Below are 57671 nucleotides of genomic sequence, written 5' to 3' on the forward strand. Positions count from 1 at the left end.
CGCGGGCGCGCGGCGATGCCGCGGCCGCGCTTCGCCTGCTGCAGGCGGAAGCCGACGGCCAGGCCGCGCGCCGCGCGGAACGCGAAGCGCAGCGGGAGAAGCGGGCGGAAGCGGCCGTGCGTCTGGAAGGGCTGGCCCGGCGGATGGAAGAGCTGCTGGCGCGGCAGGAGCGGTGGTTCGCGGCGGGCGGCGTCGCGAACGAATTGGCATGGCTGGCCGCGCTGGAGCGGTCGGAACGGCTGGCGGAGGTCGAGCAGGAGCTGTTCCGGTTGAACGCGACGGTGACCGCGGGGTTGTCGGAAGCGGAGCAGGCGCGGCTGGACGTCTGGCTGTCGGAGCTGGACGAGGCCGCGCTTCGCGCGGAGTCGGCCGGCGCGGAGCGCGCGTGGCGGGAAGCCGAGGCGGAGCGCGGCCGGCAGCTGGAGCTGCTCGGGCGCGCCAGGCAGCGGCTGGAGCAGCTGCTGCGCGACGGCGACCGGCAGCGGTTGATCGGCGAACGCGAGGCCGCCGCCGCCGCGCTGGAGGCGCTGATCGACCGGTACGCGGTGCTGGCCGTGAGCATGACGATGATCCGGCGGACGAAGCGCATCATGGAGGAGCAGCGGCAGCCGGCCGTGCTGCGCGAAGCGTCCCGGCTGATGAACCGGCTTACGGAGGGGCGCTACAAGCGGATCCTGCTGCGCGAGGATGTCGGCGCGATCGCGCTCGAAGCCGCGGACGGACGCACGGTGGAGAGCGGCTTCCTCAGCCGCGGCGCGGCGGAGCAGCTGTACCTCGCGATGCGCTTCGCGCTGGCCGACGAAGCGGCTGCCGCGCACGCGCTGCCGCTGCTGCTCGACGACCCGTTCGTCAATTTCGACCGCGACCGCCAGCGGGCGGCGGCGGACGTGCTGGGCGAGCTGGCCGAACGCCGCCAAATCGTCTTCTTCACCTGCCATGACCCGATGCGCGAGCTGCTGCTGGAACGGATTCCGGCCGCCAAGCTGGTGGAACTGGCAAGGTAGGCACCTTCGTCCCTACGCTGAAAAGCCCCCTGCAAAGGGGGCTTTTTTGTTATGCGGACGAGCATGCTTCGGACCGGTCGCGCGGCAACCGACAAAGGCGCACCGGAACGATGATGACCATCCGCGGAGCCCTGCCCTGATTCTCTTTTAGCCCACCGCTTGGCGGCTCCCCGGCCGATCGCCGCTGAACGCCTTCCATGCCGGACCGCCGTCAATTGCGCATCGGGAGCTTGTGGCGGATCAGCAGGATAAGCCAGCCTAGACTGATAAGGCCGAAAATCGGGTAGAGGGTGGAGAGCAGCGTACCGAAGCCGATCTGGCTGGCCACGTAGCAGGCGGCGAGCGTCAGCGTCGTGAGCAGCGTGCGGGACAGCTTCACGCGTTCCTGCAGCTGCAGCGTCAGCCCGTAAATGTCCGCGATGAGCGTCGTGAAGATTTCGGCGAAGATCAGGAAGATGTAGATCCATTGGATGCCGTGCCCCAGCTCGCGGGCGATGCCGCCCATCGGGATGGCGAACTGCTGGATGCCGGGCATGTACACCGAGAGGGCGATATGGCCCGCGATGAGCATGAAGCCGATGCCGATGCCGCCGACCCAGGAGCCGTACACGATTGCCTTGCGGTCCTGGATTTCGCCGCCGAGCGGCACGAGCACGGCCTGCGCCATGGACAGGTTGAACGCGGCGTACAAGAACGGGGACGCCCACACCGCGATCGGCGAGAAATCGCTCGTGAGCATCATCCACCGGCCCGCTCCCGGCGTCCGCACGGTATCGATGATGATCAGCACCGTGAACAGCAGCATGACCGGCACGACGATCGAATTCACCGTCAAGATCGCGTTCATCCCTTTGCGGAGCAACAGGAAGCAGCCGAAGATCGTGATCAGGAGGCCGGATTGGTAGGAGAAGTTCCAATTTTCGGAGAAAATCGCGCCCGCGCCCGCGAGCATGACGGCGCAGACGCCGAACAGCACCAGCTGCATGAAATGGCTGATCCACCGGCCGAACCGGTCGCCGAACAGCACCTTGTTGACGTCTTCGTACGATTTGGCCCGCACGTCGTTCGAGATGAGCATCATTTTGGCGCCGAGCCAGACGAACATCGCGGTGGCGAGCAGAATCGTCAGGACGCCGACGACGCCGAAGCGGGTGAAGAACTGCAGGATTTCCTGGCCCGTCGCGAATCCGGCGCCGACTACGGTCCCCATATAGGTAAACGCGATTTGGATGACTGTGGTGAATCGTCTCATGGATCGATCAATCCCTGCCTTTCGTGGACGGCCTCTTCTTAAAGGTATGTCCGAACGGGGACAGGCATGACTACAATCCATGCGGCAGCGCCGGATTCACGGGGGCGGCGGGGTTACGATCCAACCGAAATAGGACGGAAAGCCGGTCGCGCCCGCGCGCGTGCCGGTTTCCGTCCTATCGTGCCCTCTGGCGTTTGCCGAATGATCTCGATGCATTCGCGCCTTCGGAAATCCTTCGTCTTCGTGCCGGACTTTCCGCCTGCCTCGGCATCGCTTACGTCCGGTTCTCCGCGGAAGCGAACAGCTTGATCGATAGAATGCGTTCGTTGTCCGGATCCAGATCCAGCTTCAAGAGGGCGCCTTCCGCGTCGTAAGCGAGCACGCTGCCCGTATGCGTGCCCGGCTGTCCCAGCTTCTTGACCGCGGCGCTCGCCGTGTCGCCGACGCGCAGACCGCCGAGTCCCGTGGCGGCCGACCGGCCGAAGACTTCCACGAACTTGACCTTCTTGTCGGGCGAGAAGCCGACGGAGCAGGCCGCGTATTCCTTCACGGACAGCGTGCCGCCGTCGTCGTCGAGCGGGTAGACGTCGCTCGGCTTGCCCAGCTTCGCGGAGGCGGACGCTTCGGCTTCGCCGATCGCGATGCCGAACAGCTTGGGCGCCTTGGCGTTCCAGGCTTCCTCGGTTTTGGCCGAAGGCGCGGATTTGCCGCCGGCCGACGATTCCGTCACGGCGTTCGGATCCGCATTCTCGCCGCCGTTCAAACTGCCCGTCACGGGCGCGCCGCCGGGTTTGCTTTTGTTGTCGTAGGCTTTCTGCGGGCTGTCCGACAAGCCTTGGCCCGCGTTCCGCGCCGAGGCTTGTCCGCCCGCGTCATCGCCGGCCGACAGGCCGGCCACGCGCATTTGGCAGCCCGCGAGCGTGACGGCGAGCAGCACGACCGCCGCCGCGCTTGCGATTCGTTTGGGGTAGCCGGTGTTCATGTCGCGGCACCTCCGTTGGAATGGTTTTGTAAGGTCTTTGTTATTACTAGACACGCCGCGAGGGCGAAAAGTTGCGGTCTTCGGTCGGCATCCTGGAATATATTCCCGCCGGTTGCGCGAATCCCCTTCCATATGGTACCTTTAACGGAAAAAGGTTTTTTGGTGGAGGGAACGCGAATGGAACTGCTTAAAGAACGCATCCTGCGCGAAGCTACAATTATGAATCAAGACGTCCTGAAGCTCGACGCGTTGCTGAACCATCAGGTCGATCCGCAGCTGACGCTGGAGATGGGCAAGGAATTCGCGCGCTTGTACGCGGAGACGACCGTCACGAAAGTCATTACCGTGGAATCCTCCGGCATTCCCGTCGCCTTCGCGACCGCCATGGCGCTGAACGTTCCGCTGGTGTTCGCGAGACGCAAAAAGACGCTGATCGCGGATTCCGACGCGTATACCGAACGGGTGCCTTCGTTTACCAAGGGCATTGTAACGGACATCATGGTTTCCCGTCAATTCCTGACGGCGGACGATACGGTGCTGTTCATCGACGATATCATCGCGAACGGGGACGCGGCGCGGGGCTTGATCAAGATCATCGAACGCTCCGGCGCGAAGCTGGCCGGGCTCGGCATCGTCGTGGAGAAATCGTTCCAGGCCGGCGCGCGGACGATCCGCGAACAGGGAATCCGGGTGGAATCGCTCGTCAAGATCGCGTCGCTCGAGGGCGGCAAGATCGTCTTCGAATCCTAGTCCCAGAATAAGCATCTTTTCGGGACCCGCTTTTTGACTTATAATGTTCATAAGTACGAGAGGGGGAGGCACTAAATATGGCGAATCTATCTGCCGAGTATTTATTAACCAAGTTGACGGACGCGAAAAACCATTTTGAACGTGCGCTCGACTGCAAGCATACGGAGTTTGACGACTTGTATCCTTATATGATCGAACATCCCCAATTCTTTTGGTATAAACGGTACGTGGCGTGGTCGGAGCTGCTGACGCTCATCAAGCTGTCGGAGGAGCTCGAGATCGACTGGAAGAGCCAGTTTACCGAGAAGCAGGCGGAGTACGTGACGAGCCGCGTGATGTCCTCGCGCGTTCTCGACGAGTGGTACGAGACGAACGATTCCAAGGAGCACGTCGGTTAAATACGCGAATTACGGAACGGGAACCTCAATGCCGCGCTGGCCGCGGCGTTGGGGTTCTTTGAGCGTTGCATCCCGCATGGGAATGCGCCGCCCGCAAGCGGACGGCGCGCGGGAAGGGGGGAAAGCATGATCACGGAAGAAGAGTTGGACCGTTACCGGGTCGAAGGCACGCCGCTGCGGGTCGTCCGCGACAACATGGAAGCGAACGACGTGCTCGGGATCGTCGTCGCCTGGGACGCGGATAGCGTCGTCATCCGGAAACGGAACCGCAGGGTCGTGAAGCTGAGCCGCGGCTACATATATGAGCCGGTCGGCGCGCCGCGGAGCGAAGTTTAGCCGCAGGGGGGTGGCCGGGTACGTTCGCATGCCCGGGGCGGCGCAATGCCAGGCGCGATCAAAAGCTAGATGCGAGCGGATATTGTTTGAAAATTTGAACTTTTCCGCATTTCTTGACTTCAATTGGCACGGATGCTAGTATAAAGAACGTGATTGCGGCGCTTGCCGCGGTCGATTTGCCAGATGCGGTCGTGGCGGAATTGGCAGACGCGCTAGATTCAGGTTCTAGTGGTGTAACAGCCGTGGAGGTTCAAGTCCTCTCGACCGCACCAACCTTACAAGACGAACCCCTTCCTTTCGGAAGGGGTTTTTTGATTTGTCTTGAAGTTGCTGATGATCCTGAAGTTTCCGAGAGTTTCCGAGAGTTCCCGAGAGTTCCTGAAGTTCCTGAAGTTCCTGAAGTTCCTGAAGTTCCTGAAGTTCCTGAAGTTCCTGAAGCTCCTGAAGTTGCCGAAGTTGCCGAAGTTCCCGAAGATCCTGAAGTTCCCGAAGTTCGCAACGCGCGCGCGCGGGCGGTCAGTCGGCCTGAAACAGCGAGCGGTATTTTTGCGGATGCATGCCGGCGTACTTTTTGAACACGGTGCTGAAGTAGGCGGCATTCTCGTACCCGACCATTTCGGCGACCTCGAGGATCTTCAGGTCAGGCGATTTCAGCAGTTCCTTGGCGGCTTCCATCCGTACCTTCGTGACGTATTCCGTCAAGCTCTCCCCGGTTTCCTGCTTGAAGACGAGACTGATGTAGTTCGGCGACAGGTACACCTGCTCCGACAGCTTCTGGACCGTGACGTTCTCCATGTACGATTGCGCGACGATCGCCTTGATCTTCTGAATCGTCCGTCCGTTCTTGTGCGTATGCTTGCGGGCGAAATGCGCCGTGAGCTCGCCGAACAGCCCGAGCATCGTCTCGCGCAGCCCGGACGCCTCGCGGATGCCGTAGACATCGGCCATGACGGAGGCGTAGCCCGGCGCGATGTCCCAGATGCGCTCGCCAGCCTCGGCAACGGCCTTGTCGGCCATATTGACGAGCTCGACGCAGACGCTCCGGGCGTAACCGTCCGGGAGGAGGCGGCTGCCGCACAGCGCGTCGAACACGTACCGCACCGTCTCCTCGGCGGCCTCCTTCATCCCCTGCAGCATGAAGCCGACGAGCTTGGCCTCGGCGTCGTACAGCTTCGGGAACCGCGGGCCGTCCGCGTCCGCCCGGTAATCGCTGATGTCGAGCACCGAGCTCTTCCCCGTATAGAACGTGTAGTTGATGGCCGCGAGCGCTTCGCGGTAGGAGCCATGGAGCTCGGACGCCTTCCGCGCGGGGCTGCCGATGCCGAAGGACGCGGAGAGGTTCAAGTAGTGCCGGATGCAATCCAGCATGTCCCGGCAAATGTCCGCGACGCGGCTTCCGTCCCTCGGCTGGAAGAGGACGACGTGCTCGTTCTCGCTCATGACGAAGGCGGCTCCCCCGTTGGATGCGGCGATCTCGTCCAGCACGTTCTGGACCGAGAAGGCAAGCAGCTGCTTGCGCGCCTCGCTGTACCGTTCGACGGCTTCCTCGTAGTCGTCGATCCGCAGCACCGCCGCCGTCCAGGCTTCGTCGGCCGAGCAGGGAAGCCCATGGAAGGCGAGCCCGCTCCGAATCTCTGCCTCGCCCGCGAACATGCCCGTCGTCAGCCCCGCCAGAAACTTCTCGCGCAGCACCGGCATCGTTTCGCGCACCTGACGCTGCAGCCGTTCGGTCCGCGCGTCGCGGCTGCGCTCCGCCGCGATGGCGTCCGCGACCTTGCGGACGGTCTGCTGCAGCTCGGCCAGCTTGATCGGCTTCAGGATGTAGCCGTCCGCGTTCAGGCTGAGCGCGGTCTTGGCGTACTGGAAATCCTCCGCGCCGCTGACGATGATGATCCGCACCGGATCGCCGTCGTCCTTCAGCTTCCGCGCGGCTTCCAGCCCGTCCATCATCGGCATGCGGATGTCCGTCAGCAGGATGTCGGGGCGCAGCGACCGGCAGAGATCGTACGTCTCGAGCCCGTCCGCCGCGTCCCCGACCACCTCGACGCCGAGCTCCTCCCAGCGCACGACCTCCCGCAATCCGGCGCGCACGTTGTATTCGTCATCGGCGATGATCATCTTGAGCATCTTCATTCTCCTCCCATGTCGTTACGGCCGGCATCGTCGCGACGACGACGATGCCGGGGCCTTCCCGCCGCCGGTAGCGGATGCCGGCTTGCTCGCCGAACGTCTGCTTGAGCCGCCGGTTCACGTTGATCGTCCCGAACGCGCCGTCCTCGCCGGTGCCGGATTCCAGCCTCGCGTTCAGCACGTCCGGATCGGCGCCGACGCCGTCGTCGGCGATTTCGATCTCGATCCGGTCGCCGCGCTTGCGGGCGACGACGTCGATGCGGCCTTTGCCGTGCCGTTTCTCGATGCCGTGAAGGATCGCGTTCTCCACGAGCGGCTGCAGCACCAGCTTGACCGTATAGTGGCCGTGAACCTCGGGATCGACCCGAATGGCGTAATCGAGCTTATCCTTGAACCGGAACTTGTGAATCGCCAGGTAGCTGCCGACCTGCCGCAGCTCGTCCTCGAGCGGGATGACGCTCCGGCCCTTGCTCAGGCTGTACCGGAAGAAGTCGGACAGGCTCGTCACCATCTCGCTGATGTCGGGCACGTCATGGCGCAGCGCGATCCAATTGATCGAATCGAGCGTGTTGTACAGGAAGTGCGGATTGATCTGCGCCTGCAGCGCCTTCAGCTCCGCTTCCTTCTTCTTCACCTCGCTGACGTACAGTTTGTTGATCAACTCTTTGATCTGCATTATCATTTTATTGTATTGGCTGAACAGGTACGTGAATTCGTCTTTCCGTTTGTACTGAATCTGAATGTCGAAATTGCCTTCCTGCGCGTAGGACATGGTCTTGACGAATTTGCGGATCGGCTTGGCGATGTTGTTCGAGAGCAGCAGGGCGATGAAGAAGGCGAGCGCCATGCAGGCCGCCAGCACGACGTACATGGCCTGGCGGAAGGCGACCAGCTTGCCGTTCAGGTCGCTGATCGGGGACACGGAGACGATGGTCCAGCCGGGATCCGCCAGCTTGCGGTAGGAGACGAGCTCGGCTTGGCCGCCGATCTCCTCGTCGAACGAACCGGCGCCGCCGCCGCGCTTCAGCAGCTCCGGCACGTAAGGCTGATCCGCCAGGCTCCGGCCGAGGAGCCCCGGATCGGGGCTGACGATGACGTTCGCGCGTTCGTCGAGAATGAAGACGGCGCTGTTCGCGGAAGGCTTAAGCTGCGCGAGCAGGGCGTTGAAGTCGGCGACGTCGGCGTCGATCGTGAGAAGGCCGACGTACGGAATCGTCATGTTCTTCAGGCCGAACAGCCGCTTCGCAAGCTTGATCGTGTACGCGGCGCCGCCGGGACCGGACTTCGCCTGCAGGCCCGCGACGGTATAGCGGGCTTTCGGGGGAAGCGCCGCGTACCACGGCTCTTTCTCGATTTCGCTGATCGTCGAGACGTTGCGCGAGAAGTTGTACTGCACGTATTCGGGCCGGTCCAGCATGTACAGCTTCGGCACGAACCGTTTGCCGGGCCCTTCGGGCTGCGCGTAGCCGTCGAGGATTTTGTTGAAGCTCGCCAGCTCGTTGACGAAGCCGACCTGGTCGGCGGGACGGTCGGCGGAGAGCATGTCGATCATGTCGGGATTGAGATAGATGGCATCGGCGACCCCGTCCATGTCGTCGAATTTTTTGAGCAGCACCGTCTCCATCATGTTCAGGTTCTTCTGCACCGAGGCGGTCATGTTGTCCGTGATCGTCCGGTACGACTGGTTGTAGATCGTCACGGAAATGATCGAGGTCGGCAGAATGACGAGCAGCAGAAAATAGAGCAGCAGGCGGTATTTCAGGCTTACCCGGTTGAACGAAAGCCAGCCGGAAGCTTTGCGCAGCGTAAGCATGCGGGGGCCGCTCCTTTCCGAACGTTGTTGACAGCGGTTACAGACCATTATAAGGGGATTGCAAAATGATGAAAAGCGTCGATTCTCGTCCGGCGAAGCTGCTGCTTGCCGGCCTGGCTTTCCTGGCGGCCGCGGGCTGCGCCGGCTCCGCCGCGGATCCGGGCGCCGAGCCGGACCCGGCGGCCGCGGCGCCGGAGACGATCAAGCTCGCCGTGGAGGACTCCCCCGCGGCGAAGGACGTCGAGCGGCTGATCGCGGCTTATAACGCGGAGCATCCGAAGACGCCGGCGGAGCTGATCGAGCTGCCGCGCGACCGGTACGACGAGTCGCTGAACCTGCTGATGACGTCGGGCGAGGGCCCGGACGTCTTCCAGATCGGCACCGGCTGGCTGACGAGCTATATCTACAAGAACTGGCTGCTCGACCTGTCCGAGGCGGCGCCGGACGAGGTGCGCCAGGCCTATCCCGCTTGGGCGGCGGACTACACGAAGCAGAACGACCACTACTACGCGATCCCGTCCGCCATGTCGACGGTCCGGCTCGTCTACAACAAGGAGCTGCTCGCGAGCGCCGGCTGCGACCCGGACGATCCGCCTTCCACGCTGGACGAAGTGACCGCGTGCGCGGTCCGCGTGTCCAAGGCGGGGACAGGCTACCGCAAGTACGGCTTCGCGCTGCCGGCGAGCGAGGACGAGACCGGCTTCCAGCAGCCGCTCGAGACCGCGGGGACGTACAGCGGGGCGTATTATTACGATTTCGCGAAAGGGAACTACGATTTCTCGGTCTATCTGCCCTGGTTCGAAGCGATGCTCGCGATGAAGCGGGACGGCGGCTTGTTCCCGGGCGAAATGTCGCTAAAGGCGGATACGGCGCTGACGCAGTTCGCGGAAGGGAACATCGGGATGATGATCGTGTCGAGCCGGGACATCGCCGCGCTCGATCGCCTGACGCCGGCCTCGTTCGCCTGGGGCATCGCGATGCCGCCGTTGTTCGACGCTTCCGACCGGGGCAAGGGGGCGCTCATGATCGAGCCCGAGCCGCCGTTCGCCGTCAACGCCGTGACCGCGCATCGCGACGGGGCGATCGCGCTGTGGCGGTACCTGCTGTCGGACGGCTATCTCGGCGAGCTGTACAAGGCCGGCGACGTCATTCCCGCGCGCGGGGACGTGACGGCGGACGCGCGGTACCGGCCGGAGCTGCCGGCGATGGGGCGGTTTTTGCCGGGGAGCGGGGAATCGATTTACCCGAAGGACCCGAAGTTCATTTTGAAGTACGAGCCGACGCAGTTCAGCCAGCGCAATCTCGGGGATGCCGCGCGGATGAAGGCGTACCGGGACATTTTGCAGGGGCTGCGCGAGCCGAAGGAAGCGCTGGACGAGCTGAGCGCGCAGTACAACAAGTCGCTGAACGACGCCGTGTACCAGAAGCTTATCAATCGGAACGACTACGTGATGCCGGATTTCGATCCGCTGCACCCGCTCGCGGGGACGAAATTGCCGGCGGTTCCGGCCGACAAGAGCCGGTAGCGCGCGGAATTCGAGCCGGTTCGCGATGTCGATAGAAAATTGATAGCCGCCGTAGATAATTGGATGTCGGTTCCGGATGTAAGCGGATACACTTGGAGGTGATCACACAGAAGAGGAGATGGACTAATGACTCTTTCGTCATGGCGAAGAGCGCTCGGACTTTCGCTGGCGGCGCTGCTCGCGCTCCCGGCGCTGCCCGTCAAGCCGGCGGGGGCCGCGGCTTCGGCGGAGGCCGCAACGGCGGCGACCGCGGCGGCGGCCGCGTCGTACGACGTCGATATTTCGGGGGACGATCAGCAGACGGTGAAGGGCTGGGGCGTGTTCCCTTCGTGGAACCGCGCGGACTGGAACCGGGATTTCACCGACAAGACGGGCGCGCAGGAGGCGTTGTTCGAGGATCTCGGCGCGACGCTGTTCCGTGTTATGATTCCGGCCGTGGCCGGGGACGGGGACGGCAATCTGATCGACGCCAAAATGCAGGAGATTTACGATCTGATCCAGACCGGGGAGACGCGGGGCATGCACGATTACATCGTCTCGGTCTGGTCGCCGCCGGTCGGCATGAAGACCTTGCCCACCGTCAACGGCTGGACGGGCTCGGAGCATGTCCGGCTGAAGCCGGAGAAGGAAGAAGCGTACGCGGACTACCTCGTGAACGCGATCCGCTGGCTGGCGGACAAAGGCGCGAGCGTGCCGAAGGCGCTCAGCTTCCAGAACGAGCCGCTGTCGCAAATCGTGAGCGAGTGGTGCTATTGGGGCGGCGATAACGGGACGCAATACAAGCGCGTCGCCAAGCTGCTCCGCGCGAAGCTCGACGAAGCCGGGCTGACGGACGTGCGGATTCTCGGGCCGGAAGGCGCCGCGTACCACGAGAATGAGCTGCTGCTCGGGGAGAACTTCTCTTCGCTCGCCGCCGATCCGGAGCTGAACCGGGCGATCGGCGGACTGGCGTCGCACAGCTATTTCGCGAAGGGCTTCGACAACGATGCCGTTTACCGCGGTTTCCGCGACGCGCTGGACCGGGCGCCGGACAAGGATCTCTGGCAGACCGAGTACAGCACGCTCGTCTCCGGCGCGTCGGAGATGGACATGGCCATCAACGCCGCCGAGCGGCTGGCGGGCGACATGGCGCTGATCGAGGACAATTATTGGTTCTGGTGGCTGGGCTGGGCGAACGGCCGGCATCCGACCGACGTCGGCGAAGTGCTGCTGGACGGGGACGGGTACACGGTGACGAAATCGAAGGCGTTCTACGTGCTCAGCAACCTGTTCAACCGCGTGCCCGTCGGCTCCAAGGTGCGCCGGGTCAGCGCCGATCCGGCCTCCGGCCTGACGACGACGGACGCGGTCTGGATGGACGCCGTCGCGTTCGTGAACGGCGGGCAGACCGTCGCGCTGCTCGTCAATCCGACGAACGAGGCGAAGACCGTCAACGTGAACGGGCTGACCGGGGCGACGGCGAACGCGTACCAGCTGACCGGCTCCGTGCCCAAGGGACAGGACATGACGCTGGCCGCGTCGCGGAACGTGGTCGGCGGCACGGCCGCCGGCATCGCGCTCCCGGCGCGGAGCGTGACCGTCGTCGCGACGTCCGCCGGGGATCAGGCGCCGCCGCATATCGTGTTCGATCAGACCGGCAGCTCCGCGGTCCGCGACGCCGATTACGCGATGCGTACGCCGGCGTATCCGGTGTCGGGCCGTCTGGACGAGCCGGGCACGCTGCGGATCAACGGACAGGACGTGCCCGTCGGGGCGGACGGCGCCTTCAGCGCGAACGTGACGCTGCAGCCCGGCGACAATACGATTACGGCGGAGGCGGCGGACGAGGCCGGCAACGCGGGCGAGCCCGAAACGCTGTTCGTCCGGTACGACCCGGCTTACTTGGGGCTGACGCTGGAGCAGAGCGGAACGCTGTACGTCAACCGCGGCGAGTTCGCCGTGACGGGACGGACCAACGGCGGCGCGGATGTGACCGTCAAGCAGACGGCCGGAGGCGACACGGTGAAGGAGACGACCTATCCCGTCGGCTCGCCGGAGGAGGGCGGCTCGGAGGACGCCGTGCTCCGTCAGATCCTGAACGACAATTACGTATCGGCTAGCGCCGGCTTGACCGCCGCCCAGGGCGGATTCACGACGAACGCGCAGGTCGTATGGGATGCCGGCTCCGTCTTCGCGCCGGCCGAAGGGAACCGATCGCTGCGGCTCAAATTGTCGCCGGGCTTCGCGCGCGCCGGGTTTAATTTCCTGAACGCGGCGAATCAGGCGGCGTCGGAGGATTACGCCGCCGTGGCGGGCACGGCCGAGCTGCGCTTCGACGTCTATACGAAGTCGAAGGTCGACAGCCTGTCCGCCGTCTTGGAATCGGCGAGCGGGGGAACGGTCGTCGAAGCCCGCGTGCCGCTCTCGGCTTATATCGCCGCGGCGGATTACGGGGCGAAGTGGACGCAGGTCGCGATTCCGCTGCGCGATTTCGACGCGGCGCCGCATTACGACGCCGCGACCGGCGAAGCGACGGCGCTTCCCGTCTCGTGGAGCGCGGTGCGCGCGGTCGGCTTCGCGAGCGAGCATACGGTCTATTACGACCCGTACGTCGACGACCTGAAGATCGTCCAGACCGGTATTCCGGCCGGCGACGGCTCCGGCGGCGAAGCGGGCGGCGGCGAGCCGGCGTCCCTCGCGTTCGAAGCGCCGCTCGCGCTGCGCAAGGGCGAGAACGAGATCGCCGTCACGGCGGTCAACCGGCTGAACCAAGCCGCCGCGCCGGCATCCCTCTCGGTCGTGTACGATTCCGATCCGCCGGTGCTGACGCTGCCTGAGACAGACGCGACGTCCGGCACGAGCTACGTGCTGAACGGCCGCGTGAACGAAGACGCCGCCGTGACGGTCAACGGGACGCCGGCGGCTTTGAAGCCGGACCGGACGTTCACGGCGATCGTGCCCGTGGTCAAGGGCGAGAACGCGATTCAGGTCGCCGCGAAGGATCCCGCGGGCAACGTCGCGCAGGCCGTCGTCTCCGTGACGGCCAATCCCGTCGAGGACGGCTCGCTGGCGCCCGGCGTCGCGCCGGCGGCTAAGGCGGACACTCCGCCGACGATCGACGGCGACTTGTCGGAGGCGGGCTGGACCGTCAATAACCGCGTCGAGAAGCGAATCACCGGGGCTTCCGACAACACCGTCGCGTTCGGTACGATGTGGGACGCCGACAACCTGTACGTCGCGGTGAAGGTGTTGGACGCCGATCTGTTCAACGACACGGCCGGCGCCCAAACGTATCAGGACGACTCGGTCGAGATTTACGTGGACGGCGATAACGCGCGCAGCTCCGCGTACGGTTCGGACGACCATCAGATCACGCTTGGCTGGCACGACGACCAATTGTCGGTCGGCGGCGATATCGCGGGCATCGCCTTCGCCCAGCGGGACATCGCGGGCGGCTTCGCGGCCGAGCTGGCCATACCGTGGGGCGGCATCGGCATCGCGCCGCCGTCCGCCGGCGCGGTCATCGGCTTCGACGCCGCGTACAACGACGACGACGGCGGCAACGGCGGGCTGCGCGAGAGCCAATTGATGTGGCGCGGCAACGCGGACGACTGGCGGAGCACGGCGGCGTTCGGCAGCCTGTATTTGACCGGCGGCAAGCCGGCGGCGGTCGCGGTCGAGCCGTCCGGCGCGCTGATCGTGGACGGGGCGCTCGACGAGCCGTCGTGGCAGCTTCGCGCGAGCGCCGCCAAGCCGATTACCGGCGCGTCCTATAACGCCGTGACGTTCGGCGCGCTCGCCGACGCGGAGAATCTGTACGTCGGCGTCAAAGTGCTCGACGCGGACCTGCGCAACGATTCGGCGCAAGCGTATCAGGACGATTCGGTCGAGGTCTACCTGGATGCCGACCATAACGAAGGTACCGCGTACGACGCGCACGACCGCCAGCTGACGCTCGGCTGGCACGACGGAGCGCTGTCCGTGATCGGCGGCGCCTTGGCGGACGTCCAATACGCCCAGCGGGATATCAGCGGCGGCTATACGGCCGAAATCGCCATCCCGTGGACGTCGCTGAACGTCAGCCCCGCCCGCGACGTTACGCTCGGGTTCGACGTCGGCAACAACGACGACGACGGGGGCAGCGGCGGCGACCGCGACAGCCAGCTCATGTGGAGCGGCACGGGGGACAATTGGCGGGACGCGTCCCGGTTCGGCGAGCTGCTGATCCATAACCTGAGCCTGCCGCTGCCGGCGCACGAGACGCCGGAGCCGGACGGACTCGAGGCGTTCGCGGACGACGACGGCGATCTGAGCAAGCTGTTCGCGAAATCGGCGCACATCGTCAACGCCGCCGGGCATCCGGAGAATTTCGCGGACGACGCGACCCGGATCGCGCACAACATCGACAATCCGGCGGAGCCCGAATACGTCGTGTACCGGTCGCCGGCCGGGGATATCTATTCCTTCGACGTCACGACGGGGCTCTTCTCGAATACGCCGCAATTTTCATTCTACGGCTCGGCGGACGGCGTGCAGTATACCAAGCTCACGGCGGCTTCGACGCTGATCGGCGGCGCGAACGGCTACGGCGTGTTCCGCAATGCCGCAAGCGGGCTGCCGGCCGGCATCAAGTATTTGAAGATCGAATTCCCGGGCCTCGAGAATTGGAAGGAACAGCTGATGAACGTCGCGTTCAAGCATTTCGGGGAGACGGCGCCGCCGAACGAAGGCGAAACCGCGACTTTCGTTGACGAGGCGGGCGATCTAAGCAAGCTGTCGGGCAAGTCGGGGCATATCGTCAACGCGCTCGGCGGGCAGGTGGAGAAATACGGCGGCGACGGCACCCGGATCATCCACGCGAACGACGACAGCCTGGAGCCGGAGTACGTCATCTACGCGTCGCCGGCCGGGGACATCCGGTCGTTCGAGGCGAACGTCACGAACTGGACGGGGCTGCCCGACGCCTTGCCGTTCACGGCCTACGGCTCGGCGGACGGCCAAAGCTTCGCGGCGCTTCCGGCAGGCGCGCAAATGCTGAGCACCGCGGCCGGGTACGACACCCTGCTCGTCGGCGCCGGCGACATGCCGGCCGGCATCCGGTACTTGAAGCTCGTCTTCCCGTACGGCGACCCGGCATGCGACAATTGGACGAGCACGATTAACCGCGTGTCGTTCGTCTACGACGCCGATGACGATTCGGCCGCCGGTCCCGTCGCCGCATCGCCGGCCTTGAACGGAGCGGCATCCGTCGCGGCCGGCCGGACGTTCGCGCTGACGTACGGGCTGACCGGCGTGGAGGGGGTCATCGCGGCGGAGGAGCTGACGCTGCATTACGACCCCGCCTTGTTCGAATTCGCGACGGCGGAAGCGGCGAAGCCCGGCTTCGGCATCGCCGGCCAGACGGCGGCGCCGGGCGCGGTGCGCTTCGTGCTTGCCGCGGCGGGCACGGAGAACGCGGTGACGGCGGACGGGGACGTGCTGCGCGTGACGCTGCGGGCGAAGACGCCGGAGGCGTCCGCGTCCGCCGCGATCGCGGCGACGGATCAAGTCGCGGCGAATCCGGCCGGCGAGGAGACGCGGCTCGCGGACGCGGAGCTGCGCGTCCAAATCGCGGTCGTGGACAAGTCCGCGCTGACCGCGCTGCTCGCCGCGGCGGGCAGCAAGCTGGACGCCGCGGCGGAAGGCACGCATCCGGGGCAGTACCGGGCAGGCGCCAAGGCGGCGCTGCAAGCCGCGATCCAGGCCGCGCAGGCCGTCGCGGACGACGACGACGCCGACCAAGCCGGCGTCGACGCGGCCGTTCCGCCTCTGCAGGCGGCGCTGACGGCGTTCGACGGGCTGCTCGTCCGGGACGGCGACCTGAACGGCGACGGCCGGATCGGCGCCGGCGACGTCGCCATGGCCGCGGGCTATTACGGCTAGACGGCGGCCGACGCCGGTTGGGCCGAGACGTACCGCTACGCGGACCTGAACGGCGACGGCAGGATCGACCAAGCGGATTTCGCCGCGATCGCGGCGCTGATTCTGGCGTAAGCCGGCAGGCGAGGGCGGCACGCGCAAGCTTGCATGCGAAGCCGGCATACGTAAGCCGGCAAGCGCAGCCGGCACGCCTAAGCAGGCGGATGAAGGGCGGCTCCCGCGAACGGGGGCCGTCTTTTTCGTCGGGAGAGACGTTCGGCCCGATCCGATAGATTTTCAAAGGCCGCCGTAGATAATTGGATTCAGCCCAGCGGCGAAAGCGTCTACAATGAGAACTGTCACCACCATTCATGCAGGCTTCATACACAAAAGGAGGGTTTCCATGCAGCGCAAATCCAAAATCGCCTCGACGCTGCTCGTCTTGGCGATGGGCTCGTCGCTCGCGCTGACGGGATGCGGGAATTCGAACGGCAGCGGCAACGAAACGAACAACGCGGCGAACGCCGCGGAACCGGCGAACGGCGGAGGTTCGAACGCGCAGACGGCGAACGGCGGCGACGCGGCCGGGGACAAGCCGGCGCTGGATCCGGTCGAGCTGTCGATCTATTACCCCGGCACCGAGCAGAAGGACGTCGCCGCGGTCGAGGCCGAGCTGAACAAGCAGCTGAAGGACAAGATCAACGCCACGGTCAAGATCAACGCGGTCGATTGGGGCAACTGGAGCCAGAAGATCAACCTGATGGTCGCGTCCGGCGAGCCGTTCGATCTGCTGTTCACGGCCGGCTGGGACAATTTCAGCGGCAACGTGGCCAAGGGCGCGTTCCTGGACGTAACCTCGCTCATCGACGAGTACGCCCCGGAGACCAAGGCGCAGATGAACCCCGAGCTGCTGACGGGCACGGCGATCGGCGGCAAGAACTACGCGGTGCCGGTCGAGAAAGAAATGGCGAGCGAATTCGGCATCGTGCTGAATAAGGATCTCGTCGACAAGTACCAATTCGACGTGAGCACAATTAAGTCGTACGCCGACCTTGAGCCGATGCTGCAGACGATCAAGGCGAAGGAGCCGAACGTCGTGCCGTTCTGGGGCGGCAAGAACACGATTTCCCTCATTCCGTTCGAGCAGATCGGCGCGGTGCCCGGCGCGATCAAGCAGGACGGCACGACGACGGTCGTCGATCAGTGGGAAACGCCGGAGATGCAGCAGATGCTGAAGCTGATGCGGGATTGGAACCTCAAGGGCTACTTCCAGAAGGATCCCGCCACGCAGAAGGACGCGGGCCCGTCCAACAAGGCCGGCACCGTGTTCGCGCAATGGCAGCAGCTGACCCCGGGCAAGGACAAGGTGCTGACCCAGCAGTGGGGCCATCCGATGGTACAGGTCGTCCTGACGCAGCCGTACACGACGAGCGGGGACCTGAACGGCGCCATGACCGCCATCTCCCGGACGTCCAAAAATCCGGAGCGCGCCATGATGCTGATCAATCTGCTGCATACGGACGCGCAGCTGCTGAACACGCTCGTCTACGGCGTCGAGGGCACGCATTTCGTGAAAGCGGCGGACAACGTCATCAAGCTGCCGGACGGCGCGCAGGCCGGACAGAGCGGCTACGCGCCGGGCAACAACTACATGTTCGGCAGCCAGTTCCTCAATTACCTGTGGGATAACGAGGATCCGCAGAAGTGGGACGCGTACAAGGCGTTCAACGCGTCGGCGAAGCCGTCGCCGATCGTCGGCTTCAGCTACAACGCGGAGCCGGTCAAGAACGAAGAAGCCGCCATCACCAACATTTACAACGCGTATATCGACGGTCTCAGCACCGGGGTCATGGATCCCGACAAGGAACTGCCGGTCTTCATCGACAAGATGAAGAAGGCCGGACTCGACAAAGTGATCGCCGAGAAACAGAAGCAAATCGACGCGTTCCTGAGCGGCAAGCAATAGCGCGACCCGATGCAGCGACACCAGGAGGCCGGCGCCGCCACGCGCCGGCCTCTCTTACTCGACGCCGAAAGGAGCGGAGCGCATGCGCCCCCGTGCCGGACTGATCCACAATCTCGTGAAGTACCGCGCCTTGTTCCTCATGGTCGTGCTGCCGGCCGCGGTGCTGATCTTCAACAATTACGTGCCGATGTTCGGCCTCATCGTCGCGTTCAAAAATTACAATTTCGAGGGCGGCATCCTGGGCAGCCCTTGGGAAGGCATCGATAATTTCCGGTATTTGTTCCAGACGCCGGACGCCCTAACGGCGACCCGCAACACGGTGCTGTACAACGCGGTCTTCATCGTCGTCAATACGGCGATCGCCATCCTGCTGGCCGTCGGGCTGAACGAGCTGCGCAGCCGGAAGCTGGCGAAATTTTTTCAAAGCAGCCTGCTGTTTCCCTATTTTCTGTCCTTTGTGGCCGTCAGCTATTTGGCGTACGCGTTCCTCGGCGGATACGGCTTCATCAACAAGTCGATCCTGGAGCCGCTCGGCTTCCAACCGGTGTCCTGGTACACCGAGCCCGCGTATTGGACGGTCATTCTGCCGCTCGTCAACCTGTGGAAAAACGTCGGGTACGGCATGGTCTTCTACTTGGCGGCCATCGTCGGCATCGATCAAGAATATTACGAGGCGGCCCGCATCGACGGCGCCTCCAAATGGCAGCAGATCCGCGGCATCACGATTCCGCTGATCGTGCCGGTCATCGTCGTGCTGGTCATTCTGCAGATCGGCCGCATCTTCAACGCGGATTTCGGCTTGTTCTACCAAGTGCCGCTCAACACCGGCGTGCTGTATCCGACGACGAACGTCATCGACACGTTCGTGTACCGGTCGCTGCTCGTCAGCGGCAACGTCGGCATGTCGGCGGCGGGGTCCTTTTACCAGTCGGTCGTGGGCTTCGCGCTCGTGCTGCTGACCAACTTCGCCGTGCGCCGCGCAAGCCGCGAAAACGCGCTCTTCTAGGAGGAAACGGAATAATGAACGCACATGTCGACGCGCAGGTCTCCGCGGGCCGGCCCAAGCCGGGGCGCGCGGCCAAGGACCGCCTGGACAACGGGCTGCCGGCCGTTCCGAACGCGCTCTTGATCGCGGTCTTCGCGCTGCTCAGCCTGGCTTGCCTGTATCCGCTGCTGCTCGTCGTCGCGGTCTCGTTCACGGACGAACAGGCGATCGTGACGGGCGGCTACAGCATCATCCCGGCGCGCTTCTCCTTGTACGCGTACCGGTACTTGTTCGAGGACGCGGCGCAGATCTTCCGCAGCTACGGCGTCTCCATCCTCGTAACGCTCATCGGCACCGTCAGCAGCACCCTGCTGACCGCGCTGCTCGCGTTCCCGCTATCCCGGCGGGAAATGCCGTATCGCGGCGCGCTGGCGTTCGGCGTCTTCTTCACGATGCTGTTCAGCGGCGGCCTCGTGCCCTGGTATCTCGTCTATAACGCCGCGGGGCTCAACAATACGCTTTGGGCGCTCGTCGTGCCGCATCTCGTGGCGCCGCTCAACGTCATCGTGATGCGGACGTTCTTCGCGAACACGATTCCGCAGCCGCTCATCGAATCGGCGAAGATCGACGGGGCGGGGGAGTTCCGGATTTTCGCCGGGATCGTCCTGCCGCTCTCGTCGCCGGTGCTCGCGACGGTCGGGCTGTTTCAGACGCTGGCGTATTGGAACGACTGGTTCACGAGCTCGGTGTTCATCAGCGACAACAAGCTGGTAAGCCTGCAGTACCTGATGTACAAGACCATTTACAACATCCAATATTTGAATTCCGGCTTGGTCGACGCCACGGTCGCCGGCAACGCGACGGCGGCGATTCCGACCGAGACGGTGCGCATGGCGATGGCGATCGTCGGCATCGGCCCGATCGTCTTCGTATACCCGTTCCTGCAGAAATATTTCGTGAAAGGCTTGACCGTCGGCGCCGTCAAAGGCTAAGGCGACGCGTCAAGCCGCCAGAAGGAGGCTGTTCCGAACGTGAACGACCCGTTGGATCCTTACGCGCTCGACTTGCGCAAAAGCACGGCGCCGCCCGAGCATATCGCGGCGACGAGCCTGTACAGCGTCGCGGCGCCCCGCCACGGCACGGTGACGGGGGTGAGCGGCTGCTATTCCCCGCCGTACGCGGCGGGCGCGCTCGCCCTGCGTCTCGATTTCGCCGCCGGCGGCATGCCCGTCGAGGATACGGGCAATCTGGGCAAACGCGACTGCGGCCTGCTGTTCGCGGGCGCGGCGTGGCGGCCGGACCGGATCGTCCGGCGCGGCACGTACCATTGGCTGAAGGCGCGGGGGCTGGTCTCGTTCGCCGTCGTCAGCGACCTGGTGCCGCTCACCGGGCGCGCCGGCTTCGTCCTGACCGTGCGCGTCGCGAACCGGAGCGGCACCATCCTGGAGATCGACCTCGCGCCGACGCTCGAACCCGGCCCGGTCCGCCGCGTGCCCCTCGGCGAGTGGAGGTTCAGCCCGCCGGCCGGCGGGACGGTCCCGGCGCGCCTCGCCGGCGCGGATGCGTGGGAGAACGAAGAAGTACGAATCACGCTGCTGCACGACGGCCTCTCCGCGGTCCTGGGGGACGGCGAGGAGGCGGCGTTCCGGATCGCCGTCGTGCTCGGCGAAGCCGGCCGCGAGGTCGAAGCGCCTTCGAGCCTCGCCGTCTGGGAAGCGGAGACGGCGACGCGCTGGCGGTCGCGGATCGCGCGCGCCGAAGCGGCGCTGCCGCGCATCGAGACCGACATTCCCGGGCTCGAAGCGTACTATAACCGCTCGCTCATCAGCGGCTGATCTGCATGTGGGACCACCCGGACTTCGCGATCCGGCCGTTCCCGGCCACGTCGGGCATCGACGGCGGCGGCATCAACAACTATCCGTGGGACGCGGCGGGCTACGTCGGCCAGACGCTGGCGATGCTGCTCGGCGAGGAAGGCTCGCGCGCGTATCTGCGCTTCATGGAAGAAGGCGGCATCGACCGGCATATCAGCTTCGCGCCGGACGGCACGGGCGACGAGCCGTTCGCGTACTCGTACAGTCTGTGGGCGTTCGTGCACTTCGCCTGGTCGTACTGCTGCCAGTACGGCCCGCTCGAGGAGCTGTATCCCGTGCTGCGCAAGGTGCTCGACACCGACGAGCGCCGGCTGGCGCGCCGGGGCGAGCTGCTCGATTACGGCAGCCATCATCATCTGCTCGAGATGCGCGGCAGCGGCTACGAGCATGTCGTGGCCAGCCCGAACGCGGAGCGGGCGTGGTGCTACGACCGGCTGGCGGACTTGGCGGAGCTGCTCGGCTTGGAGGAGCCGGAAGACTGGCGGGGCAAGGCCGCGCGGATCCGGCTGGCGATCCGGACGGAGCTGTGGGACGGCGAAGCGGGCTGGTTCCGCAGCTTGTACCCCGAGGGCCGCAGCGAGATCGTCTACTCGGTGCAGGCCTACGACGCGCTGCGGATGGGCGCGTGCGCGCCGGAGATGGAGCGCGCGCTGCTGTCGCATCTGCGGGACGGCGCGTTCCTCGGAGATTGCGGGGTGTCCAGCATTTCCGCGGAGGACGCGCTGCATTACGAGGTGAACGACCCGGATTGGTCGGGCGGCGGCAGCTTCGGCGGGGAAGGCCCGATCCTGGCGCAGACGCTGTGGGAGATCGGGCGGCCGGAGCTCGCCTGGGACGTGCTGAAGCGCCACTTCTGGATCGGCGAGCGGCTGCCGTACGTGCCGCAGGAGCATTATTGCGACCGGCCGATGTCGCCGGCGCACAAGCGCGCGAACAATATCTCCGGCATGGCCGGCGCCCAAGCGGTCGTGTTCGGCATGGCGGGCATCCGTCCGCAGCCGGACGGACGGCTGCGGATCGCGCCTCAGCCGCCAGAGAGCGGCCGCGTGTCGATCGTCGGCTTCGAATACCGCGGCCGCCGGTACGACGTGCACATGGAACCGGGCGGCTGCCGGATCGTCCGCGACGGCGCCGAGCTGTACCGGGGCGCTCCGGCGCGGCTGACGATCGATGCGGAAGGAGCCGTCTCCGTCCATAGGGAGGGCGCGGAGGCTCGTTCAACGAATTGAAAAAGAAAATGTTGACATGCCCGCAATCTTCATGGTATCTTAATAAACGTTGCTCCCGACATACGGGATGCGGCATCTGCCAGATGCGGTCGTGGCGGAATTGGCAGACGCGCTAGATTCAGGTTCTAGTGGTGTAACAGCCGTGGAGGTTCAAGTCCTCTCGACCGCACCAACTTCCAACAATCGCAAGAAGCCTTGATCCCGGATCAAGGCTTCTTTTTTGCGTATCGGGTTTGCATGAATCCCGGAATCCGCGCAAATCCTACCAATCGGGAAGTCACGCGAAGGCGGGCTTCTTTTCGTTTCGGCCCTTTGTGTCCAGAAAATTCAGACGTAAGACACTTCAAGCCCGAACCGCGCAAGGTTACAGTGGATGGAGACGGTTTCATTTGCCATCCGCTTGCCTTGAGAAGCTTTAAGGAGGGAACTGGGTTGAACAATGCCAAATACGCCAACATGCTGCTGATGCCCGAGCTCGACACGACGCCGAAACGATTGCTGCCGTTCGGGATCTTATCCCGTCTGCGCGAGGAAACGCCCGTTCGGTACGATAAGGTCCGTAATTGCTGGGACGTGTTCGGCTACGACAACGTCCACCGCGTGCTGAAGGATTACGCCCTGTTCTCGTCCGTCCGCGGCGCGAGCGCGGGCACGAGCATGCTCTATACGGATCCGCCCAAGCATGCCCAGCTTCGCGATCTCGTGAACAAGGCGTTCACGCCGCGCGAGATTCAAGCGTTCGCGCCGCGCATCGAAGCGATCGCCGGCGATCTGCTCGAACGGGCGCGCGGCGGCGCCATGGACATCGTGCATGATTTCGCGACGCCGCTGCCCGTCATCATCATCGCCGAGATGCTCGGCGCGCCGCAGGAAGACCGCGAGCGCTTCAAGCACTGGTCGGACGTGCTCGTCGAGAGCGCGGCGGACGATTCCGACGAGGCGTTCCGCGCCGTACTCGAGCGCCGGCAGCTGGCGATCGCCGAGCTGACCGACTATTTCGCGGCCTTGCTGGAGGAACGGGCCAAGCAGCCGCGGGAGGATCTGATCTCCCTGCTGCTCGCGGCCGAGATCGACGGCGAACGGCTGACGCCGCGCGAGCTGATCAGCTTCTGCATCCTGCTGCTCGCCGCCGGCAACGAGACGACGACGAACCTCATCACGAACGGCGTCCGCCTGCTCACCGAGCGGCCCGAGCTGCAGCGCGAGCTGCGCCGGCAGCCCGAAGCGGTGCCCGACTTCGTCGAGGAGACGCTGCGGTATTACCCGCCGATCGTCGCCGTAGGGCGCGTCGCCAAGGAGGATACGGCGATCGGAGACGCGGCCGTCAAGGCGGGCGACCAGATCATCGCCTGGGTCGGCGCGGCCAACCGCGATCCCGCGAAATTCGACGATCCCGAATCGTTCGTCCTCGGACGGAAGCCGAACGCGCACATGTCCTTCGGCTTCGGCATCCACTTCTGCCTCGGGGCGCCGCTCGCGCGGCTGGAGGCGAAGCTCGCCCTCGGCGCGCTGCTTGCGCGCACCGGGGAGATCCGCGCGCTGCCGGACGCGGAATTGACGCCGATTCCGAGCTCGTTCGTGTTCGGGGTCAAAAGCCATCCGGTGACGCTCGAGGCGCGCTGACCGGCTCCCTGCCGCCTTGCCGCGTTTCCTGGCCCTTCCGCCGCGGAAGGGCTTTTCGTCGTCGGAAGCGCTTTTGGGCGCTGCGCCCGCCGGAAACGCGGACGGATCAAGGATTCGGAAAATTCCCTTGATTGCCTTGATTTCCGCAATTCTTGCAATTCCTGCAATTCCCGTCTTGACGTTCCTCCGGCACGATCGGATACAATTTGTTGACAACTTCTAGACGTTCCCGTAACACGCGCGCGGTACACTCGAATGGCACAAGCAGGCTTTACACCCGGGAGGATACCATGACGACGAACACGAGATTAAAATATATCATCGGCTTTATCGCCGCTTTACTCGTCTTGCTGGCGGCGGGTCGCTCGCTGCTCGCGCAGATCGGCGGGGAGCCGGACGGCGCCAAATCGCTGACCGGCTCGCCGCGGGGCGAAACGGGGGCGCCGGCGGAGAACGAATCGTCCGGCGGACGGTTCAAAATCGTCATCGACCCGGGCCACGGCGGCAAGGATCCCGGCTCGGCAGGAGCGAGCGGACAGTGGGAGAAGGACAGCAATCTGGCGCTCGCCATGAAGCTGTACGAGCTGCTCAAGGCCGACCCGCTCTTCGAGCCGCGGCTGACCCGCACGGACGATACGTTCGTCGAGCTGGCCGACCGGGCGCAGGTCGCCGACGGCTGGGGCGCGGACGCCCTGATCTCGATCCACGGCAACGCCTTCGAGGATGCGTCGGTGGCCGGCACGGAGACGTATTACACGCATCCGGACAGCCTGAGGCTGGCGGAAGCGATTCACGGAAAGGTCGTCGCGGCGCTCGGCTTTCCCGACCGCGGCGTGAAGGAGGAGAAGCTGAAGGTGCTTTCGCTCAGCGAGATGCCGGCGGTGCTGGTGGAGCCCGGCTATTTGACGAACGCCGCGGAGGAAGCCTTCATGCTCGGCGACGGCGGCCAGCGAACCGAAGCGGAAGCGATCGCGGACGGGCTGCGGGCGTATTTCGCGGGGAGCGGAGCCGACCCGTCGGCGGCCGGCTAACGGAAGACGGCGCCCACGGGCGCCGCGCGCGGACAAGCCCTGCGGCCGGGGCATTTTATGTACGGCCGGCATTTATGCTACGATCGCTATAGGCAAGACGCGATCCGAACTCGGATAGATTGGAGCCCAGCATGGACAAAACGAAAATCCTCATCATCGAGGACGAAGAAGCGATCGCCGATTTGCTGGCCTACGGCCTGAGCCGGGAAGGCTTCGAGACGCGGACGTCGGGAAACGGGACGGACGGCTTGAAGGAGCTGGAACGCTTCCGCCCGGACCTGCTCGTGCTGGACTGGATGCTGCCGGACCGGAGCGGCCTCGACATTTGCAAGCAGGTGACCGCGCGTTATAATTTGCCGATTCTCATGATCACGGCGCGATCCGACATCACGGACAAGATTCTCGGCCTCGAGGTCGGCGCGGACGACTACATCACGAAGCCGTTCGACCTGCGGGAGGTCGTGGCCCGCATCCGGACCATCCTCCGGCGCTTGGCGCAAGCCCAGCCGGCCGCGGAGGAAGCCGCGCCTCCGGCGATCCGCTTCCGGAACATCGCCGTTTCCCCCGACGAGCGGCTCGTGACGAAGGAGGGGACGCCGGTCGAGCTGACGCCGAAGGAATTCGACCTGCTGATCGCGCTGCTCGGCGCCCGGGGCAGAATTTTCACGCGGACGGAGCTGCTCGATTTCGTCTGGGGCTACGATTTTCCCGGCGACACGCGCACGGTCGACACCCATATCCAGCGGCTGCGCAAGAAGCTCGATGCGGCGGACCTGATCACGACCGTGTTCGGTATCGGCTACAAATTCGAGAAGCGGACGGACTGACGGCGTGCTTCGGACGATTCGGGCCAAATTCGCCGTCGGCTTCCTGCTGATCTTCTGCCTGTCGTTCCTCCTGCTGAACGTCACGCTGAAAGCGTACATCCGTTCCAGCAACCGGACCATCATTACCTCGGACCTCGTCGAGCTCAAGAACAACGGCAACGTCTACGTCCGCCAAGCCTTCCTGATCAATCATTTCACGAACAACGATCTGTATTTCGGCCAGATGGCCGAGGAAATGGTCGGCGACCTGCGCCGCGCCACCTCCAGCGACGTGAGCGCCTATACGGTCGACGGCGTCCTGCTCTACTCGTCCGATCAGACGAAGTTCGCGGGCCGCTCGACGTCGGACCTGAAGCTGGCGCTCGAGGGCAAGACGGCGTACACGATCACCTACGCGGGCAGCGCGGGGTCCGTGCTTTATTCCTATCCGGTCGTCATCGACGGCGTGAAGGTCGGCATCCTGCGCTTCGCCAAGGATTTCTCCTCGCTCTACGAGCAAACGGGACGCATTCTCAACATTCTCTTCTACCTCGCGCTCGCGATCTTCGCGGCGGCGTTTCTCTTCTCGTACATGCTGTCCCGGCATATCACGATTCCGCTCGTCAAGCTGACGCGCGCGTCCACGGAGGTCATCCGGGGCAATCTCGACGTCCGCATCGGCATCCGGCGCAGGGACGAGATCGGGCGGCTTGCGGCCAACTTCAACGACATGATCGGCCGGATCGCCAGCCAGATCACGACGATCGGCCGCGACCGCGACCGGCTGAAGGCGCTGCACGAGCAGGAGAAACGCTTCTTCGACAACGTCACGCACGAGCTGAAGACGCCGCTCACGTCGATTCTCGGCTATGCCGAGATCATCCGGGAGAACGGCGAGGCCGACCGGGCGTTCTTCGAGAAAGGGATGGCGCATATCGTGGACGAGAGCCGGCGCCTGCACGGCATGGTGCTCAATCTGCTCGAGGTGTCGCGGCGCAGCGCCGCCAAGGACGAAGCCGCGCTCGTCGACGCGGGCGCGCTGCTGCGCGACGTCCGCGACGCGATGGAACTGCGGGCGAAGCGGTACAAGAAGCGGATCGCGTTGAACGCGGAGGACGGGCTGTACGTGCTCGGCCAGTCGGACAGGCTCCGCCAGCTGTTCATCAATCTGCTGGACAACGCCATCAAGTACAGTTCCCCGCAAGCGGAGATCGCGGTCGTCGCGGAGACGGACCGGGCGGCCGGCGCCGTCCGCTTCGCGTTCGCCAATCCGGGCGTGACGCTGTCGCCGGGCGATGCGGAAAAGGTGTTCGAGCCGTTCTATTCGGGCGACCGGACGTTCAAGGAGGAAGGAAGCGTCGGGCTCGGCCTCAGCATCGTGAAGGCCATCGTCGACGACCACGGCGGCACGATCCGCATGGATAGCGGAGACGGCCGGACGACCGTGCGCGTCGCATTGCCCGCGGCGGGAAAAGAGGAGGGAGACGCATGAGGAGGCCGGATACGAAGACAAGCGCGGAGCCGCGGCCGACGATCAGATCGCGGCCGACGCTTCGCGCCTTGGCCGCCGCGCTCGCGGGCGCGCTCCTTCTCCTGCCGCTCGCCGGCTGCATGGGCGATCCCCGCTCCGAGACGATCGTCATTCCGGGCACGGAGGATGAAGGGCCGGCCGGCGAGGCCGGCTCCGGCACGCCGTTCCAGGTGAAGACGATTTATCCGCTGCCGGTCGCGGAGAAGTACAAGCTGCCGGTGCTCGGCTGGGCGGCCGGGGACGCGCTCGTCGGCTATTTCGCCGCGGGGGACGCGCCCGAGGTGTCGTCGACCTTCGGCCTGCAGCGGCTCGACCCGCCGTACGAGCGGCCGAAGCCGCTCGCGGGGGCGATGAACCTCGATGCGGAATACGGCGCGCTGTCGCCGGACGGAAAGACGATCGCCGGGTTCGCGAAGGCCGCGAACGGCATCGGGCTGGCGCTCTTCCCCCTGGACGGCGGCCAGGTCAAGCAGGTGTCCGAAGCTGCGCGGAAGCAGCGGCCGTTGTATTCGCGCACGCTGCAGTGGTCGGGCAACGGCCGATACTTGTCCTATCTTGTGTACGGCGAAGCCCGGGGCGAGCTGCGCGTCGCGGTCTACGACGAGAAGAGCGGCAAGCTCGGGCATTTGCCGCTCGCGGGCCTGCAGGATAGCGGCGGCGAAGCCACCGTCGTGCTGTCGGACGACGGCAGCGGCGCGCTGATCGAGGACGGGAAGACGATCGCCATGGCCAAGCGCGAGGGCGGCGGCTTCAAGGTGCTGTACGATCATCCGTCGGGCATCGGCCCCGGCGTTTGGGTGGATGACGAACGGTTCGCGTTTCTCGGCGCGGACGGCACGTTGTTTCAGTATGACGGCCGAAGCGGGGAACTGTCCGTGCTGCTGGAGAAGGTCGCGTACTTCAGCCTGTCGCCGGACCGGAAGGCGATCGCGTATACGCGCAACGACCCGGACGACGTGTCCGTCTACGCCGGGAAGCTGCAGGGGAACAACGTGCTGTCCCAATCGGCCGTCTTCCAGGGCGTCATTCCGTTCCAAATGGCCTGGAGCCCGAGCGGGAGCGCGCTCCTGATCGACGGCGGCAAGCCGTACGCGAGCACGGCGCAGGAGACCGCGCCGTCGGCGGTGGCCGGCGACGGCCGGCGGCAGACGTTCGTGATTCGGTTCCGATAGCGGCGAGCGGCCGCGCGAGCAACGAAGCCAATTAGGTGCTTAACGGCGGCAGGCCGGACGAAGATGCGTCCGGCCTGCCGCTTTTTTATTCGGATTTTTGAGACATTTTGTTCACATCCGGATGAAGGTTTGGCGACATCTCCTCTTTATAGTGTGGAAGAGCCCGGTCAGCTAGGCCGGACAATCGAAGCGAAATCGAAGCGACACGCGAAGGAGAACGGAGCATGAACAAATACGGACTTGGCCTGGCCGCGGGCTGCCTGCTCGCCGCGGCATTGGCCGGCTGTGACGCCGGCGGCGGAACCGGCGGGAACGCGGTCCCCTGGAGCAACGCGCCCGGCGCGAACGGCGGCGCCTCAGGAGGAGAAGGCGGCGGCGCGGCAGCCGAAACCGGCGGCGCTTCTGCCGGCACCGGCAAGACGACGATCGTCTTCTCCGCCTTCTGGCACGATCCCAAATACCAGGCGGCGAAGAAAGCGTACGAAGCGCTCCATCCGGACGTCGAGATCAAGCTGGAGGACGTCGACTACACGAACGAGACGCTGGAAGGAGATATCGAGAAGTACGTGACGGCCACGAACGCGGCGCTGCTGGCGGGCAAAGGGCCCGATCTGATCGAGATGGACCTGCTGCCGGCCGACAGCTACGTCAAGCACGGCCTGCTCGCCGATCTGAGTCCGATGATGGCGCAGGACAAGGATTTCAAGCGGAGCGATTATTTCACGAACGTGCTGGACAACGTCCGCGTCGGCGACGCGCTGTACGCGATGCCGCTTTCCTTCTTTCTGATGGGCTTTGCCGGAGACGAAGGCGCCATCGCCAAGACGGGCGTCGCGTTCGACGATCTGTCGTGGTCGTGGAGCGATTTCGCGAAGACGGCCGAAGCGATGACGGCGAGCGGCGGACAGCGGACGGCGCTGTCGTACGAAGGACCCGAATATTTGCTGGGCGAGATGGTGAGCGACAACTACGGGCTGTTCCTGGATCCCGGCGGCCGCGAGGCGCATTTCGATTCGGCTTCGTTCACGGGGCTGATGAAGCAGGTGAAGACGATGTTCGACGACGGCGTCGTCTCCGCGATCGGCCGCGGCGTCAACGCGTACTTCAACAGCATCCAGATCAATTCGCCGAAGGATTACCTGGAATCGATGGCGGGCTTCAGCCTCGGCGCGAAGATGGCCGACAAGACGGCGGGCGACCGCGCGAAGTTGTACGCGAAGCCGCACGCGCAGGACACGGCGGCCGGCGGCTACTTCAAGACGTACCGGAGCGTCGCGATCGCGGCCGGCTCCAAGGTGCAGGCGGCGGCGTGGGATTTCGTGAAGTTCATGATGTCCGAGGAGATGCAGGCGCCCGCGACGACGACGGGCTTCCCGATCAACAAGGCGGCGTACGCGGAGCAAGCGGCGGCGCTCAAGAAGGAAGGATCGTTCCGGGCGGTTCCGGAAGGACCGCTGCAAGGGGCGGCGATTCAAGTGGACGAGGCGATGCTGGACGGACTCGGCGCGTACGTGGAGGGGGCGGTCCATCCTTCCCGGGATTCCAAATCCGATCAGGTATGGAACCTGGTCGTCGCGGAGTCCAAAGCCTTCTTCGCCGGGCAAAAGTCCGCCGAGGCGGTCGCGAGCCTCATCCAGAACAAAGCGATGACCTTCCTGAACGAATGACGTTGAACAAAGGAGCTTGATCGATATGAAAACAATCGGACTTACGCTGCTGACGGTCACGCTGACGGCGCTGGCTCTGGCGGCCTGCGGCGGGAACGGCGGAAGCGGCGGCGATGCGGCGAACGGCGCAACCGGCGGAAGCGCCGGGAATCCAGGCGCGGCCGGCGCGAATCAGGAGGCGGGAGCGTCGAACGGCAAAGGCGGGGCGAACGGCCAAAACGGGACGACGGACGCGGATGCGGGCGGGAATCCGCCTTCCTCCGGGGGCAAGCAGACCATCGTCTTCTCGGTCTTCTGGCCGAACAAGCAGTACGAGGAGGCGGCGAAAGCGTACGAGGCGGCTCATCCGAACGTGGATATTCAGCTGAAGTACGGGCTCAGCCGCCCCTATAGCGACGACGGCGGCGACGGCGAGCAAACGGATGCCGACATCGAGAAATTCACGACGGCCACGAACGCGGCGATGCTGGCCGGCAAAGGGCCCGACTTGCTCGACCTGCGGTACTTGGCCGCCGAGGATTACGAACGGCATCATTTGCTGGAGGATTTGGGCGCGCGGATGAACGGGGACAAGTCGTTCCGGAAGGCCGATTATTTCGCGAACGTGCTGGGCGCCGGACAAAACGAAACCGGCCCGTTCAGCATTCCGCTGACCTTCTCCTTGAGCGGCATGGTCGGCGACCGGGCCGCGATCGCCGCGACCGGCGTGAAGATCGACGACGGCGCGTGGACGTGGGACGGCTTCATGGCGGCGGGACGGCAGCTCGTCGCGGCGAAGGGCAAGTACGATTCCGCCATCGTCAGCGGGGAAGGCATGATGGTCGGCGGGCCGGATTATTTCGTGCGCGGCGTCGTCGCCGACAACTACGGCTCATTCGTGGACGAGGCCGGCCGCAAGGCGAGCTTCGATTCGCCCGCGTTCACGGGGCTGCTGGAGCGGATCAAGGCGATGATCGACGAAGGCGTCGTCGGCTCCGGCGGCCGGGCTTACTTCACGAACGTGACGATTCAATCGCCGACCGATTACTTGACCAGCCTGCGGACGTTCGGCGACGATACGGCGTTCTACGTGAAGCCGCACGCGGACGGGGCAGGGAAAGGCGCGTCGTTCGAGACGGGCTCCGACATCGGGATCAACGCCGGCTCCGAAGCGAAGGACGCGGCGTGGGATTTCCTGAAATACATGATGGATCATACGGCGATCGGCCTTCCGGTCAACAAGGCGCGCTTCCGGGACGCCGTCGCGTCGCTGAAGCGTCAGGGCACGATCACGCCCGACGCGCTCGGCCCGCTGCACGGGACGCCGTTCAAGGTCGACGGCGCCCGGCTCGACCGCCTCGAAGGCTTCGCGGAGGGCGCCGCCCGCAAGAAGCGCGATTCCGGCAAGGTGCTGGATATCGTCGCGGCCGATTCGGCGGCCTTCTTCGCCGGCCAGAAATCCGCGGAGGACGTCGCCAAGCTGATTCAAAACAAAGCGACGACCGTGCTGCATGAGTAGCCTGCGAATGCCGCGGCCGCGCGGCGACGCCGCGGCGGCGATGCTGTTCTTGGCGCCGAGCCTGATCGGCTTCGCCGTGTTCTATCTCGTCCCGTTCGGGCTCGGCTTCTACGAGTCGTTCACGGACGGCGCGCTCGGCGGCCGGTTCGTCGGTCTCGGCAATTACGCGGAGCTGCTCCACAGCGCCTCGTTCCGCAAGGCGGCGGGCAATACGCTGCTCTTCACGGGCGCGGGCGTGCCGCTGCTCGTCGCGCTGTCTTTGACGCTCGCGGTCCTGCTGAACCGGCCGCTCCGGCTGCGCGGGCCGATCCGGACGTCGATCATGCTGCCGCTCGTCGTACCCGTCGCGTCCGTCGTGACGGTGTGGCAAATTTTTTTCGACTGGAACGGCACGCTGAACGCGTGGCTGCACGCGCTCGGGATCGCGCGGATCGATTGGATGCAGTCGAACTGGTCGTTGAGCATCGTCGCCGTTATGTACATCTGGAAGAACATCGGCTACGACATGATCCTGCTCCTGGCCGGCCTGCAGTCGATCCCGAAGGATTATTACGAGACGGCTTCGCTCGAAGGCGCGGGCCGGTTCCATCAGTTTCGCCATATTACGCTCGTGTATTTGACGCCGACGTTGTTCTTCGTGCTGCTCATCTCGATCATCAATTCGTTCAAGGTGTTCCGGGAGACGTACCTGCTGGCCGGCGATTACCCGTACGACCGGCTGTACATGCTGCAGCATTACATGAACAACATGTTCTTCGAGCTGGACGTCCAGAAGCTGACGGCCGCGGCGACCCTCATGGTCGGCTGCATCGTCGTGCTGACCTCCGGACTGCTCCGCGCCGAACGCCGGTTTCGGGAAAACACGGAGTAGAGAGAGGAGGGAAACCATGCACATCCGTTCACGGCTGCACGGACTGGCGCTGACGGCGCTGCTCGGCGCGTTCGCCGCCGCCATGCTGTTTCCGATCGGATTGACGCTGGCCGATTCGCTCATGTCGGAAGCGGAGATCGGGCGCAACTACGACTTGATCGGGAAAATGGCCGACGCCGCGAACGGCGGCAAGGACGCGTTCGTCAACCTGAAGCTGCTGCCGGATTGGCTCACGTTCGGGCAGTACGCGCAGGTGCTCATCCTGAGCCCGAAATTCCTGCACATGTTCTGGAATTCGGCCGGGCTCGTCGCGCCGATCGTCGCCGGCCAGACGCTCGTCGGCTCGCTGGCCGCCTACGCGTTCGCCAAGCTGCGGTTTCCGGGACGGGACAAGCTGTTTCTCGTCTATCTGATGACGATGCTCATGCCGTTCCAGGTGACGCTCGTCCCGAACTACCTCGTCATCGACATGCTCGGCTTGATGAACCGTTCGGCGGCGATCGTGCTGCCCGGCATCTTCGGCGCCTTCGGCGTGTTCATGATGCGCCAGTTCATGGCCCATATTCCGTACGCGCTGACCGAAGCCGCCAAAATCGACGGCGCCGGGCAGTGGACGATATTCGCGCGGATCGTCCTGCCGCTGGCCAAGCCGGGCCTCGCGGCGTTGACCGTGCTGCTGTTCGTGGATTACTGGAACATGATCGAGCAGCCGCTCATCTTCCTGCAGGACGCGGCCAAGCAGCCGCTGTCGCTCTACTTGGCCCAAATCAACAAAGCGGCGCGGGGGATCGGCTTCGCCGCTTCCGCGCTGTACATGGCCCCGATGGTGCTGCTGTTCCTGTACGCGGAGTCGTACTTCGTGGAGGGCATCCAGCAATCGGGCATCAAAGGATGAATTCAGGAGTGATCGTCATGGAAGAACGGACGTCCCGGTCCCGCAAACGCAAGCTGCGCCTCGCGGCAGGCGCGTTCCTCGTCCTGCTCGCGGCCTGTACGCTGGCGGGCAACACGCTGCGCGGCCTGTCGCTGCCGAAGGTGGCGACCGCGGTCGCGGCGAACGGCTCGATCCCGCACGACTACGAAGGCAGCGCGACGGTACAGCCGGGGCAGACGCGGGACATCGCGAATCCGGCGGGGTGGAAGGTGAAGCGCGTGCTCGTCAAGGAGGGCGACCGGGTGAGCCGCGGCCAGACGTTGGTCGAGTACGACGACGGCGAAGCGAAGCAGCAGCTCGCCGACATGCAGGCGGAGCTGAAGAAGCTGGACTTGTCCATGGACCAGCTGCATACGAATTACATCCTCGCGGCGAACGGCGGAGACGAGAGCGCGAAGGCCGCCGCGAAGACGGCGATCGAATCGGCCGAGCTCGACGTATCGACGCAGCAGCAGCATATCCAGAGCCTGCAGAAGAGCATCGCCGAAGGCCGGTCGGCCGCGGCACCGTTCGACGGCGTCGTGACGCGGGTCGGCGCGATCGAAGGCTCGGGTCCCGGCGGCGAGCCGGACGTCGTGCTCGCGAATGCCGCCGAAGGGTACGAAATCCGGCTGCTCGTGCCGGGCGACGTCGCCGCGCTGCTCGAGCCCGGAGAGACGCTGGATCAGATTACGCTGACGGGGAAGGACGAGCGCCAGCTGACCGGCACGATCGCGGCGCTCGACGACGAGGCGCCCGAAGACGCGTCGCTGCCGCCGGCGGACGGCGCTTCCGGCGGCAACGCGCCCGCGCCGCCGCCGAGCCGCGTCACCGTCGCGATCAAGGACGACGGGCTGAAGGGCGGGGAGCGGGTGCGGGTGAAGATCGCGAAGCCGGGCGGCAAGCAGACCGTGACGGTGCCGAACGAAGCCGTCCATCACGACGCGCGCGGCGCGTACGTATTCACGCTGCGGGCCGACGAAGGGCCGCTCGGCAGCGCGTATTACGCCGTGGAGACGCCGATCAAGATCGCGGATTCCAACGCGTACGTCACGGCCGTCGCCGACGGGCTGTTCGAGCAGCAGGAGGTGGTGGTGAACGCCACCGGCTTCCTCGTGGACGGCACGCGCGTGAGGCGGTAGCCGCCGGCGGGTTCAAGCTTTGAAAAGATCGAGGGTTGACTTTCTATTTTCGGCTGTGGTATATTACTTCTTGCCGCTTCTCGAAAGCGAAGCGACTTCTGCCGAATGTGCGGTCGTGGCGGAATTGGCAGACGCGCTAGATTCAGGTTCTAGTGGTGTAACAGCCGTGGAGGTTCAAGTCCTCTCGACCGCACCAACTTCTACAATGAACAAGCCTTGCGAAAGCAAGGCTTTTTTGCTGTCTTTACGGCCGTTCGCGCCTGCGGGCGCGGCCTCCCGCAGGCGCGCATCCCGCTTTTCTGCAGGCACCGCGCGACGCTGGCGGCAGGCCGCGGAAGGACATTGACGATTTCGCGGGGGAACCGTCATAATAGGCATGGAGAACGCATTCGACAAATTACGCAGACGGGACTGAGCGCCGGTGGCTTTCCTGAGAAAACTGTCCATTCGTTCGCAGCTGTTCATTCTCGCGGCCTGCACGATTAGTGTGATGCTCGTCGTCATTCTTCATACGTATTCCATGATGTCGGGCATGATCACCCGCAGCCACGAGGAATACGTCAAACAAACGGTGTCGGAAATCAAGAAGAACGTCGCGTCCAACCACGACGTCATCTACCGGATCATGCAGGATATCTCGTACAACCAGGACGTGCAGGACTATCTCGTGGAGACGGACAAGCTGGTCCGCTACGACAAGTTCACGAAGCTGAACAAATATTTGAACGGCCAGAAGGACTTGAAGGAAGGGATCCAAGACATCATCATCTCCGGCAACAACGGCACCTGGATCGACCTGTACGGCGGCAACCGGTACGTCGTGCCCCTGCGGATGCAGCTGTCGGGCAAGAAGGTGAACGGCTATTACGCCGGCATGCAGCAGTTCGGCGTCCTGTACGGTCCGGACGAGAAGCTCGTCTTCGCGACCACGATCACCTACAGCCAGCAGGGCGCGCTCTTCAACCGCAACATCGGCACGGCGTTCTTCGTCGTCGACGCCTCCGCCATCGTCAGCGAGCAGGATTACTCGTCGAAGGCGACGGGCACCCAAATTTATTTGCTGGACCGGTCGCGCCGGGTCATCACGAGCAACGCGTCCGTGAAAACTGGAAGCGATTTCAAAGGCATCGAGCTGGGCAGCGCCGACGCGGGCAACCGGATCGTCGACTGGAACGGGCGCAGCTACGTCGTCGAGACGGAAGCGCTGCCCGACATCGACGGGACGATCGTGAGCATGGCGCCGGAGAACGAGCTGCTGCGGGATCTGCTCGACATCCGCAAGCAGGAGCTCAGCATTCTCGGCATCGCGCTGCTCGTGCTGGCGGTACCGTTCATGTTCATCATCAATAACATTTTGCGGCCGCTGAAGCGCCTCATCTTCTTCATCACGCGCATCCGGCGCGGCGATCTGCTGCAGTTCAAGAAGCGCATCGCGCTGGACGGCTACATGGAGATCAGCATCGTGGCGACGGAGCTGAACAGCATGCTCGACGAGATCGACCGGCTGACGCTCAGCCTGGTAGAGACGAACACGCGGCTGTACGGCATCGAGCTGGAGAAGAAGAAGTCGGAGCTCGCGTTCCTGCGCAGCCAGATCAATCCGCACTTCCTGTACAACACGCTGGAAGCGATTACGGGCATCGCCGTCGTGGAAGGACAGGACCGGATCAAGACGATGACCCGCGCGCTCTCGAGCATTTTCCGCTACAGCGTCAAGGGTTCGGGCGAAGTGCCGCTCGGCGAGGAGATCCGCATGATCGAGTCGTACGTCCGCATCCAGCAGATCCGGTTCGCCGACCGGTTCGCCGTCCGCTACGAGCTGACGGACGAGGCGCTGGCGTACCGGGTGCCGAAGATGATCCTGCAGCCGCTCGTCGAGAACGCCGTCTATCACGGTTTCGAGCCGACGCTGCGGCAGGGCGAGCTCTGGATCCGCGGACAGGTCGACGGCGAAGGCGCGCTGCGGATTCGGATCGCGGATAACGGCGTGGGCATGCCGCCGGGCGTGCTGGACGGGCTTCGGCGCCTGCTCGCCGCGCCGGGGGCGGGCCCGCAGGAGCCCGCGGATCAGAAGAGCATCGGCATGGTCAATGTCCATAACCGGATCCAGCTGATGTTCGGCCCGGGCAGCGGCCTGCGGCTGGAGAGCGTTCAAGGCGAAGGAACGACGATCGAAATGACGATTCGAGGGGGGAGCGAAGAGCATGCATAAAGTACTGTTGGTGGACGACGAGAGCTGGGTCGTGGAGAGCTTGAAGGACCTGGTCGACTGGGAGCGCCACGGCTTCGAGGTCGTCGGGCAGGCGTACAAAGGCGCGGACGCGCTGGCGCTGATGAAGGCGCTGAAGCCCGACGTCGTATTCACGGATATCCGGATGCCGGAGATGAACGGGCTGGAGCTCATCCAGCGGGGCAGAAGCCTGGACCATCCGGTCCAGTTCGTCGTCGTCAGCGGCTACGCGGAATTCGCTTACGCCCAGAAGGCGATCGCCTACGGCGCGGTGGCGTACTGCCTGAAGCCGTTCGACGAGACCGAAATCACCGGCGTGCTCGCCAAGCTGGACAAGCTGCTGACGGCCGCGAGGCCCGCGCCGGCGTCGGCGCTGCTCTATTACCTCGAGGAGCCGAGCGACGCGAACCGGCTGAGGCTGCTCGCGGAGCTGGACGGCAAGGGCTTCGGCGACTGGCGGGCCGACGGGCTCGTGCCCGTCGTGGCCGTCGGCGCGGGCGACCTGCCGATGCCGGGCGCCAAGGCCGTGAGGCTGAAGACGGGCGCGTCCAAGACGGCCTATCTGCTGCCGGCCGCCCGGGCGGACGAACTGGCGTCGGCATGGCGGGAGCCCGTCCCGCTCGGCCTGTCCGGCATCGGCGTCGGCGGTCCGGTCCGCGACTTGAGCGAGATCAGGGCCGGCATCGACGCCGCGGACGCGCTCGCGCACCAGTTCTTCGTCACGCGCGAATGCGGCGTCTACGCGGCGCAGCCGTTCCGCCAGGACGAGCTGAACCGCCTCATGGCGGATATGAGCCGGGCGATAGCCGCCCAATCGGCGGGAGCGGTTCAAGCGGCGTTCAAGGGCATCGTCGAGCTGTTCGCCGTTCGTTCGCTGTCCGTCCTTCACGCCTTCCAGGTCTACAACATGACGGTGGCGTTTCTGTTCAAGCTGGGCCAGACGGAGGAGACGCTGTACAGCTACGAGCAGCTCATCCAGTCGTACCGCGACGTCTTCGACATGCTGGACGCGCTGGAGGCGCTCGTCGCCCGCGACTTGGCGCCCGCCGCCGATCCGCAGCCCCCCGAGTCGAAGAACCGGAACTTCAACGCCATCCTGCAGTACGTGACGCAGCATTTCCGCGAGGAGCTGTCGCTGCAGAGCCTGTCGGAGCAGTTCTACATGAACCCGAGCTACATCAGCCAGCTGTTCCGCAAGGAGGTCGGCGAGACGCTGACGGGCTACGTCGCGCGCCTGCGGATCGAGCATGCGCGCGAGCTGCTCGGCGGCGGGGAGCTGACCATGCAGGAAATCGCCGAGCGGATCGGCTACCAGGATTATTTTTATTTCACGCGGCTGTTCAAGAAGATGACCGGCAAGACGCCGACGCAGTACCGCAGCGAGCGGCAGTGAAAGCGCAGACAATGGATCGTTTTTAGATCCGCTATGGACGATTTTTAGAAAACTTTCGCCGAAAGTTTTCTTTTTTTATGTTCGGAATTTAGAAGCGCTTTCCTTTTCGATAAATCGCGTGCATACCCGAGCCGGGCGATCGGCGCGATAATGGGGACAGTTGGGTTGGCAACGCTTACGAGGAGGATCGCAATGGGAAAAACAATCGGGAAGGACCTGTACAAACACCGCTACCTGTATCTGCTGCTCCTTCCTACCGTGCTCTTCTACGTCTTGTTCCAGTACGTGCCGATGTACGGCGTGCTGCTCGCGTTCAAGGAGTTTCACATCCGGGAGGGCATCCTGCGGAGCCCGTGGGTCGGATTGGACAATTTCAAGGAGCTGATCGCGCAGAGCGATTTTTGGCGCGCGTTCTGGAACACGCTCTATATCAGCTGCGGCCGGATCGTGTTCGAGTATCCGATCGCGATCGTGCTGGCGCTCCTGATCAACGAAGTGGCGCGGGAGAAGCTGAAGAAATTTTATCAAACCGTCTATACGTTCCCGCACTTCATCTCTTGGGTCATCATCAGCGGCATCATGTTCAACTTCCTGGGCAACACCGGCGTGCTGAATCAGATCATCGCCTCGCTCGGCTTCCACAAGGTGACGTTCCTGACCGATCCCGGGCTGTTCCGGGCGATCGTGTTCCTCTCGAACATCTGGAAGGAAGTCGGCTGGAGCGCGATCATCTATCTGGCGGCGATCGCCGGCATCAATCCGGAGCTGTACGAAGCCGCTTACGTCGACGGCGCGGGACGGTTCCAGCAGCTGAAGTCGGTCACGTGGCCTTCGATTCGCGGCACGGCGGCGATCCTGCTGATCCTGGCCGTCGGCAACGCGATGAACGGCGGGTTCGACCAAATCTTCAACCTGTACAATCCGGGCGTCTATTCGACCGGCGACATCATCGACACGTATACGTACCGCTCGGCGTTCGCGGACGGCCTCAGCTTCGGGGTCACGACGGCGGTCGGCCTGTTCAAGGCGGTGCTGAACTTCGGCCTGCTCTATCTGGCCAATTACATCGTCAAACGACTCGGCGGGGAGGGACTCGTGTAAATGGAAACCGCAACGACATCCGCCGCGGTCCGGCAAAGCCCGGGCAGACGCGGCAAAAAAACGAGCGTCGCCGACCTGATCATCCACGCGGTGCTCTTCGTGCTCACGATCGCGACCCTGCTGCCGTTCTACAACGTCGTCCTCATGTCGTTCAGCAACACGGTGGCGGTCTCGAAGCAGCTCGTCTATCTCGTTCCCACCGTCTTCGACCTGTCGGCCTACAGCTACATCCTGCATGAGCCGCGTTTCTTCAAGGCGCTGCTGGTCACGCTGTTCGTTACCGGCGTCGGGACCGCGGTCAACATGCTCGTCACGGTGACCGGCGCCTACGTGCTGTCGAAGTCGGGATTCCCGGGACGGAAGATCGTCATGAGCGGCATCGTCTTCACCATGTTTTTCAACGGCGGGCTCATTCCGTTCTACCTGACGATGAAAAACTTCCACCTGATCAACAACCTGCTGGTCATGGTGCTGCCGGTCGCGGTCAACACGTTCTACATGATCATCTGCATCGCCTTCTTCCGGACGCTGCCGGCGGGCGTCGAGGAATCGGCGAAGATCGACGGGGCCAACGATCTGCAGGTCCTGTACAAAATCGTCGTGCCGATCTCGATGCCGATGATCGCCACGATCACGCTGTTCTACGCGGTCGACCGCTGGAACGAATGGTGGTACGGCGTCCTGTTCATGACCAACGTCAACCTGCTGCCGCTCCAGGCGCTGCTGCGGGAGCTGCTGACCAACTATCAGCAGGTGCTCTCGAGCATCACGACGAGCGTCCGCGTCGGGGATTCCGGCCTGCAGCCGGAAATGCTCAAGATGGCCGTGCTCGTCGTCAGCACCCTTCCGATCGCCTGCCTCTACCCGTTTCTCCAAAAATATTTCGCGAAGGGCGTTATGATCGGATCCATCAAGGGATAGTAAGAGCGAGAGCTTTTATTATAAAATCATAGCAGACAAGGGGATAGAGACGATGAACAAAGCAAAACGGATCGGCATGAACGCGGTCGTCGCGGCGGCGCTCGTCGCGGCGGTCGCGGGCTGCGGCAACGCGAACGACGCTGCCAACGACGGCGCGAACAACGCGCCCGCGGCATCGGACAACGGCGGCGGCGCGCCGGCGAATACGGCTACGAACGGACAGACCGCAGACAACCCGTATAAGGATCATTTGGACATTTCCCTGTCCTGGTGGGGCATCGGCGTCGGCTTCCAGCAGCATGACGAGCTGCAGCAAAAGATCGAAAAGGATTTCAACGTCACGCTGAATCCGGTCGACATCGGCTGGGACAACTACAAAGAGAAGAACCAAGTGTGGTCCGCGGCCGGCCAGCTGCCGGACGTCATCACGAACAGCATCGTGAACGACAACCCGGCGACGTACAATCAATGGGTCAGCCAAGGACTCGTGCATGCGCTTCCGGACGACCTGAGCAGCTATCCGAACCTCGAGAAGGTCGCGAAGGCTCAAGACGTGCAGGGCGTCTATCGCGACGGCAAGCTGTACGCCATTCCGCGGATGACGTACCCGAACACGGACATGTGGGCGGTGGACCGCGCCATCTACGTGCGCAAGGACTGGATGGATAAGCTCGGCCTGCAGGATCCGAAGAGCTTCGCGGATTTCGACGCGATGATGAAAGCGTTCGCGGACAAGGATCCCGACGGCAACGGCAAGAACGATACGACGGGGATCGTCATGAACACGCTCGGCTACTTCAAAGGCGTCTTCATGCCGACGTTCCCGCAGTTCGACAATAGCAGCTGGGTGAAGGAAGACGGCAAATGGGTGCCGTACTACGCCTCCAAGCAAATGGACCAAGTCATGGTCCAAGCCCGTCAGCTGTACGCGGACGGCGGCCTCGATCCGGACTTCGCGGTCGAGAAAGCCGGCGAAGCGAACCAGAAATTCTATCAGGGCAAAGCGGGCGCGCTGGCGCTCGCGTCCAACTCCGTCAGCGGCCCGAACGGCGTCAAAGCGGAGTGGGAAAAAGCGAATCCGGGCAAAAACTTCTTCGACAACGTGAAGATCCTGCACCTGTGGCCGTCAGCGGACGGAACGATCTACCGTCACACGACGCAGTCGTTCTGGTCCGAGACGATGATCAACGCGGACGTCGACGACGCGAAATTCGACCGCATCCTGAGCATCTACGACTGGCTGCTGTCGCCGGAAGCGAAGGAAACGTTCGACTACGGCATCGAAGGCAAGGATTACACGAAGGACGCGAGCGGCACGATCACGATTACCCGTCCGAAGGAAGGCGACGCCTACGTCGCCCTGAATAAAGAATATCCTTCGTACGATATCATTTCGCAATTGGCGGCATGGCGCAACGCAAGCACCCTGGAGGACAGCCCGGCGAACCGCGCCGCGCTGGGAGACGGCGTCGTCGACTTCATCCAGAACGAGCTGAAATGGCAGATGGACAACGCCAAGCCGATCCCGACGGCGTTCGATATCTTCTCGATGTCCACGCCGGCCAAGGATAAGCTGTCGACGATCAACTTCGACGAAGACTTCACCCGCATCGTGCTCGGCAAGGACGATCCGGTAAAAATGCTGCACGACGCCCAAAAGGGCTACGACGGCAAAGGGCTGCAGGACGCGATCAAAGAAGTGACGGAAGAGATGGCGAAGCTCGGCAAATAAGCCGGCCGCGCGGCACATCGGCAAGCCGCCTTCCTGATTGAAGAGAAACCCAAGAAAGGCGGCGCTTAGCCGCCTTTCTGGCTGTCCGGAACAGAATTCGATATTGAACCGGCGGCCGTTTCGTTGTATGGTAGGTTAAGCGCTTAACCTATCTCGGCGAGGAGATGAAGAGGAGGAAGACGATGGAGACCGCATACGAGGTTACGGGAGGAATCGCGCGCTTCCGGCTGACGGATTACGGCGCGGAGCCCGATTCGGGCCGCGACGCGCTGCCTGCCATGCGGCGGGCGATCGAAGCGGCGGGGAAGCATGACGGGCCGGCGTTGCTGGAAATTCCGCAGGGGAGGTACGATTTCTATCCGGACGAGGCTGCCCGGGAACCGTATTACATTACGAACACGGCCAGCGAGGAGGAGAATCCCGACGTCACGAAGACGATCGCGATTCTGCTGAAGGGGATCGAGCGGCTGACGCTGGACGGGCAAGGCTCGCTCTTCCTGTTCCACGGGCGGGTCACCATGCTCGCGCTGGACGGCTGCGACGACGTCGAGATCCGCAATCTGCATCTCGATTACGCCCGCCCGACGGTGGCGGAGATGACGGTGACGGCCGCCGGGACGGACTATATGGACGTCGAGGTGCATCCCGATTCCCGGTACGAGGTGCAGGACGGGAAGGTGCATTGGACCGGCGACGGCTGGCGCTTCAACGCCGGCCCGATGCAGGCGTTCGACCCGGTCCGCAACCGGACGTGGCGCATCGACAATCTCGGCGAAGCGGCGCTCGCCGAGGAGCTGGCGCCGATGCGGCTCCGCTTCCGTCTGGGCGGCGCGCCTAGCGAACCGGCAGGCCGCGTCCTGCAGGTGCGCGACGGTCTGCGCGACCAGGTCGGCGTCTTCATTCGCCGCAGCCGGAATATCCGGTTCGCCGACGGCGGCATTCACTTCATGCACGGCCTCGGCGTCGTCTGCCAGTACAGCGAAGATCTGCGCTTCGCGGAGCTGGACTTCTCGCCGCGGCCGGAGACGGGCCGGACGGTGACGGCGTTCGCCGACTTCATCCACGTCTCAGGCTGCCGCGGCCGGGTCGAGATCGAAGGCTGCCGGTTCGTCGGCGGCCACGACGATCCGATCAATGTCCACGGCACGCATCTGCAGCTAGTCGGCATGCCGGAGGCGAACCGCGTGCTGCTGCGCTTCATGCATCCCCAGACGTACGGCTTCCAAGCCTTCTTCCCCGGCGACGAGATCGCGTTCGTCAAGCGCGAGACGCTTCTTCCGTACGCCTCGGGCAAGGTTCTCGCCGTCGAAGCCGTCAGTCCGCGCGACTGGCTGCTGACGCTGGACGCGGATGCGCCGGCGGGCGCCGAGCCGGGGGACGCGGTCGAGAACGTCACGTGGAACCCGGAGCTGCGCGTGCGGGGCAATTATTTCGCCCGCATTCCGACGCGGGGCGTGCTCGTGACGACCCGGCGCAAGACAGTCATCGAAGACAACGTCTTCGACGGCACGACGATGAGCGGCGTGTTCGTCGCCGACGACGCGGAGAGCTGGTTCGAGTCCGGGCCGGTCCGGGACCTGACGATCCGGGGCAACCGGTTCGCCGCGTGCGGCAGCTCGGAGCATCCCGTCATCTTCATCGCGCCGGAGAACCGCGTCGCCGACGCCGCCCGGCCGGTGCATGAAGGCATCGTCATCGAGGGCAACCGCATCGAGACGAGCTTGGCGGCGGCGTTGGTCGCGAAGAGCGTCCGCGGGCTGCGGTTCGCGAACAACGAGGTCGTACCGGCGGAAGGGGCCGCGGAGGACGGCGCGCCGGCGGCCGCGAGCCTGATTCGGCTCGACGCCTGCAGCGGCGCCGCCATCGAAGGCAACGCCTTTGCCGAAGGCGGCATGCCGGCGAACGTCGCCGCATTGAAGCGGATGGCGCCGGACGGCTTGCGGATGGGCGAGGGCCAGCGGCTTCGCGTCGAGGCGCGGGACTGACCGGCGGGCGGCGCGGCAAGTTGAGCCGTTCAAATGGCAATCAATCGGCAATCGAATCAAGTAGCAATCGAATCAAGTAGCAATCGAACGGAACGTGCAAAAGGAGAGAGGAGCGCAACAATGAATAGCGAACGCAAACTGATCATTTTCCTCGACAGCGGGGATACGATCATCGACGAATCGACGGAAATTCGCGACGAGGAGGGCATCGTCGTCACCGCCGAGGTCATTCCCGGCGCCGACGTGATGGTGAAGACGCTGTACGAGCGGGGCTACACGCTGGCGCTCGTCGCCGACGGCGACGCGCAGTCGTTCAAGAATATGTACAAACGGCTCGGCCTGTACGACTACTTCGCGACGATGATCTATTCGGAGACGATCAAGGCCGTCAAGCCCAGCCCGCGCATGTTCCGGGCGGCGGCCGGCGCGCTGGAACTGAACGAGGCCGACTTCGGCCGCATCGTCATGGTCGGAAACAACCTGAGCCGCGATGTTAAAGGGGCCAACGCGCTCGGCATCGTGAGCGTCTTCCAGAGCTGGACGACGCGGTACCCGCACGAGCCGGCCGACGAGAGCGAGCGCCCGGCGTATACGATCCGCGAGCCGCTGGAATTCCTGGAGCTCGCGGATCGGCTGGACGAGCGGCTTCGCGCCGGCAACGTGCCGTTTTATTGATCTTCCCAAGTAGAAATTCGCTGCCGTCATTACGCTGAGAAACGAAACGATAACCCCAAACGTAAAAAATCCGCCCCGGGATAGAAACTCGTCCATACCAACGCATTTCCGTTTTCATAGAATGGAAGCATCTGGTAGGAAAGGAGTTGACTATCTCCATGGCACAATTAATCGACTACAACGTCAGCGTTCCCGCCGTCGTCACGAACCAAGTCGCGATCGCGCTGCCGCTCACGCCGAACAAAGCGATCCTGTCGCAGCTCGGCATCTTCGTCCTGCCGCAATACGCGCTCAACAACCGCGTTCAATTGGTCGCGACGTTCGGCGGACAAGGCACGTTCGGCATTCCGAGATTCCTGTTCCGCGTTTTCCGCGACAACCAGGAAATCTACTATGCCGAACAAGGCTTTGAATCCGGCTTCGAGCATTACGGCATCGCCACGTTCCAAGTCATCGACATCAACGTCCCGGCCGGCGCGCATGCATACACGTTCTACGTGGAAAACCTGCAGCCGGGCACGACGGGCCAAATCATCGGTCCGATGAACGTCAGCGCGGCCGTTTACGCGGTCTAACCGATCGTTCGCGCATCCTTGCGGCGGCGTAGCGCCGCAAACCCGCAGAAAGGACGAGCAGCCCCGCTGCTCGTCCTTTTCGTACATAATTTTTCCTCTTTCCACAAACAATGTAACCGATGCAGCGGAAAGAAGGGATTAGAGATGAAGAAGAAACGATGCCGGACGGCGCTAACGGCGGCGGCGCTGGGGCTCTCGCTCTCGCTATGCCCGTGGAACGCGCCATCGGAGCGCGCGGCCGCGGAAGGAACGGACGCGTCCGCCGGCCAGCGCCAGGTCGCGATCGTCATCGACGATTTCGGCAACGGCATGACGGGGACGCCGGAGATGATGAAGCTGCCCGTGCCGTTCACGACGGCGATCATGCCGTTCATGCCGACGACGAAGCAGGACGCGGAGCTCGCGCACAAGCTGGGCGACGACGTGATCGTGCACATGCCGATGGAGCCGGTAAAGGGCAAGCCCGAATGGCTCGGACCGGGCGCCATCACGACGGCGATGGACGATGCCGAAATCCGCAAGCGGGTGGAGGCGGCGATCGACGACGTGCCCTATGCGGTGGGCATGAACAATCACATGGGCTCCAAGGTCACGGCCGACGAACGGGTCATGCGCGTCGTGCTGACCGTCGTGAAGGAGCGGGGGTTGTTTTTCCTCGACAGCCGGACGACGTACAAAACGGTCGTGCCCAAGCTCGCCGCCGAGCTCGGCGTGCCGCTTCTGTCCAATCACGTGTTTCTCGACGACGTTTACTCGACGAGCCATATCATGAAACAGATCGGCCTGCTGCGCAAGCATCTGGAGAGCAACGCCAGCTGCGTGACGATCGGCCACGTCGGACCGCCGGGCAAGCTGACCGCCGCCGCGTTGAAGGACGCGATCCCGCGCCTGCAGGGCAGCGCGCGGTTCGTCCGGCTGAGCGACATGCTCGGCCCGTCAGCGGAGCAGGATATAGTTCCGCACTCCTGACGCGATGGCGGCGGCAAGCTCGGTTTGTTTGTCCGGACTCGTCAGCATGAGCCGGTCGCCTTCGTGGCTGATGAAGCCCATTTCCACGATGACGGCCGGCTGCTTGACGACGTTGAGCAGGTAAAACGGCTTGCCGACGCGGGGAAGCCCGCGCGTGTTCTGCCGGCGGTTCAGCGCATCCTGAATGCAGAAGGCGAGCAGCGCGCTCTCGCCTTCATTCTGATGCAGCACGAGCGGCCCGTACTCCGTCCGGTCCGGCGCCCAGTTGACGTGAATGCTGACCAAGATTTGCGTGTTGATTTCTTTGGTCAGCTGGCTGCGCTGGGACAGATCCCGGCGATGCCGCGAGGCTCTCCCGTTCCAGCGGTTATCGTCGCTGAGCGCGTAGTCGCCGTTCCGGTTCAAGACGGTCCGGATGCCTTGGGCTTGCAGCATGGCGTACACTTTTTTGGCGACCGCCAGGTTGATGTCTTTCTCCAATATATGCTCGTGGTGGGCGCCGCCGTCGATGCCGCCGTGGCCGACGTCGATCAGTACCTGCGCCGTCGGAAGGGCGCGGCTGTAGTCGGTCGGCAGCTGGCTGTCGAGCAGGGATTGCGCCGAAGGGGCTTCCTCCCAGGACTCCCCGGGCGCCGCCAGGGACGTTCCCGCGCTGCAGAAGCACAGCAAAGCGGCGCCGGCTAATAGCGCCAAGCCCGTGCGAAACGGGCGACGCCGGCAAAATCGTTCGCGCATCGTTATCCTCCTATGCCAACATGATCATCCATAGCGTGGCTCGGACCAAGGGAACTCATTCATGTTTGAAAGGCATCGATCGCGGGGACACTGTTGAATGAAACGATCGATTATCAAGCGAAGGGGAGACACGCGGCATGGAGAAACGGACGGAGGAATATATCCGGTATATGACCGACCGGGTGGTCGATTACATGGAGACGCCGCAGGCGCAGCGCAAGGAGAACCGCAAAAAAGCCAAAGCCGCAAGAGAGCCTTGGCTGACGCGCTGGTTCGGGCTCGGCGGGTTCGCGATCTCGCAATGGATGCGTTCGTCCCGGGATTAACGAGCTTGGGAACCGCGATGCTGACCGGCTTCGGGCCGTGCCGGCTAGCGATAAAAATGGCCTTCGCGGTCGAGCGCGTCCACGGGAACGTAGCGGGTGCCGGGAAACGCCTGATCGAAAGCGACGTAGAGCGGGCCGCCGTTCCAGCCGTGATAGCCGACCGCGGGGAGCACCTGAAGCACCGAGGCGTTAAACAGCTCGGCGGTATACCGGATTTGCTGAAGCTTGTCCAGCATGCCGGCGAGCCCCTGCACCTGCTTCGCGGACAGCGGGGAGCTCGTCAGCCACGGCATGCGCTCGAACGGATCGAACGCGCGGTTCGACCTGACGGCGGTCAGCTTGCTCAGCTCCGGCGCGCCGGAGCTGCCGGCCGTCGTTATGGCACCCGGCGTCCGCTTCGACTGCTTCTGCCAAGCCGCGTCATCGACGGGCATCGCCTCGCCGGTCCACGCGTCCAAATAATACGTCTCGCCGCCGGAGGCCGACCATTTCCAAGCCGCCAGCACGGGAGACAGATAAAGCCGTTCCAGCCGGAGCGGCTTTTTGGCGATTTCGGCGTAGCTGCCGACCAGGCCTTGCCGGATCAGCGCGTTATACAGCGTGACGGGATAGAAGGCGGGATGCGCGCCGACGCCGTATTCGCCGAGCCGGTATCCGCCCTCGGGCGTCGCGTTCACGATCATATAGCCGACCGGCTTGCCCGCGGCGGCGAAGGTCACGAGCCAGCCGTGCGTACCGGGGCCGAGCGGGGCGATCGTCCGTTCGGCGGACGTCCACGAACGAAAGGCGGGCTGCTTCGACAGCGCGTCGGTCCACGTCCGGACATGCTGCCGCAGCGCCGATTCGGCCGGCGCGGACGCGGCGGAAGCCGTCGGTGCGGCCGAGGCCGCCCGTCCGGGGAACCCGGCGCCCAGCGCCAGCATCGCCGCCAAGACGGCGGCGAACATCGCGGTCCATTTGTTCATAAACGGCATCACCTGCAGTTTCTGTAGAATGGTTGACGAAGGGCTGACAGTACCTGACAACGCCATTGTAGCGCAACGCGCGCGGAGAAGGTGTTGGTTCCTGTCAGGGAAGCGGGACAAGCCGGCTTCTAATTTTGCCGGATTTTCGCTAACCGATGCCCTGCAAATAAAAAATGCCGCAGTTTATGGCGGAGACTTGGACGCGCGGCTCGTACTGCCAGCGAATCTCCGCCTGGCGCCGGTTGTATTGTTCCGCGACGGCCGGCCGCTTCTCTTCGTCGGCGCCTTCGATCAGCGGCTCGTAATAATGCCGGATCGTGCCGAGCTCGTCGTCCAGCCGGCGCGCGGCCGCGTCCGCCCAGCCGTAATCGTAGCCCCGCAGCTTCCGCTCCAGCGTCTGCTCCGCGATGGAGGCCGCCTTGGCGAGCGTGAAGGCGTTTTTGGCCGTGTGCACGTTCGGCGGCAGCTTCGGCGTCATCCGGTGCTGCAGCAGCCGGTCGTTGAAATGCTCCACGCATTGGCCCGTCGCGAGCGAGATGCCGAAGGAGTGAAGTTCCTCCCGCTTCATGTCGCACAGGAACTCTACCTTCATATTAACCCCCAGCCAGGCGCTGTAAGCAGTGGAGTGGAGGGGGTGGCTGCTGCGCTTATCCGGCTCTTGGAACAGGCAAAGGTAGCTGCCGCTCTGCCGCGAGGACTGGAACAGCTGCTCCAGCCGGCGCGAACCGAAATAGAGATCCTCCCTCGGCACGCGCGCGTTCGCGTTAAGCGAGCCGTGGACGTACCCGAGGGAGCGGCCCAGCGCGGCGTCCGCGGCCGCCTGCGCGGCGGCGGGCTTGGGCGCCGGCGGCGGCGCCGCGGTCTCGTCGTACTTGCTCTTGTCCGTCACGAGCAGCATGGACATCGTCTCGGGTTCGGCGCCGGTGCGGTCGACGAAGCTCCAATAGTAGGACCGGTTCGTCAGGTCGCGGTCCGCGCGCGGCGAGAGCTTCACCTGAAAGTGCGCCGGCGACTTTTCGACGATCCGGCACTCGGTAGCCTCCAGGTACCGCTGCACGAACTTATGGATTTGGCGTTCGTTCATGGTCTCACCTCGATCGTTTGTCCGACGGCGTTCAGGACGGCGTCGACCGCGCCGAGCTCGCCGGTGTCCTCCGACTCGACCTCGTCCCGGATGCGGCTGAGCGAATCGCCCAGCTCGTCGATGCCGCGCCGCAGCTCGTCCTTGTCCGTGCCCGATTCCATCACGAGCCGGGCCAGCCGCTGCTCCAGCGTCTCGTTCTTCTCGAACCGCTCCAGTATATGGTCCAGCTCGCCGATGACGAGCTCGAACAGGTTGATCTTCTCGTGCAGCAGGCCGACGATATGCTCCTCGATCGTGCCGACGGTGCACAGGTTGTAGATCTGCACGTCGTTCGTCTGTCCGAGCCGGTGCACGCGGCCGATCCGCTGCTCGACGCGCATCGGGTTCCACGGCAGGTCGAAGTTGATCATATGGTGGCAGAACTGCAGGTTGATGCCTTCGCCGCCGGCTTCGGTCGCGATGAGCACCTGCGCGCGCCCGCGGAACAGGTCCATCATCCAATCCTTCTTGCCGCGGTTCATGCCGCCGCGGTAAGGGACGGCCACCAAGTTGTGGGACCGGAAGTACTGCAGCAGATACTCCTGGGTCGCCCGGTATTCCGTGAAGATGATGACCTTGTCGTTCTCCTTCATCGCGCGGACGAGCTCCATCGCCTTCTCGGCCTTCGAATTGGCCGTAATGCCGCGGATGACTTCGACAAGCTTCCAGATTTTCGCGCGAATCGGGGAATCCTCCGCCGTCTTCTTGAACATGTTCACGAGGGTCAGGAAGACCGCGTCGCGGCTGCTGCACACTTCGCGCTGCAGCGTCACGAGCGACAGCATGCTCGTCCAGTCGCCTTGATTCTCCTCGTAGCGCTCTTTCACGAACGCGGTTACGGCGTCGTAGAGCGCCTGTTCCTCCGTCGACAGCTGCAGCGGGATATTCTTGACGATCCGCTTCGTGAAGTGGATGCCGCCGTCCCCGCGGCGGTTCCGGATCATGACGGCCTGCAGCGCTTCCTGCAGCTGGTCCTCGTTCTTCGGCAGCCGCTTGTCCACCACGAAATTCGCCGCGAATTCGCTCTGGCCGCCCAGTTGGCCCGGCTTCAGCAGCGTGATCAGGTTATAGAGCTCGTCGAGGTCGTTCTGCACGGGCGTCGCCGTGAGCAGCAGGCAATATTTTTTGCGCATCGCGTTGACGAATTGATAGTTGGTCGTCTTCTTGTTCTTCAGCTTATGCGCCTCGTCGATGATGAGCATGTCGTAATCCTGGTTCAGCAGCCGGTCGCGGTGCGGATCGCGCTTGGCCGTGTCCATGGACGCGACGACGACGTCGTAGCCCCAGGAATGCTCCTTCTTCTGGGCGACCGCGGCGATGCCGAATTTGGCGTTCAGCTCCCGCACCCACTGCAGGACGAGCGAGGCCGGCACGAGCACGAGCGCGCGCTTGACGAGTCCGCGGACCATGTATTCCTTGAGCACGAGCCCCGCTTCGATCGTCTTCCCGAGGCCGACTTCGTCGGCCAAAATCGCCCGGCCGCTCATTTCGTGCAGCACTTTGCGGGCGGTGCTGATCTGGTGGGGCATCGGCTCGAACGCCGGCAGGCTGCGCAGGCACTGCAGATCGTCGAAGCTGCCGATCAGCTTGGACTGCTCCGCTTCGACGGCCAGCTGATAGAGCGTCCAGTCGTCCCATGGGCCGTTGCGGTCCATCCGGTCCTGAAGCTGGTGAAGCCAGGTGCGGTCGAAATGCAGGTCGACGCTGGGATGCAGCTTGCGCTTCGCCGTCACGCTCGCGGCGGAGAGAGGCTGCGGCTCGGTTTTGGCAGAATCGTTACCCGGTTGCATGGAGAACGGAACTCCTTTCATGTGAGATTCCGACAAAATGAACGGAAACTGTATGTCGCTAGTATGACCCTCGAAACGGGAATTCATAAGGCGCGCCGCGAAAAGGAGCATCGGCGGATTGCGGACGGCCCGAGCGGCGCGATTCTCGTTCGGCTATGAAATGTCCGAGGCGCCTGCGCGGAATTCCGGCCGATGGCGCCGCGGCGCGCGAGCGAAAAGGAATTCGCAGGTTCGGGCGCGAATAAGGCACCTATGGAATTGGGAACCGATTGCTGCTAATAGAACGGGAGGATGCGCGAAACATGAACATCATGCTGAATAGGAAGCAACCCGAGCACGGCGCGGCAATAGCCGGGGGGGAGCGCCGATGAGAGCTTCGTCCGATCTTTTGGCGGTTTGGCACGCCTTCGACGCGTTTCCGATGGAGACGCTGACCAAGGCCTGGCACTTCCGGTCGGGAAACGAGCCCAAGCAGCGCAGCGTCGAGCTGATGCGGCTGCACCGCGAGCGGTACGGTTCGTCGGGCAACTGCTTCGATCTCGCGCTGTGGCTGATCGACGCGTTTCGGCGGGAGGGGATCCCGGCTTACGCCGTCGGCCACGATCTGCTGACGCCGAACGCGCATGTCGCGGTCGCGGCGCTGGACGAGCGGGGACGCGCCTATCTATGCGATCTCGGCGACCAATGGATCGAGCCGATACTGATCGATGCGGAGAGCGGCGACTTTACGGACGAACCGCTCGCCGGGTTCGTGTCCGGCGCGCGCGTCGCGCTGTCCGTCCGGGAGAGCTGGCTGCACGTCGCCTACCTGCGGCCGAACGGCAAGCGGAGCGAGCAGGCGTACGACCTGCGTCCGATCGCGCCGGACGCCTTAGTGGCGGCGGGCGAATACTCGCAGCGGCTGCTGCGCAAGCCGCTGGTCGAGCGCCGGATCTATACGGAGGCCGAAGTGCTGCATTGGGATCTCGGCGACGGCACGAGCTTCCTGAGCGGGAACCGCGGACGGACCGAGGAGGCGCCGATGCGTTCGCAAGCGGATCGGGTGGAACGCATTCGCCTGCATACGGGCATGGACCGGCAGGTCATCGAGCAAGCGTTGGCCGTTTACGGAACCGCCTCGATCGAAATCGAATAGGGCCAAACGAGAGACGGAGGGGACGCGATGAAGCTGGGCATGCCGGCGCTCCTGGAATACGGCACGCTCGAGGAGAACGCCGCGCTCTGCGCGGCGCTCGGGCTGGATTTTATCGAATTGAACATGAATCTTCCCTTGTGCATGCCGGACAGGCTGGACGCCGGGCTGGTGCGAAGGATGAGCCGGGAGACCGGGATCGGCTTTACGCTGCATTTGCCGGAAGAGCTGGAGCCGGCGTCGTTTCACGCGGCGATCAGGCGGGGGCATCTGGCCTGCTGCCTCGACGCGATGGACTGGGCGGCCGCCGCGGGCATCGGGCTGTTGAACATGCATGTGCACAACGGGGTCTACTTCACGCTGCCCGGCGGAAGGACCTGGATCAATGAGGCGCACGATGCCGAGTACGCCGCGCTGCTGCATGAGGCGTTCGCGACGATGTACGAACGGGCGTCCGCGCTCGGCCTCTCGCTGTGCCTCGAGAATACGTGCAATTTCCAGCTGCCGTTCGTGCGGAAGGCCGTCGACGCGCTCGCCGGATTCGCGCCGTTTCGCTTGACTTGGGATGCCGGGCACGACGCAAGAACCGGATACCTGGAAATGCCCGTCCTGATGGCGCACGCCGATCGCATCGCCCATATGCATCTTCACGATTGCGCGAACGGTTCGGATCACCGGCCGCTGTATACGGGCGAGGTCCCGATCAACGAACGGCTCGCGTTCGCCCGGGCGCGCGGGCTGTCCGTCGTCATCGAAGTGAAGACGGAAGAAGCGCTGCGCGCGTCCGTCGAACGGCTGCGGCGCGAGTGGCTTCAGGGAGGTTGACGTGCCGTCTCCTAAACGGAAGATTCTATAAAAGTAAAACACGTCGATAAAACGAAACGATTTTCGCTGCGGCAGCTGCTTTTTCATGGTTTATATCCAATAGTGGGAAGTCTTAACTGGATCTTAACATCGCCCATACATGCGCTTAATAATCTCGATCTATTATGCTAGAGAAAAGAGATTAGGAGGCGTACACATGAAATCCACGATTGGATGGAAGACTTCGGTAATCGGTATTACGGCAGCGGCGCTCGTCGTTACGAGCTTCGTCGCGGCGCAAAGCAAGAATGAAGTATCCGCTGCATCGAAACAAGCGAAGAACGTCATTCTCTTCGTCGGCGACGGCATGGGCACGGCGCAGCGCGACGCGATTCGCCTGGCTACGGTCGGCGAGAAGGGTCAACTGGCCATGGACGCGATGCCTTACGTCGGCTTGATTCATACGGGCTCCACGGTTCCGGTCACGGATTCCGCGGCTTCCGCTACGGCTTACGCCAGCGGCGTGAAAACGTACAATGGCGCTATCGGCATGGACGCCAACAAAAAAAGCGTAAAAACGATTTTTGAATATGTCAAAGCAATGGGCAAATCCACGGGTCTCGTCACGACGAGCCAAATCACGGACGCAACGCCTGCCGCGTTCGCTTCCCACGTCGAAGACCGGGCGAAGCAAAGCGACATCGCGCTCCAATACCTGACGAAAACCAAAGTCGACGTTCTGCTCGGCGGCGGCGAAGATTTCTGGTTCCCGGCGGGTCAAGCCGGCGCGTTCAAGGACGAGCCTGTCGAAGATCCGTCCGAGAAGAGCAAAGGCACGCAGGGCAACCTCGTCGACAAGGCGAAATCGCTCGGCTACACGTACGTAAAAACGAAAGCCGACATGCAGAAGGCAAAAGGCGGCAAGCTGCTCGGCCTGTTCGCGAACGAAGAAATGTTCCAACAGCGTCCGGAAGGCGAAGGCGATCTCTACAATCCGATCGTCCCGCTGCCGGACATGACGAAAAAAGCGCTTGACACGCTGTCCACGAACAAAAAAGGCTTCTTCCTGATGGTCGAAGAAGAAGCGACGGACGAAATGGCGCACAACAACAACGCGAAGCTGACGATCAAAGCCGGCCAAGAGCTGGACAAATCGGTACAAATCGCGAAAAACTTCGCAAAATCGCATCCGGACACGCTGGTTCTCGTCCTGGCCGACCACGAAACGGGCGGCTTCTCGATCGAGGAAGTCGACGCGAACGACGAGTCGGGCGACGCGATTTCCAAAGAAGACGGTCCGTTCCAGATCGCGAACTCGAAGCAAAACTTCGTCGTCGACTGGACGACGTCCGGCCACACGGCCGTCGACGTGCCGGTAACGGTCATGGGCACGGGCGCCGAGCTGTTCTCGGGCGTCTACGAGAACACGGGCATCTTCACGCGCCTTGCGCAAGCGATGGGCGTCAAGCTGCCGAAGTAAGCCACAACAGCGCGAAAAGCTGCCTCCGCATGCGGAGGCAGCTTTTTTGTATTGAATGTTCATACTATTCTGTGTATATTAATACATAAAAAATCCGTGATAGGGGGCTTGGCTTATGGCCGTTTCCATCGAAGAATTAACCATGAACGCGTGGCCCGCGCAGCAGACGGTCGTGCACGGCGGCTGGCTGCTGCGCTTGGCGGAGGGCTACACCAAACGCGCGAATTCCGTTCATCCGTTCTATGCGGGCGACGAATCGGAAGCGGCGCTGAAGCGGAAAATCGAAGCCTGCGAAGCCTTCTACTGCCGCGCCGGGCAGGATACGATCTTCAAGCTGACGCCTTTCGCCCCGGCCGGACTCGACCGGCTGCTGGAATCGCGCGGGTACGTGCTTGCATCGCCGTCCCGTGTTATGCTGTTAACGGACTTCGCGAACCTTCGCAAGCCGCCCTATCAGCGGTCCGAAATCACGATCGAATGCGAGGATCGGCTCTCCTACTCCTGGCTCGACCACATGTGCGCCTTCAGCGGCATTCCGTCTTGTCACGAAGGCGCCGCCGCGCGGATCATGCACGCCATCACGATGAAAACAGGCTATTTTACGCTATACGTCGACCGCGAACCCGCCGCGTGCGGCCTCGGGGTCCTGGAAGGCGAATACGTCGGCTTGTACGATATCGCGACCGCCCCGGCCTTCCGCGGCCGGGGGCTCGGCGAGCGCTTGATCCGCCGCATGCTGCAGTGGGCGGCGGGGGGCGGCGCTACGCGGAGCTACCTACAAGTCGCGCAGAGCAACGGAGCGGCGAACCGGCTCTACGCGCGGCTGTCGTTCGAGGAGCTGTATCCGTATTGGTACCGGATCAAGAAGCGCCCGAATGGCTGATTAACATCTTATAGGAAGAAAGGGGTCGCCCGCTTATGACGATCCGGCTTCGCGGTCATCATTTGCTATGTCTGCTCGGCTTCCGGGGCATGGGTTACTCGGCGGCGTACGCCGCCAATATGGCGCGCGTCTACAACCGCCTGAAGGACGAACCCGACACGCCGGTGACGATCGTCGCCGGACCCGACGAGCTGTGCGCCTGCTTTCCCCCGGACGAAGAACCGCATTGCGAGAACGCGTCCGTCGCCCGGCTCGATCGCGACGCGCTCGCCAAGCTGGACTTGCGCGCCGGTCTGACGCTGCCGTGGTCGGCCGTGATCGCGCGGGTGCGCGCCGGCGTGGAACCGGAGGACATCGGCACGCTCTGCCGCACCTGCCAGTGGCGGTCCTACGGCGTCTGCGAAGCCGGCGTGCGCACGATCAAGGAAGGCGGCTGGCTTCCGCCGCTTCCGGAGTGAACGCGCTCAAGGGCAACGTCTTTGGCAGGAACGCTTCAGGTAACGCCGGGTTCCGGCTGCAGCAACGCCAGCAGACGTTTGGCTGCTTGCGAGCGCGGCACGCCTTTGCGCGTCGCGATCCCGGCCGCACGCGCCGGAATCGGCGCCGCAAGCGGCAATTCGACCAATTCGCCGTTCGCCAGTTCCCGCGCGTAATAATCCCGCACGACGAACGCCAGGCCGAGGCCGCTCTTGGCAAAGTCCGCCAGCAGGTCCATGCTGCCAAGCTCCAGTTCGGGCCGCAAAGAGATGCCATGCGACTCCGCGTATGCGTCCAGATGGCGCCTTGTGCTCGTGCCTTCCTCCAGCATCATGAGCGGATAACGAGCCAAGTCCAAAGGTTTCAAAGGTTCGTCGCCGGCTAGTTCCGCATAGCGGCGTCCGCCGACCAGACAATCTTGCTGAAGCCGGAACGGCGTGAAATCGACGCCGCTCTCTTCGGCCGGAAGGTGCACGATCCCGAGATCGATCGCGCCTTCCTTGAGTAAAGCCAACGTTTCCGGCGTCGTGCGGTTGGTGACGCGGATGCGGATCTGCGGATAGCGCGCGTGATACTGCTCCAACACCGGCAGCAGAACATGCTTGCAAAGCGAATCGCCGGCCCCGATCTCGAGTTCCCCGTACGCGAGCTGATTCATGTCGCGCATCTTCCTCTCTCCCGCTTCCACGACTTTGAACGCCTGCTCTACATGACGGTACAGCACTTCGCCTTCGCCCGTTAGCCGTACGCCGCGCGGTCCGCGAACGAACAGCGCCCCGCCAAGCAGTTCTTCGAGCTGCTTCAGCGTATGGCTGATAGCGGGCTGCGTGATATGCAGCCGCTCGGCCGCGCGCGACAAGCTGCCCGTCCTCGCGCACCAATAGAAGCTGCGGTACCACTCCAAGTTAATATCCGACATCGATATGAGCTCCTTTTATGGCTGATATTAGATATATCAATTATTCTAATGGATTTGCTTCTATTATAATCATGCTTGCAACGCCATCACAAGGATGAAGGAGCGAATGGAAGATGGCCGTAACGGCAATTGTGGGAGCGAATTGGGGCGACGAGGGAAAAGGAAAGCTGACCGACGCGCTGGCGGAACGGGCCGATTACGTCGTGCGGTTTCAAGGAGGCAGCAACGCCGGACATACGATCGTGAACGGATACGGCAAATACGCGCTACATATGCTGCCTTCTGGCGTTTTTTATCCCCATGCGATCAACGTGATCGGCCCGGGTGCGGCGCTTGACGTCGAGCAGCTGTTCGGCGAGCTGGCCGCGCTTGCGGAGCGGGGCGTGCCTAAGCCGAGGCTCGCGGTGTCGGAGCGCGCGCAGCTCGTACTGCCGGTTCACCGGCTGTTCGACGCGCTGGAGGAGGAACGGCTCGGCAGCGCGGGCTTCGGCTCGACGAGAAGGGGGATCGCGCCGTTCTATGCCGATAAGTATGCGAAGCTCGGCGTGCAGGTCGCGGATCTGTACGACGAGGCAAGGCTGAAGCGCCGGCTGGAGCAGTCGCTGACCGGCAAAAACGTCCTGCTGCGCCATCTCTACGGCCGCGAGCCGATCGCGGTCGAGCCGCTGCTCGAACGGCTGGCCGAATACCGCGAGCAGCTGCGGCCGTACGCGGCGGACACGAGCGACATGCTGCGCAAGGCTATCGACGAAGATGCTTCGATTTTGCTCGAAGGTCAGCTCGGCGCGCTGCGCGACCCCGATCACGGCGTATATCCGTTCTCGACCTCGTCTTCGACGCTTGCCGGCTTCGCGCCGGTCGGCGCGGGCCTTCCCCCGGGAGCGGTCCGCGACGTCGTCGCGGTCGTGAAAGCCTATTCCTCCTGCGCAGGCGCCGGTCCGTTCGTAACGGAGCTGCACGGCGAGGAAGGGGAGGACCTCCGACGCCGCGGCGGTGACGGCGGGGAGTACGGGGCCACGACTGGCCGGCCGAGGCGGGTCGGCTGGCTGGATGCCGTCGCGACGCGCTATGGCTGCGAGC

At 63.9% G+C, this 57671-nt stretch carries 47 protein-coding genes, 3 tRNA genes and 1 pseudogene (1 of these 51 running past the window's edge); 42 read left to right on the forward strand and 9 right to left on the reverse strand.

The features are described from left to right. A partial coding sequence (locus I8J29_RS11620; RefSeq protein ID WP_420831116.1) for an ATP-binding protein occupies positions 1-1004 on the forward strand: 1004 nt, incomplete at its 5' end. A 211-nt stretch (positions 1005-1215) separates the two neighbouring features. Here the strand turns inward: I8J29_RS11620 and I8J29_RS11625 are convergent. Both I8J29_RS11625 and I8J29_RS11630 read right to left on the reverse strand, forming a co-directional pair. Further along, positions 1216-2256: a YkvI family membrane protein gene (locus I8J29_RS11625; RefSeq protein ID WP_208847787.1), complete on the reverse strand. Its 1041-nt coding sequence runs from the start codon at positions 2254-2256 to the stop codon at positions 1216-1218. Positions 2257-2530: 274 nt separating this feature from the next. After that, positions 2531-3238: a hypothetical protein gene (locus tag I8J29_RS11630; RefSeq protein WP_208847788.1), complete on the reverse strand. Its 708-nt coding sequence runs from the start codon at positions 3236-3238 to the stop codon at positions 2531-2533. Between the two features lie 177 nt (positions 3239-3415). Here I8J29_RS11630 and I8J29_RS11635 point away from each other — a divergent pair, with 177 nt between their 5' ends. From I8J29_RS11635 to I8J29_RS11655, 5 genes are all read left to right on the forward strand, one after another. After that, positions 3416-3988 (forward strand): xanthine phosphoribosyltransferase, encoded by a 573-nt coding sequence (locus tag I8J29_RS11635; protein ID WP_090635547.1) that lies wholly within the window; start codon positions 3416-3418, stop codon positions 3986-3988. Between the two features lie 77 nt (positions 3989-4065). Next, on the forward strand, positions 4066-4386 hold the full coding sequence (locus tag I8J29_RS11640; protein ID WP_208847789.1) for a hypothetical protein: 321 nt from the start codon (positions 4066-4068) through the stop codon (positions 4384-4386). Positions 4387-4512: 126 nt separating this feature from the next. After that, on the forward strand, positions 4513-4722 hold the full coding sequence (locus tag I8J29_RS11645) for a hypothetical protein (RefSeq protein ID WP_208847790.1): 210 nt from the start codon (positions 4513-4515) through the stop codon (positions 4720-4722). Between the two features lie 185 nt (positions 4723-4907). Continuing rightward, positions 4908-4994: transfer RNA gene (locus tag I8J29_RS11650), tRNA-Leu, on the forward strand. Beyond that, positions 4965-5297, forward strand: coding sequence for a hypothetical protein (locus I8J29_RS11655; RefSeq protein WP_208847791.1), 333 nt, complete (start codon positions 4965-4967; stop codon positions 5295-5297). Before I8J29_RS11650 ends, I8J29_RS11655 begins: the two co-directional genes overlap by 30 nt. Here I8J29_RS11655 and I8J29_RS11660 read toward each other — a convergent pair. Then, positions 5239-6849 (reverse strand): response regulator, encoded by a 1611-nt coding sequence (locus tag I8J29_RS11660; protein WP_208847792.1) that lies wholly within the window; start codon positions 6847-6849, stop codon positions 5239-5241. The genes I8J29_RS11655 and I8J29_RS11660 overlap by 59 nt on opposite strands. Further along, positions 6824-8665 carry a cache domain-containing sensor histidine kinase gene (locus tag I8J29_RS11665; protein WP_208847793.1) on the reverse strand — a complete coding sequence of 614 codons (1842 nt, stop codon included), beginning with the start codon at positions 8663-8665 and terminating at the stop codon, positions 6824-6826. The genes I8J29_RS11660 and I8J29_RS11665 overlap by 26 nt, the downstream gene beginning before the upstream one ends. A 65-nt stretch (positions 8666-8730) precedes the next feature. Between I8J29_RS11665 and I8J29_RS11670 the strand changes: the two genes are divergently transcribed. The 29 genes and pseudogenes from I8J29_RS11670 (at position 8731) to I8J29_RS11810 (ending at position 45957) form a co-directional block, all read left to right on the forward strand. Continuing rightward, positions 8731-10191 (forward strand): ABC transporter substrate-binding protein, encoded by a 1461-nt coding sequence (locus tag I8J29_RS11670; protein ID WP_208847794.1) that lies wholly within the window; start codon positions 8731-8733, stop codon positions 10189-10191. Between the two features lie 126 nt (positions 10192-10317). Further along, positions 10318-16092, forward strand: a complete 5775-nt coding sequence (locus I8J29_RS11675; RefSeq protein ID WP_208847795.1) for a sugar-binding protein — start codon at positions 10318-10320, stop codon at positions 16090-16092. A 39-nt stretch (positions 16093-16131) separates the two neighbouring features. Further along, positions 16132-16203 (forward strand): annotated as a pseudogene (locus I8J29_RS34620) (hypothetical protein); the annotation flags it as partial. Positions 16204-16471: 268 nt separating this feature from the next. Beyond that, a complete protein-coding gene (locus I8J29_RS11685) occupies positions 16472-18034 on the forward strand; it encodes an ABC transporter substrate-binding protein (protein WP_208847796.1) in 1563 nt (520 codons plus the stop codon). Between the two features lie 82 nt (positions 18035-18116). Next, entirely contained in the window at positions 18117-19040 is a 924-nt protein-coding gene (locus I8J29_RS11690; RefSeq protein ID WP_090635559.1) for an ABC transporter permease, read from the forward strand. A 14-nt stretch (positions 19041-19054) separates the two neighbouring features. Then, positions 19055-20011, forward strand: a complete 957-nt coding sequence (locus I8J29_RS11695; RefSeq protein ID WP_208847797.1) for a carbohydrate ABC transporter permease — start codon at positions 19055-19057, stop codon at positions 20009-20011. A 39-nt stretch (positions 20012-20050) separates the two neighbouring features. After that, entirely contained in the window at positions 20051-20854 is an 804-nt protein-coding gene (locus tag I8J29_RS11700) for a hypothetical protein (protein ID WP_208847798.1), read from the forward strand. 5 nt (positions 20855-20859) lie between these two features. Continuing rightward, positions 20860-22122, forward strand: coding sequence for an MGH1-like glycoside hydrolase domain-containing protein (locus I8J29_RS11705; protein WP_208847799.1), 1263 nt, complete (start codon positions 20860-20862; stop codon positions 22120-22122). An 85-nt stretch (positions 22123-22207) separates the two neighbouring features. Further along, a tRNA-Leu gene (locus tag I8J29_RS11710) sits at positions 22208-22294 on the forward strand. 284 nt (positions 22295-22578) lie between these two features. Further along, on the forward strand, positions 22579-23745 hold the full coding sequence (locus I8J29_RS11715) for a cytochrome P450 (protein WP_208847925.1): 1167 nt from the start codon (positions 22579-22581) through the stop codon (positions 23743-23745). A 290-nt stretch (positions 23746-24035) separates the two neighbouring features. Next, the gene (locus tag I8J29_RS11720; RefSeq protein WP_208847800.1) at positions 24036-24776 is read left to right on the forward strand and encodes an N-acetylmuramoyl-L-alanine amidase family protein; all 741 of its coding nucleotides are present in this window, start codon (positions 24036-24038) and stop codon (positions 24774-24776) included. A 131-nt stretch (positions 24777-24907) separates the two neighbouring features. After that, positions 24908-25603: a response regulator transcription factor gene (locus I8J29_RS11725; protein WP_208847801.1), complete on the forward strand. Its 696-nt coding sequence runs from the start codon at positions 24908-24910 to the stop codon at positions 25601-25603. Between the two features lie 4 nt (positions 25604-25607). Further along, positions 25608-27074 (forward strand): ATP-binding protein, encoded by a 1467-nt coding sequence (locus I8J29_RS11730; protein WP_208847802.1) that lies wholly within the window; start codon positions 25608-25610, stop codon positions 27072-27074. Further along, on the forward strand, positions 27071-28285 hold the full coding sequence (locus tag I8J29_RS11735) for a TolB family protein (protein WP_208847803.1): 1215 nt from the start codon (positions 27071-27073) through the stop codon (positions 28283-28285). Before I8J29_RS11730 ends, I8J29_RS11735 begins: the two co-directional genes overlap by 4 nt. Before the next feature lie 224 nt (positions 28286-28509). Then, the gene (locus I8J29_RS11740; RefSeq protein WP_208847804.1) at positions 28510-29952 is read left to right on the forward strand and encodes an extracellular solute-binding protein; all 1443 of its coding nucleotides are present in this window, start codon (positions 28510-28512) and stop codon (positions 29950-29952) included. Between the two features lie 25 nt (positions 29953-29977). Further along, entirely contained in the window at positions 29978-31450 is a 1473-nt protein-coding gene (locus I8J29_RS11745) for an ABC transporter substrate-binding protein (RefSeq protein WP_208847805.1), read from the forward strand. A gap of 7 nt (positions 31451-31457) precedes the next feature. Further along, positions 31458-32321, forward strand: coding sequence for a carbohydrate ABC transporter permease (locus I8J29_RS11750; RefSeq protein WP_240546120.1), 864 nt, complete (start codon positions 31458-31460; stop codon positions 32319-32321). Positions 32322-32337: 16 nt separating this feature from the next. Further along, positions 32338-33216 carry a carbohydrate ABC transporter permease gene (locus tag I8J29_RS11755; RefSeq protein WP_208847807.1) on the forward strand — a complete coding sequence of 293 codons (879 nt, stop codon included), beginning with the start codon at positions 32338-32340 and terminating at the stop codon, positions 33214-33216. Between the two features lie 17 nt (positions 33217-33233). After that, positions 33234-34376 carry an efflux RND transporter periplasmic adaptor subunit gene (locus I8J29_RS11760; RefSeq protein WP_208847808.1) on the forward strand — a complete coding sequence of 381 codons (1143 nt, stop codon included), beginning with the start codon at positions 33234-33236 and terminating at the stop codon, positions 34374-34376. Between the two features lie 109 nt (positions 34377-34485). Continuing rightward, a tRNA-Leu gene (locus I8J29_RS11765) sits at positions 34486-34572 on the forward strand. Positions 34573-34797: 225 nt separating this feature from the next. After that, positions 34798-36588 (forward strand): cache domain-containing sensor histidine kinase, encoded by a 1791-nt coding sequence (locus tag I8J29_RS11770; protein WP_208847809.1) that lies wholly within the window; start codon positions 34798-34800, stop codon positions 36586-36588. After that, the gene (locus tag I8J29_RS11775) at positions 36581-37999 is read left to right on the forward strand and encodes a response regulator (protein WP_208847810.1); all 1419 of its coding nucleotides are present in this window, start codon (positions 36581-36583) and stop codon (positions 37997-37999) included. Before I8J29_RS11770 ends, I8J29_RS11775 begins: the two co-directional genes overlap by 8 nt. Positions 38000-38191: 192 nt before the next feature. Continuing rightward, the gene (locus I8J29_RS11780) at positions 38192-39100 is read left to right on the forward strand and encodes an ABC transporter permease (protein WP_208847811.1); all 909 of its coding nucleotides are present in this window, start codon (positions 38192-38194) and stop codon (positions 39098-39100) included. Further along, entirely contained in the window at positions 39101-40021 is a 921-nt protein-coding gene (locus I8J29_RS11785; RefSeq protein WP_208847812.1) for a carbohydrate ABC transporter permease, read from the forward strand. It begins immediately after the preceding gene. Between the two features lie 52 nt (positions 40022-40073). Further along, a complete protein-coding gene (locus I8J29_RS11790; RefSeq protein ID WP_208847813.1) occupies positions 40074-41753 on the forward strand; it encodes a type 2 periplasmic-binding domain-containing protein in 1680 nt (559 codons plus the stop codon). Between the two features lie 182 nt (positions 41754-41935). Beyond that, positions 41936-43738 carry a right-handed parallel beta-helix repeat-containing protein gene (locus I8J29_RS11795; RefSeq protein ID WP_208847814.1) on the forward strand — a complete coding sequence of 601 codons (1803 nt, stop codon included), beginning with the start codon at positions 41936-41938 and terminating at the stop codon, positions 43736-43738. Positions 43739-43771: 33 nt separating this feature from the next. Further along, positions 43772-44413 carry an HAD family hydrolase gene (locus I8J29_RS11800; protein WP_338113135.1) on the forward strand — a complete coding sequence of 214 codons (642 nt, stop codon included), beginning with the start codon at positions 43772-43774 and terminating at the stop codon, positions 44411-44413. A gap of 158 nt (positions 44414-44571) precedes the next feature. Then, positions 44572-44988, forward strand: a complete 417-nt coding sequence (locus tag I8J29_RS11805; RefSeq protein WP_208847816.1) for an exosporium protein C — start codon at positions 44572-44574, stop codon at positions 44986-44988. Between the two features lie 144 nt (positions 44989-45132). Further along, positions 45133-45957 (forward strand): divergent polysaccharide deacetylase family protein, encoded by an 825-nt coding sequence (locus I8J29_RS11810; RefSeq protein ID WP_208847817.1) that lies wholly within the window; start codon positions 45133-45135, stop codon positions 45955-45957. Here the strand turns inward: I8J29_RS11810 and I8J29_RS11815 are convergent. After that, positions 45925-46692, reverse strand: a complete 768-nt coding sequence (locus I8J29_RS11815) for an N-acetylmuramoyl-L-alanine amidase family protein (RefSeq protein WP_208847818.1) — start codon at positions 46690-46692, stop codon at positions 45925-45927. The genes I8J29_RS11810 and I8J29_RS11815 overlap by 33 nt on opposite strands. Before the next feature lie 137 nt (positions 46693-46829). On the opposite strand from I8J29_RS11815, the gene I8J29_RS11820 reads away from it, so the two are divergent. Continuing rightward, complete coding sequence (locus I8J29_RS11820; protein WP_208847819.1) at positions 46830-47018, forward strand: YqzE family protein; 189 nt, start codon at positions 46830-46832, stop codon at positions 47016-47018. Between the two features lie 44 nt (positions 47019-47062). On the opposite strand, the gene I8J29_RS11825 is transcribed toward I8J29_RS11820, so the two are convergent. The 3 genes from I8J29_RS11825 to I8J29_RS11835 all read right to left on the reverse strand — a co-directional run bounded on the left by I8J29_RS11825 (position 47063) and on the right by I8J29_RS11835 (position 50896). Next, positions 47063-47983 (reverse strand): hypothetical protein, encoded by a 921-nt coding sequence (locus I8J29_RS11825; protein WP_208847820.1) that lies wholly within the window; start codon positions 47981-47983, stop codon positions 47063-47065. Between the two features lie 148 nt (positions 47984-48131). Next, the gene (locus I8J29_RS11830; protein WP_208847821.1) at positions 48132-49067 is read right to left on the reverse strand and encodes a YqhG family protein; all 936 of its coding nucleotides are present in this window, start codon (positions 49065-49067) and stop codon (positions 48132-48134) included. Further along, complete coding sequence (locus I8J29_RS11835; protein WP_208847822.1) at positions 49064-50896, reverse strand: DEAD/DEAH box helicase; 1833 nt, start codon at positions 50894-50896, stop codon at positions 49064-49066. The genes I8J29_RS11830 and I8J29_RS11835 overlap by 4 nt, the downstream gene beginning before the upstream one ends. Before the next feature lie 367 nt (positions 50897-51263). Here I8J29_RS11835 and I8J29_RS11840 point away from each other — a divergent pair, with 367 nt between their 5' ends. The 5 genes from I8J29_RS11840 to I8J29_RS11860 all read left to right on the forward strand — a co-directional run bounded on the left by I8J29_RS11840 (position 51264) and on the right by I8J29_RS11860 (position 55653). After that, positions 51264-52031 carry a hypothetical protein gene (locus tag I8J29_RS11840; RefSeq protein WP_208847823.1) on the forward strand — a complete coding sequence of 256 codons (768 nt, stop codon included), beginning with the start codon at positions 51264-51266 and terminating at the stop codon, positions 52029-52031. 27 nt (positions 52032-52058) lie between these two features. After that, positions 52059-52853, forward strand: coding sequence for a sugar phosphate isomerase/epimerase family protein (locus I8J29_RS11845; protein ID WP_208847824.1), 795 nt, complete (start codon positions 52059-52061; stop codon positions 52851-52853). A 196-nt stretch (positions 52854-53049) separates the two neighbouring features. Further along, a complete protein-coding gene (locus tag I8J29_RS11850) occupies positions 53050-54312 on the forward strand; it encodes an alkaline phosphatase (protein WP_208847825.1) in 1263 nt (420 codons plus the stop codon). Positions 54313-54427: 115 nt separating this feature from the next. Then, a complete protein-coding gene (locus tag I8J29_RS11855) occupies positions 54428-55195 on the forward strand; it encodes a GNAT family N-acetyltransferase (protein ID WP_208847826.1) in 768 nt (255 codons plus the stop codon). 35 nt (positions 55196-55230) lie between these two features. Continuing rightward, positions 55231-55653, forward strand: a complete 423-nt coding sequence (locus tag I8J29_RS11860) for a DUF1284 domain-containing protein (RefSeq protein WP_208847827.1) — start codon at positions 55231-55233, stop codon at positions 55651-55653. 35 nt (positions 55654-55688) lie between these two features. Here the strand turns inward: I8J29_RS11860 and I8J29_RS11865 are convergent, their stop codons facing one another. Continuing rightward, positions 55689-56591: a LysR family transcriptional regulator gene (locus I8J29_RS11865; RefSeq protein ID WP_208847828.1), complete on the reverse strand. Its 903-nt coding sequence runs from the start codon at positions 56589-56591 to the stop codon at positions 55689-55691. 113 nt (positions 56592-56704) lie between these two features. Between I8J29_RS11865 and I8J29_RS11870 the strand changes: the two genes are divergently transcribed. Continuing rightward, positions 56705-57671 carry the 5' portion of an adenylosuccinate synthase gene (locus tag I8J29_RS11870; RefSeq protein WP_208847829.1) on the forward strand. 329 nt of this gene lie beyond the right edge of the window, so 967 of the gene's 1296 nt are visible here — the first part of the coding sequence; the start codon lies at positions 56705-56707; its stop codon lies beyond the right edge, outside the window.

The sequence above is a fragment of the Paenibacillus artemisiicola genome (genome assembly GCF_017652985.1).
Lineage (GTDB): Bacteria > Bacillota > Bacilli > Paenibacillales > Paenibacillaceae > Paenibacillus_Z > Paenibacillus_Z artemisiicola.

What these genes read in the sequence shown, in the direction of transcription:
- I8J29_RS11750 (WP_240546120.1), top strand. Translation starts at nt 31,458, where the DNA reads ATGCCGCGGCCGCGCGGCGACGCCGCGGCGGCGATGCTGTTCTTGGCG.
- I8J29_RS11625 (WP_208847787.1), bottom strand. Translation starts at nt 2,256, where the DNA reads ATGAGACGATTCACCACAGTCATCCAAATCGCGTTTACCTATATGGGG.
- I8J29_RS11810 (WP_208847817.1), top strand. Translation starts at nt 45,133, where the DNA reads ATGAAGAAGAAACGATGCCGGACGGCGCTAACGGCGGCGGCGCTGGGG.
- I8J29_RS11780 (WP_208847811.1), top strand. Translation starts at nt 38,192, where the DNA reads ATGGGAAAAACAATCGGGAAGGACCTGTACAAACACCGCTACCTGTAT.
- I8J29_RS11865 (WP_208847828.1), bottom strand. Translation starts at nt 56,591, where the DNA reads ATGTCGGATATTAACTTGGAGTGGTACCGCAGCTTCTATTGGTGCGCG.
- I8J29_RS11790 (WP_208847813.1), top strand. Translation starts at nt 40,074, where the DNA reads ATGAACAAAGCAAAACGGATCGGCATGAACGCGGTCGTCGCGGCGGCG.
- I8J29_RS11645 (WP_208847790.1), top strand. Translation starts at nt 4,513, where the DNA reads ATGATCACGGAAGAAGAGTTGGACCGTTACCGGGTCGAAGGCACGCCG.
- I8J29_RS11665 (WP_208847793.1), bottom strand. Translation starts at nt 8,665, where the DNA reads ATGCTTACGCTGCGCAAAGCTTCCGGCTGGCTTTCGTTCAACCGGGTA.
- I8J29_RS11725 (WP_208847801.1), top strand. Translation starts at nt 24,908, where the DNA reads ATGGACAAAACGAAAATCCTCATCATCGAGGACGAAGAAGCGATCGCC.
- I8J29_RS11635 (WP_090635547.1), top strand. Translation starts at nt 3,416, where the DNA reads ATGGAACTGCTTAAAGAACGCATCCTGCGCGAAGCTACAATTATGAAT.
- I8J29_RS11660 (WP_208847792.1), bottom strand. Translation starts at nt 6,849, where the DNA reads ATGCTCAAGATGATCATCGCCGATGACGAATACAACGTGCGCGCCGGA.
- I8J29_RS11835 (WP_208847822.1), bottom strand. Translation starts at nt 50,896, where the DNA reads ATGCAACCGGGTAACGATTCTGCCAAAACCGAGCCGCAGCCTCTCTCC.
- I8J29_RS11695 (WP_208847797.1), top strand. Translation starts at nt 19,055, where the DNA reads ATGAACGCACATGTCGACGCGCAGGTCTCCGCGGGCCGGCCCAAGCCG.
- I8J29_RS11640 (WP_208847789.1), top strand. Translation starts at nt 4,066, where the DNA reads ATGGCGAATCTATCTGCCGAGTATTTATTAACCAAGTTGACGGACGCG.
- I8J29_RS11855 (WP_208847826.1), top strand. Translation starts at nt 54,428, where the DNA reads ATGGCCGTTTCCATCGAAGAATTAACCATGAACGCGTGGCCCGCGCAG.
- I8J29_RS11785 (WP_208847812.1), top strand. Translation starts at nt 39,101, where the DNA reads ATGGAAACCGCAACGACATCCGCCGCGGTCCGGCAAAGCCCGGGCAGA.
- I8J29_RS11705 (WP_208847799.1), top strand. Translation starts at nt 20,860, where the DNA reads ATGTGGGACCACCCGGACTTCGCGATCCGGCCGTTCCCGGCCACGTCG.
- I8J29_RS11850 (WP_208847825.1), top strand. Translation starts at nt 53,050, where the DNA reads ATGAAATCCACGATTGGATGGAAGACTTCGGTAATCGGTATTACGGCA.
- I8J29_RS11795 (WP_208847814.1), top strand. Translation starts at nt 41,936, where the DNA reads ATGGAGACCGCATACGAGGTTACGGGAGGAATCGCGCGCTTCCGGCTG.
- I8J29_RS11840 (WP_208847823.1), top strand. Translation starts at nt 51,264, where the DNA reads ATGAGAGCTTCGTCCGATCTTTTGGCGGTTTGGCACGCCTTCGACGCG.
- I8J29_RS11740 (WP_208847804.1), top strand. Translation starts at nt 28,510, where the DNA reads ATGAACAAATACGGACTTGGCCTGGCCGCGGGCTGCCTGCTCGCCGCG.
- I8J29_RS11805 (WP_208847816.1), top strand. Translation starts at nt 44,572, where the DNA reads ATGGCACAATTAATCGACTACAACGTCAGCGTTCCCGCCGTCGTCACG.
- I8J29_RS11735 (WP_208847803.1), top strand. Translation starts at nt 27,071, where the DNA reads ATGAGGAGGCCGGATACGAAGACAAGCGCGGAGCCGCGGCCGACGATC.
- I8J29_RS11670 (WP_208847794.1), top strand. Translation starts at nt 8,731, where the DNA reads ATGATGAAAAGCGTCGATTCTCGTCCGGCGAAGCTGCTGCTTGCCGGC.
- I8J29_RS11860 (WP_208847827.1), top strand. Translation starts at nt 55,231, where the DNA reads ATGACGATCCGGCTTCGCGGTCATCATTTGCTATGTCTGCTCGGCTTC.
- I8J29_RS11630 (WP_208847788.1), bottom strand. Translation starts at nt 3,238, where the DNA reads ATGAACACCGGCTACCCCAAACGAATCGCAAGCGCGGCGGCGGTCGTG.
- I8J29_RS11755 (WP_208847807.1), top strand. Translation starts at nt 32,338, where the DNA reads ATGCACATCCGTTCACGGCTGCACGGACTGGCGCTGACGGCGCTGCTC.
- I8J29_RS11830 (WP_208847821.1), bottom strand. Translation starts at nt 49,067, where the DNA reads ATGAACGAACGCCAAATCCATAAGTTCGTGCAGCGGTACCTGGAGGCT.
- I8J29_RS11820 (WP_208847819.1), top strand. Translation starts at nt 46,830, where the DNA reads ATGGAGAAACGGACGGAGGAATATATCCGGTATATGACCGACCGGGTG.
- I8J29_RS11720 (WP_208847800.1), top strand. Translation starts at nt 24,036, where the DNA reads ATGACGACGAACACGAGATTAAAATATATCATCGGCTTTATCGCCGCT.
- I8J29_RS11715 (WP_208847925.1), top strand. Translation starts at nt 22,579, where the DNA reads ATGCTGCTGATGCCCGAGCTCGACACGACGCCGAAACGATTGCTGCCG.
- I8J29_RS11800 (WP_338113135.1), top strand. Translation starts at nt 43,772, where the DNA reads ATGGCAATCAATCGGCAATCGAATCAAGTAGCAATCGAATCAAGTAGC.
- I8J29_RS11815 (WP_208847818.1), bottom strand. Translation starts at nt 46,692, where the DNA reads ATGCGCGAACGATTTTGCCGGCGTCGCCCGTTTCGCACGGGCTTGGCG.
- I8J29_RS11745 (WP_208847805.1), top strand. Translation starts at nt 29,978, where the DNA reads ATGAAAACAATCGGACTTACGCTGCTGACGGTCACGCTGACGGCGCTG.
- I8J29_RS11675 (WP_208847795.1), top strand. Translation starts at nt 10,318, where the DNA reads ATGACTCTTTCGTCATGGCGAAGAGCGCTCGGACTTTCGCTGGCGGCG.
- I8J29_RS11825 (WP_208847820.1), bottom strand. Translation starts at nt 47,983, where the DNA reads ATGAACAAATGGACCGCGATGTTCGCCGCCGTCTTGGCGGCGATGCTG.
- I8J29_RS11760 (WP_208847808.1), top strand. Translation starts at nt 33,234, where the DNA reads ATGGAAGAACGGACGTCCCGGTCCCGCAAACGCAAGCTGCGCCTCGCG.
- I8J29_RS11685 (WP_208847796.1), top strand. Translation starts at nt 16,472, where the DNA reads ATGCAGCGCAAATCCAAAATCGCCTCGACGCTGCTCGTCTTGGCGATG.
- I8J29_RS11690 (WP_090635559.1), top strand. Translation starts at nt 18,117, where the DNA reads ATGCGCCCCCGTGCCGGACTGATCCACAATCTCGTGAAGTACCGCGCC.
- I8J29_RS11775 (WP_208847810.1), top strand. Translation starts at nt 36,581, where the DNA reads ATGCATAAAGTACTGTTGGTGGACGACGAGAGCTGGGTCGTGGAGAGC.
- I8J29_RS11845 (WP_208847824.1), top strand. Translation starts at nt 52,059, where the DNA reads ATGAAGCTGGGCATGCCGGCGCTCCTGGAATACGGCACGCTCGAGGAG.